Genomic DNA, 57,148 nt, shown 5'->3' with positions numbered 1-57,148 from the left:
GTTGCTCGCCATAGCCGCGCGGCCACCAGCGCTGCACGTCGTCGACGAGAAGACGAGCGGATGCCACGCCCTCCCCCTCCGCGACGACGGTGGCGCGCGCACAGAGGTCTCCCTCGGGGCCACGCAGTTCGACGTCCAGCTCGGCGGTGGTCGGAACGCCGTCCCACTCCACGCCGATGTGCACGTCGAGGAGGCCGGTCGACCCGTCGATCCCGACGAGCGGGCGGACATCGGTCACGCGCACCCCCGACCACGACTCGAGGCCGATGCTCTTCCAGATGCCGCTCGTGGCGACGTCGATGCCCCAGTCCCAGCCGAAATTGGAGGCGGACTTGCGCACCGTGTTGTAGGGGTGGTGGTTGACGTGCGGCAGTTCGCCGTGCACGCGGGCGAGCGACTCGGCGCGCACCACGGGTGACGAGAAGACGATGCGCAGGTGGTTGTCCGTGGGGCGGAGGTAGGGGACGACGTCGAAGCGGTAGGAGCGGAACTGGTTCTGCGTGTGCCCGACGAGGTGGCCGTTGAGCCAGATCGTCGCAAAGGTATCGAGGCCCTCGGCGACGAGGTCCCACCGGTCGTCGCCGCCGAGGTCGCCCGCGTCGAACACGCGCTCGTACGCCCAGTCGGAGCGGCCGATCCACGCGAGCAGGCTCTCGTTGTCGCCGTCGAAGGGGTCGGGGATGAGCTCTGCGCGGCGAAGGTCGGTGTGGACGCAGCCCGGAACGATCGCGGGCACCTCGACCCCCTCGAGCTCAGCGGGGAGGGGGCCGGCGACGGCGGTCAGTGTCCAGGGTCCGTCGAGTGACAGGCGGTGCATGTGTTTCCTCGGGGGTCGGTTGTTCGGATGCGGGCAGTCGCCCGTCACGGTCGTTTCTCGGGGCGTTCGCGGATCACCGCGACGGCTCCCGGTTCGAGCACGACGCGCTGGTCGTGCTCCTGCCCGGTCAACAGGTCGACACCGCTCACGTCGGCCCAGCCGGGCTCGTCGGCGTGGTTGATCAAAAAGAGGTAGGTGGCCTCGGCGGACGTCCGCCGCACGGCTTCGACGCCCGGCGCCACATCGGCCGCGGGCGAGACGCCGCTCTCCGCGACGACGCGGCCGACGAGCTCGTCGAGGCTCGGCGCGTCCAGGTCGGTCGACAGGTACCACGCGACGCCGTCCCCGAGGCGCCGGCGCATGATCGCCGGTCCCCCGCGGTATCCGCCGTCGGCGTAGTCGGCGATGCTCTCCGTTCCGAGGGCGGGGTCGGCGGGGCGTACCCGCTCCATCCATCGACGCCCCGTCCACCCGTTCGTGAGGGCGACCGACTGCTCGGCATCCAGGGGGAAGAACTCCTCACTGGAGGTGCCGACGACCGACCGGAGGATGCCGGGGTAGCCACCGGGGCGGACCGTATTGTTCTCGTCGACGATGCCCGAGAACCACGTGACGATCACGGTGCCTCCCCCTTCGACGAAGGCCTCGATCGACCGAGCGTTCTCGTCCGACAGCAGGAACAGGCCCGGCACGACGACGAGCGTGTAGTCATCGAGATCCGCCCACGGCGCGACCACGTCGACGGTGATCGCGCGCTGGAACAGCGCGTTGTGCAGCGCCCGTGCCGTGTCGGCGTAGCGCTGCGGGTTCTGCGGCTTCAGGCCGCTCCGCAGCGCCCAGCCGGCCTCGTTGTCGTGCAGGAGCGCCACGCGGGCGGGCTCGACACGACTGCCGCGCACCTCGGCGAGCGCGTTCAGCTTCGCGCCGAGGTCCACGATCGTGCGGTACACGACGCTGTCGGCCCCGGCGTGCGGCACCATCGCGGAGTGGAACTGCTCGGTCCCCGAGATCGAGGCACGCCACTGGAAGAACATGACGCTGTCGGACCCGCGCGCGACATGCGCGAGCGCGTGCCGCACGATCTCGTCGGGCGTCTTGGGTTGGTTGACCGGATGCCAGCTCCCCGCGCCCGTGGCGTGTTCCATCAGCATCCACGGAGCGCCCTTGCTCATGCCGCGCATGCGGTCTCCGCTGAAGGCGATGTCCTGGTGCTTCAGCGGATCGGGGCCGACCGTGTAGTGGTCGTTCGCGACGATGTCCATCTCGTCGGCCCAGCGTGTGTAGTCGACCACGTCGGTGCCGATGCCCACCATGAAGTTCGTGGTGACCGGCACCTCGGGTGTTACCCGGCGCAGCACCTCCTTCTCGGCGCGGTAGTGCGCGAGGAGCTCGTCGGACGAGAAGCGCTCGTAATCGAGCAGTTGCCCGGGGTTGTGGGCCGTGATGCCCCACGGCGTGGTCACCTCGGCGAACGACGAGTACGAGTTGCCCCAGAACGCCATGCCCCAGGCATCGTTGAGCGCCGCGACATCGCCGTACTTCTCGGCGACCCACTTGCGGAACCGCGCGTTCGACACCGGGCAGTGACAGCGCGCGTTGCCCCCGCCGAGCTCGTTGCTCACGTGCCAGAGGCGGACGGCGGGGTGGCCGGCGACGTGCTCGGCGAGCCGCTCGACGATGCGCAGGGCGTAGGAGCGGAACACCGACGACGAGGCACACCATCCGAGCCGCCCGCCGGGGGCGAGCGGGTGTCCGTGGATGTCCTGCGGGAGGATCTCGGGGTGGGCCTCGTGCAGCCACATGGGCACGGCCGCCGTCGGGGTCGCCAGGTCGACCCGGATGCCGTTCTCGTGCAGGAGATCCAGCATCCGGTCGAGCCACGTGAAGTCGAACTCGCCGTCTCGGGGCTCGTGGACGACCCACGAGAACACGCCGAGGGTCACGAGGTTCACCCCGGCTCGGCGCATGAGCTCCATGTCTTCGTGCACGACGTCCCACGACCACTGTTCGGGGCTGTAATCGCCGCCGTACGACAGCCCCTCGGTGGGCCACGGCACCGTGGTCTCGTCGCGGGTCATCGGGTGCGCTCCTTCGCGGCGGCGGGTTGCGTCTCGGACGACTCCCATGCCTGGGTGTAGTGGTTGTAGCAGATCCTGTTGTCGAGGGACGCGCGATCCGGTGCCGCTTCGCTCGAGACGACCTTGCCCACCTTGCCGGGGTCGGGAGCCGCGAGTGCCAGCAGACGGGTGTAGTCGTGGTGCGGGTCGAGGATGACGTCGTCGGCGGGGCCCCGCTCGACGACACGGCCGCGGTACAGCACGAGGATCTCGTCGGAGAAGTGTCGGGCGGTGGCGAGGTCGTGCGTGATGTACAGCAGCGCGAGGTCGTCCTCGCGCTGGAGCCGTCCGAGCAGGTTGAGCACGCCGAGCCGGATCGACACGTCGAGCATCGACACGGGCTCGTCCGCGATGACGATGTCGGCCCCGGGTGCGAGAGCTCGCGCGATCGCGACGCGCTGGCGCTGTCCGCCCGAGAGCTCGTGCGGGCGGCGCGTGGCGACCGTCTCGGCCGGTGTGAGGTTCACGCGCTCGAGCATCGCGAGCGCTTGCGCGTGGACCTCCGCCGAGCCGGACGCGCGACGGTGCAACCGCAGCGGTCGCGCCAGGTGGTGCTCGATGGTGTGGAACGGGTTGAGCGAGGCGAACGGGTCCTGGAACACCATCTGCACGTGGCGGCGGTAGCTTCCGCGCGGGATCTGCCCGCCCTCGTCGGTCTCGACCGAGATCTCGCCCGCGGTCGGCTTCTCGAGCCGGGCCAGCATGCGGGCGATCGTCGACTTGCCCGATCCCGACTCCCCCACCAGGGCGACGGTACGCCCCGGAAGCAGGTCGAACGACACGTCGTCCACCGCACGGAAGGCGGTGCGCCCGATGCCCTTGCGGATGGTGAAGTCCTTGGTCAGGCCGGACACGCGCATCCTCGTCATCGCGTCTGCTCCTTCTCTTCGTCCGCGTTCTCTTCGTCCGTGCCGGTGCGGATGAACGCTCCGCGCGAGCCGCTGAGGCTCGGGAACGACGACAGCAACTGGCGCGTGTACTCGTGCTCGGGTTCGCGGTAGATGCGATCGGCCGAGCCGATCTCGATGATCTCGCCGCGCAGCATGATCGCGATGCGGTCGCTGATCTCCAGCAGCAGCGGCAGGTCGTGCGTGATGAAGATGACGGCGAAGTCGAGCTCGTCGCGCAGGCGAACGATCTCGCGCAGGATGTCGCGCTGGACGACCACGTCGAGGGCGGTCGTCGGCTCGTCCATGATCATCACCTGCGGCTCGAGCAGCATCGCCATGGCGATCATCACGCGTTGCCGCATCCCGCCGGAGAGCTCGTGGGGGTACGACCGCAGGCGGTCCCTCGAGACGCCGACGCGCTCGAGCACGTCTCCGGCCCGCGCGATGCGCTCCTTCCGCGAGAGGTGCGGGACGTGCGTCGAGAGCACGTCGCACAGCTGCGCGCGGATCGTCGTCACGGGGTTCAGGGCGTTCATCGCGCCCTGGAACACCATCGACAGCTCGCTCCAGCGGAACGCCCGCAGGGCGTGCTCGTCGAGGGCCAGCAGGTCGAGGTCGTCCCCCTCGCGACCGTGGAACGTGATGCTTCCCGAGGCGATACGCGCCGGCGGCTTGTGCAGCCGGTTGATCGCGTACGCGAGGGTGGTCTTTCCGCAGCCCGATTCGCCCGCGAGCCCGAGGATCTCGCCGGGGGCGAGCGAGAACGTCGCGTTCTTGACCGCCGCGACGGGCGGGTCGACCTCGTAGACCACCGAGAGGTCGTCGACGGTGATGACGGCGGGGCGAGACGCGCTCATGAGCGGCTCCCTTCGGCCTGGGCACGGCGGGTTGCGCGCGCGGTCGCGGCCTTCTCGAGGCGCGCGGCGACACGGGCACGCCGACGGTGGAGGCGGACGTTCTTGAGCTTGGGGTTGATGATCTCGTCGATCGAGAAGTTCACGAGGGACAGGCCCATGCCGAACAGCGCGATGATCAAGCCCGGCGGAACGAACCACCACCAGGCGCCGAGTGGCAGCGCGAATCCGTTCTGCGCGTAGAACAGCATCGTCCCGAGAGTCGATGAGTTCGACGCCCCCAGGCCGAGGAACGACAGACCCGCCTCGGCGAGGATCGCGGAGATGACGGCGAACACGAACTGCGACGCGAGGACGGGCAGCAGGTTAGGCAGGATCTCCACCGCGATCACGCGCGGCGCCCGCTCCCCCGACACCCGGGAGGCCGCGACGTAGTCGCGATTGCGGATCGAGAGCGTCTGTGCGCGGAGGACACGACTGGATGCCGCCCACCCGGTGATCGCGAGGACCACGGCGATCGTCCAGAGTCCGCGCTGCTCCTGCGGCACGAAGCCCGAGATCACGATGACAAGCGGCAGCCCCGGGATGACGAGGAACACGTTGGAGAACAGCGAGAACGCCTCGTCGGCGAAGCCGCCGATGTAGGCACCGAGGATGCCGAAGAAGGCCGACAGCACGGTGGCGAGCACCCCGACGATGAGCCCGATCTGCAGAGACCCGCGCGTGGCGTACGCCAGCTGCGAGAACACGTCTTGTCCGGTCTGGGTGGTGCCGAGGATGTGCTCGGCGCTCGGGGGCTGGAGGCCGATGTCACGGATGACGCTCGGGTCCGAGACGAAGAACGGAGCGATCGCGCCGAAGAGGGCGATCACACCGATCAGGATGAGTCCCAGCGCGAGCCACGGCGTCATCGTCGGGAGCATCATGCGCCACGCGGAGCGCGGGCGTTGGTGTCGTTCGGCGGCTGCTGTTGCCAGCGCCATCGTGGCATCCGGGACGGTCTGTTCCGTCCGCGGGGAGAGATTCGTCATCGCAGTGGTCCTTGTCGGCGGGCGTCAGGCGTGCGCACGGGTCCGGGGGTCGATGAGTCCGTAGAACAGATCGACGATGAGGTTGGCGCCGAGGACGGCGAGGGTGATGAAGAGGAAGAGGCCCTGCATCAGCGCGTAGTCGTTGTTGGTCACGGCCGAGAGGAGCTTGGAGCCGATGCCGGGGTACGAGAACACCTGCTCGGTGACGATCGAGCCCGAGACGACGAAGCCGAGCGAGATGGCGAACCCGGCGATCGAGGGCAGGACGGCGTTGCGCGCGGCGTAGTTGCGAAGGATGCGTCCCGGGGTGAGTCCCTTGGCCTGTGCGGTGAGGATGTAGTCCTCGGACAGCGTCGACACCATCATGTTGCGCATCCCCAACAGCCACCCGCCGACCGAGGCGAGAACGATCGTGAGGGCGGGGAGGAATCCGTACTGGATCGCCGAACCGATGAACTCGCCGGAGAAGCCCGGATCCAGGGCGACGTTGTACCCGCCCTGCGAGGGGAAGAGGTGCAGCGTCGTCGCGAAGACGTAGACCAGGATCAGCGCGAGCCAGAAGTACGGCACCGCAGCGAGCAGCGTCGTCGCCGGGACAAGGGAGTCGAGCCAGGTCCCCGGCTTCCACCCGACGATCGCACCGAGCGCGACGCCGATCACGGTGGCGAGCACCGTCGCGATCCCGACGAGGACGATCGTCCACGGGAGCGACGTCCCGATGACCTCGTTCACCGGCGTCGGGAAGTAGGTCACCGAGATGCCGAGGTCGCCCCGGAACACGTTGACGAGGTAGCTGACGTACTGCGCGATCAGCGGCTCGGAGGAGTCGCCACCGAGGAGGAGTTCGTAGGCGCTGCGCGTCTCCGGGGTGACGATCCCGCCGCGCTGCTGGAGCTTGGCGAGCAGGATGTCGACGGGGTTGCCCGGCAGCAGCCGTGGGATGAGGAAGTTGAGGGTCAGCGCCGCCCACAGGGCGACGACGTAGAACCCGATCTTGCGGACGAAGTAGTTCACGCCCGTCTCCCTTCCGTGACGGCGACGAATCCTCTCTCGGTGGCGAGCACGCTCACTCCCCCCGCGGCTTCAGCGCTTTGAAGACCTCGGCGTTGTCCGGCGAGGCCCACACCGCGGGGAAGGCGTACAGGTCGTCCTGCGTCGGCCATCCCTCGAACTTGTCCGTGTGGATCTGGCTGGACGTGCCGCCCGTGAGCACGGGGATGTACGGCATGTCCTCGGTGATGATCGCCTGGATGGTGTCGAACTGCGGCTGACGCGCGGCGGCATCCTTCCGGTCGGTGACCTTCAACACCGCGAGGGCGGCATCCACCTCGGGGTTGCTGAAGCGGGCGACGTTCTGAGAGGCGACGTCGCCGACCGGCCCGGTGAACGCGGAGTTGAGGTACTTGTCGTAGAGGTAGTAGGGGTCGGACACGGCCCCCTGACCGAGCGAGTTGATCGAGAGCTGGAAGTTGCCCTTGGTCTGCTTGTCGGTCCACTCGTTCCACGACGACTGCGCGACGCGCAGCTCGATCCCCGCCTCTTTCAGCTGCTGCGACATGGTGTCGACGGCGGTGATGTAGTCGGTCCAGCCGGTGACGACCTCGACGGTGACGGCGAGGGGCTCGCCGTTCTTCGCGTAGACCCCGTCGGCGCCGCGCGTCCAGCCGGCCGCCTCGAGCTCGGCCGTGGCCGCGGCGACGTCCGGGCTGTTCGGCGCGATCGGCTCGGCGATCGACGACGAGATCCAGTCGGTCTGCGTCGTCGGCAGGGCCAGCGTCGGCGAGATCTCGCTCGCCGTCCCCTGGAACGCCAAGGAGTTGAGCTGGTCGCGGTTCAGGGCCGCGTAGATCGCCCGGCGGACGGCGGGGTCGGTCTGCGGCCCGACGCAGCCCAGGTCGGCGTTCGAGCACGTGATGAGCGTGATCTGGTTCGCGGCGATCGTGACCCCGCTGTAGCCGGGGTAGGTCTCCGAGACCTTCTGGATGTTGGGCACGGGGCCCGTCTGCCAGTCGATCGTGCCGGCGGCCAGAGCGTCCGCTCCGGCGGTGTTCCCCGAGAGCGAGAGGTAGCGCACGGTCTTCACCGCGGGCTCGCCGCCCCAGTAGTCGGGGTTCGCCGACAGGGTGAAGGCCTGCGCCTTGAAGTCGCCCAGCGTGTACGGGCCGGTCCCCACGGGCTCGGCGATCACGTTGGTCGTCGGGTCGATGTCCTTCCACAGGTGCGCGGGGACGATGGGGGTACGACCGAGAATCGCGGGGTCGTTCACGAACGCGGGGTAGTCGAAGCGGAAGACCACCTCGTGGTCACCGGTCGCCTCAACCGTGCCGTCGAAGCCGGAGTTGTTGATGGAGGGGGTGTCGAGCAGCATCTGGAACGTGAAGACGACGTCGTCGGCGGTGAAGGGCTCGCCGTCCGACCAGGTCACGTCGTCGCGCAACCTGACCGTCAGCTCCGTACCCGCGTCGTTCCAGGAGTACTCGGTGCCGAGGAGCGGCTTGTACTCGTTCGTGTTCACGTTGGTGACGAAGAACAGCGATTCGTAGATCGTGCCGATGCCGCCGATCTGCGACGGCGAGTACGGGTTGAAGTTGATCTGGTAGTCGCCGGCCTGGCCGGTGTAGGCGACCAGGGTCGTGGCATCCGATCCCCCGGGCGCGCCCGACGAGGTGCAGCCCGCGAGAGTGAGTGACGCGGCGGCGGTGAGGGATGCCGCGGCGATCCAGGCACGCGCCCGACGGCGCTTCGTGCTGAGGAGCATCTTCGATCCTTTCCGGGGCACGCGTGCCGCGGTGGCGACGGTGCCGGCTGTGAGCGGAGAGCGAGAACCGCATCCCCGAGCCCATTGTTACTTGAGTAAACTAAGTACGTCAAGCGATCCGCTCGACCCCGCTCCGCCGCTTGCTACTCTCATCGAGCGCGCGAGGGAGCCGCACCAGGAAGACAAGTGATACTTTGTTGCCGATGTTGACCATGTCCGCATTCCGGATGCCACGGGCTGCACGCCCATGACCGGTACCGCCGTCGAGGAGTCGTCGAGTCGGGCGTGGCCGTACCTCGCGGGAGTCGAGCGCAGCACGCTTCGCGAGCTGCTGATCCACGGCCCACTCCCCCGCGCCGAGATCGCGCGTCGCCTCAGCGTGTCGCGGGCGAGTCTGACGCGCGCGACACGACTGCTCATGGAGCACGCGTTCATCGCCGAGCGCGAGATCGCCCTGCGAGCGGCGATGGGACGACCGAGTGAGATGCTCGCGGTCCGTGAGGATCAGCACCACTTCCTCGGTGTGAAGCTCACCGGCGACGCGGTGTTCGCCGTCGTGACCGACCTGCGAGCCCGCATCGTCGCCTCGGTCGAGGAGGAACTCCGCTCGCGGGCGGTCGACGACACCGTCGGCCAGATCGCCGACATCCACGCCCGCTTCGCGCGCGACTACGCCGACATCCACGCCGTCGGCGTCTGTCTCGCGGGTGATCTCGCCACCGTGGACGGCCGACAGGTCGTGATCGAGTCGTACTTCCTCGGCTGGAAGGACGTGCCTCTCACCGACATGCTGGGCCGGCGCCTCGGCATCCCGGTCTTCGCCGACAACGACGTCCGCGGCCTCACCGCCGCGGAGCACTGGTACGGCGCGGGGGCCGGGTGCGACTCGCTCGCCGTGGTCACGGTCGGCGCGGGCATCGGCTTCGGGCTCGTGATCGACGGCAAGGTCGTCGCCGGTCATGGCGGCCGCGCGGGTCAGCTCGGACATCTCCCCATCGACCCGACGGGACCGCCGTGCGGCCGCGGGCACGCCGGCTGCGCGAGCGTGTACCTCCCGAGCGAGCGCATCGCCCAGGCGGCGGGAGCCGAGGACTACGCCGCCGCCGTGTCGGCCGCCCGCGCCGGCGACGCGCAGGCACGGGCCGCCTTCGACGCCGCCGCGCGAGCCCTGGGGGTGATCATCGGCACCGTGGCGAACGCCCTCGACCCCGAGAAGATCGTGCTCACCGGTGACGGCCTCGCGGTGATGGAGATCTCGCCGGATCGCGTGATGGACGCGATCGCGGGCGTGCGCCTCCCCGAGGACGAGCCGGTTCGCCTCGTGGTCGAACCCGTGGAGTTCACCGAGTGGGCCCGCGGCGGCGCGGTCGTCGCGATCCGTCGGATGCTGCAGTTCTGACGGCGGACGCCGCGGCCGTCCGGGGCGCGTGCCGGTCCCGGCATGCTCCGCGGCGGCGCGACAGGCGCCGATCGTGCCGTGAAGCGGAGTCGAGCGCCGACACGCCGCTCCCGGCGACGCTCGCGCGGCGTGTCGCGCACGAACTCCGCGCGACGGCTCGGCCGCGAACGAGCCCGACTAGCATGGCCCGATGTTCCCCACCCGGGATGCCATCGACGCGGCGCTCGTCCGGAGGCTCGTCCGCGAGCAGTTCCCGGGGTGGGCGGGCCGCGCCGTGACCCCCATGGTCGAGTCGGGCAACGACCACCGCACGTTCCGCCTCGGTGACGACCTCCTCGCCCGTCTCCCCGCGGACGTCGCCTATGTCCCGCAGGTGGAGAACGAACAGCGGTGGCTCCCCCGGCTCGCCCCGCATCTTCCGCTGCCGATTCCGACCGTCGCGGGTCGAGGTCGCGCATCCGACCCGTTCCCGGCACCGTGGTCGGTCTACGAATGGATCGCCGGGCGTCGTCCCGATCCGGCAGTCCTCCCGGGCGACATCGCGCTCGCCGAGAACCTCGCCGCCTTCCTGTCCGCCCTTCGACGGACGGATGCCACGGACGGCCCACCGCCCGGAGAACACAGCGCGTTCCGCGGCGGGGGCGTCGAGCAGTGGGACGACCAGGTCGTCCGTCGCTTCGACCTCCTCGAGAGGCCAGCGCGCGACCGTGCTCGCGGCGTCTGGCGCGATGCCCTTGACGCCGCGTTCACCGGACCTCCCGTGTGGGTTCACGGCGACGTCGCCATCGGCAACCTCCTCGTCGACGACGATCATCAACTGGCCGCGGTGATCGACTTCGGGTGCTCGGCGATCGGCGACCCCGCCTGCGACACGGTCGTCTTCTGGACGCAGTTCCGTGGCACGGCTCGCCGCGCGTTTCGCGACACCCTCGACCTCGATGACGCCACGTGGGCCCGCGGCGCCGGGTGGACGCTGTGGAAGGGGCTGATCATGCTCACCAACATCACTCCCGGCGAGGCGGAGTTCGCGAAGCGGGTGCTGGCCGAGGTGCTCGACGCCTCACCGTGAGCCATGCGCGAGGACGGCGACGGCGCGAGCTGCGAGACGCGCGCTGTCGCGCGGAGTCGGTCACCGACACGCCTCCCGCGGCGACGCTCGCGCGGCGTGTCGCGCACGACCTCCGCACGACGTCTCGCCACCCGACCCCGGCCGAGGTTGCGGGGCGCCCCGTCAGCCCCTGCTCGACGTCACCCCGCGGATCAGCTCCGCCTTACGAGGATGAGAAGCTCGTCGCGCGGCATACCCTCGACATACGGCGCGGATGGAAAGTCAGTGGGACCGCCCCAGGAACTCGCGGATGGCGGGCTCCCATGACGCGGCCTTGTTCGTGCCGGACCAGAGCATGTAGTCGATGAGGACCACGAGGCGCTCGTCCGATGCGAGGTCCAGGATCAAGGGGGCCCCGAGTTTGCGGATGTTGCCGAGAGAGGGGAATCCGCCCCGCGTCCCCCCGGCGGCGAATCGCGAGAACTCCGCGACGTAGTTCACCGAGACCGCGCGGATGTCGGCGGGGTGCAGACACCGCCACGCGCCGAGGTCGAGGTGATCCGCCGTCAGCTCGATGCTCCCTCGGTGAGGGAACAGCAGGCGCTGATCCACCAGCGCCGCCCATCGGCGCATCGCCGAGGTGTCGCGCAGTTCGTCGACGGTCGCGGCGCAGAAGCGCCCGCGAAGAACCGCCACCGGAGTATCCACGGAGCTTCCCATGTCACACCCGGGCGGGGAGCGAACCGCTGTCGAACGTGTACGTCACTTTCCGGATGCCATCCGACATCAGCTTCGTCACGCAGAAGATCGTGGGCCGACCGTCTCCGAAGACCGAGCGTTGGATCTTCAGGCCCGCGGGGACCGTGATGCCGCGGGCGGCGAGCGCCGCGGGATCGAGGAGGTTCTCCCGGACGAACTGATCCCGATCCTCGGGCGCGAGGTCGTACAGCTCCCCGAGCTTCGCGACGAAGACGTCGGTGGTGACGAAGTCGCGGATCTCCTCGAGACCGGAGCGCGCCTCGTTGCGGATGGCGTCGCGAGTCAGCGGGGGCATCGCCGTGTTCTCTTCGATCAGGGGGTAGTCGATCCGCGTCAGATCGGCGTAGGGGTTCGTGGTTTCCGACATCGTGTCTCCTGACGAAAGAGAGGGTCGCGGATGCGATGCACAGACCTTCCCAAGAACCGAACCGGCCCCACATCGGCTGAACGCCGAGGGATCACCGGCTCAAAGGCGGAGACGGATGCCGATCGAGTAGGCCGAAAGGCCGATCTGAGCCGCCGCGCCTGTGAGGTCCGGAGGGGGCGTCGGAACGGGAAGGTACAGTGAGGGGCTCTCGCCGACGAGGCGGGTGGACGATGCCTCGGCGAGGGGGGCGATGCGGATGACACGTGCTCCGGCCGCGATGTTCGCGCACACCTCGTGGATCGGATCCGCGCTCTACCTGGCCGTGATCACCGCTCTGACGGTCGTCACCGCCTCGGGTCTGCGCGGATGGCCGCTGGCCCTGTTCCTGGCTCTGGCCGTCGCCCTTGCCGCCGCGACCCAGGTGCGCGCGCGATGGCCGTTCCTGCTCGTCGGTATCGCGGCGATCGCGGCTCTGACGTCGACGCAGATCTTCCTCGCGCCCGCCGTGTTCAATCTGGGGGTCCGCCGCAACAGCCGCTGGAACCCCCTCATCCTGGCTCTGTGCGTCGGTCTGCTGGCCGTGGTGTCGGGCCGCGACGAGCGGCTCGTGTCGCTGGAGGGGCTCGCCCCCGACGAGTGGTCTCCGCTCGCGAGCTGGGTCCTCAATGTCGTCGCCGTCATCGGCATCCCGTATGTGGCCGGCCTCGCGATCGCCGCTCGTCGCGAGCTGCTCGACAGCCTGCGCGCTCGCGCCGCGCACGCCGAAGCGGAACGCACCGCGCGCGCGGCGGAGGCTGTTCTCCTCGAACGTGCCCGCATCGCCAGCGAGGCGCATGACGTCCTCGGCCACAAGCTGTCGTTGCTCACCATGCAGGCCGGCGGCCTCGAACTGAATGCCGACGCCGGACCCGAGGTGGTGGCGCACCAGGCACGCCTCATCCGCACGAGCGCAAGGGCCGCGCTGAACGACCTGCGTTCGATCATCGGCTCCCTGGACGCGGGCGAGAGCCCCGACGTCGACCCTCTCGACTCGGGGATGGTCGCGAACGACCTGTCGAGCATCCGTCGGCTCGTCGACGAGAGCGTGCAGAGCGGAGCCACCGTCCAGCTCCGGCTCCCCGAGACGATCCAGCATCGCGACTTCGATCGCGCGATCACGCGAGCCACGTACCGCATCGTGCAGGAGGGGCTCACCAACGCCCACAAGCACGCCCCGGGCGCTCCCGTCTCGGTGACGCTGGACGGCGATCCGACGAGGGGATTGCTCGTCGAGGTCCGTAATCCCACCGAGACGACCTCGCTCTCCCCGGCGACCGCGCCCAGCGGGCGAGGGGTGCCCGGCCTGCGCGAACGGGCGCGCATCGTCGGCGGTGAGCTCACCGTTCGGGACGAGAAGTCGGTCTTCGTCCTTTCCGCGCGGCTACCCTGGGTCGTGACCGACGGCGAGGGAAAGCGGGCAGAGGCGTGATTCGGGTTCTGCTTGTCGACGACGACTCTCTCGTCCGCTCGGGCCTGACGTTCATGCTCGCGTCCACCGACGACATCGAGCTCGTCGGCGAGGCGTCCGATGGCGCGGCGGGGGTGTCGCTGGCGACGTCTCTGCGGCCGGACGTCGTCCTCATGGACCTCCGCATGAGCGGGATGGACGGGCGCACCGCCACCGCACACCTCCGGGCGCTTCCCGATCCCCCTCAGGTCCTCGCCCTCACCACGTTCGACGTCGACGCGCAGGTTCTCGCTGTTCTGGAGGCCGGTGCGAGCGGCTACCTCGTGAAGGACACCCCACCCCTGGAGATCATCGAGGCCATTCGCGAGACCGCCCGCGGCGGGGCCGTGCTCTCGGCCCGACACGCGCGTGTCCTCGTCGATCGCTTCTCCGGGGGTCAGCGCCGCAGCCGCCGCGAGACCGCCCGGGCACGCCTGTCCGTGCTCACCCCGCGTGAGAAAGAGGTGGCGCGGGCGGTCGGCGCGGGCCACACCAACGCCGAGATCGCCGAACTGCTGCACTGCTCGCCGTCGACCGTGAAGGCGCACCTGGGCAGCGTGTTCACCGCGCTGAACGTGCAGAACCGCGTGCAGCTCGCGATCCTCGCCTACGACGCGGGTCTGCTCGACGACGCCCGCTGACCGCGAGATACCGGATGCCGGGAGCCCCCGTTCGGTGACGCCCGGGGCGCGCGGCCCTGGCGCCGCGATGACGCACGGAGGGCCCGACGCGATTCCTCGCGCCGGGCCCCCGTCATACCGTGGGACTCAGAAGTCCCAGTCGTCATCCTCCGTCGCCTCGGCCTTGCCGATGACGTACGAAGAGCCCGACCCGCTGAAGAAGTCGTGGTTCTCGTCGGCATTCGGCGAGAGGGCCGACAGGATCGCCGGGTTCACGTTGGTCACGGACGACGGGAACATCGCCTCGTAGCCGAGGTTCATCAGCGCCTTGTTGGCGTTGTAGTGGAGGAACTTCTTCACGTCCTCGCTCAGGCCCACCGCGTCGTAGAGGCTCTGGGTGTACCCCACCTCGTTGTCGTAGAGCTCGTACAGCAGCGAGAACGTGTAGTCCTTGATGTCCTGGCGACGTGCCTCGTCGACGGTCTCGAGACCGCGCTGGAACTTGTAGCCGATGTAGTACCCGTGCACGGCCTCGTCACGGATGATGAGGCGGATGAGGTCGGCCGTGTTGGTGAGCTTCGCTCGGCTCGACCAGTGCATCGGCAGGTAGAAGCCCGAGTAGAAGAGGAACGACTCGAGCAGGGTCGAGGCGACCTTGCGCTTGAGGGGGTCGTCGCCACGGTAGTAGTCCATGACGATGCGCGCCTTCTTCTGAAGGAACTCGTTCTCGGTCGACCAGCGGAACGCCTCGTCGATCTCCTTCGTCGAGCACAGCGTCGAGAAGATCGACGAGTAGCTCTTCGCGTGCACCGACTCCATGAACGCGATGTTCGTGTACACGGCCTCCTCGTGCGGGGTGATCGCATCGGGGATGAGCGAGACGGCGCCGACCGTGCCCTGGATCGTGTCGAGGAGCGTGAGCCCCGTGAAGACACGCATCGTGAGCGTCTGCTCCTCGGGGGTGAGCGTGTTCCACGACTGGATGTCGTTCGACAGCGGCACCTTCTCGGGGAGCCAGAAGTTGTTCACCAGACGGTTCCAGACCTCGAGGTCCTTGTCGTCTTGAATGCGGTTCCAGTTGATGGCCTGCACGTGGTTCAGCAGCTGCAGCTTTTCAGCCATGACGTCGCTTTTCCTCTATCGGTGAATGGTCAGTGGCTCAGAGCATGCACGAGACGCACTCGGTCATGTCGGTGCCCTCGAGCGCCAGCTGACGCAGGCGGATGTAGTAGATGGTCTTGATGCCCTTCTTCCACGCGTAGATCTGCGCCTTGTTGATGTCGCGCGTGGTGACGGTGTCCTTGAAGAACAGCGTGAGCGAGAGGCCCTGGTCGACGTGCTGCGTGGCGGCGGCGTACGTGTCGATGACCTTCTCGTAGCCGATCTCGTAGGCGTCCTGGTAGTAGTCCAGGTTGTCGTTCGTCATGAACGGCGCCGGGTAGTAGACGCGGCCGAGCTTGCCTTCCTTGCGGATCTCGATCTTCGACGCGATCGGGTGGATCGAGCTCGTCGAGTTGTTGATGTACGAGATCGAACCGGTCGGGGGCACCGCCTGCAGGTTCTGGTTGTAGATGCCGTGGGCCTGCACCGAGGCCTTCAGCTCGCGCCAGTCGTCCTGCGTGGGGATCTGGATGCCGGCGAACAGCTCCTTCGTCTTCTCGGTCTGCGGAGCCCACACCTGCTCGGTGTACTTGTCGAAGAACTCGCCCGACGCGTAGGTGGAGTTCTCGAAGCCGTCGAAAGCCGTGCCGCGCTCGATCGCCAGGCGGTTCGACGCCCGCAGCGCGTGGAACAGCACCGTGTAGAAGTAGATGTTCGTGAAGTCGATGCCCTCTTCGGAGCCGTAGTAGACGTGCTCCCGAGCAAGGTAGCCGTGCAGGTTCATCTGGCCGAGACCGATGGCGTGCGAGCGGTCGTTGCCGTCTTCGATCGAACGCACCGACGCGATGTGGCTCTGCACGCTGACGGCGGTGAGGGCGCGGATCGCGGTCTCGACCGTGAGGCCCAGGTCGCCGCCGTCCATCGCGAGAGCGATGTTCATCGAACCGAGGTTGCAGGAGATGTCCTTGCCGATGGTGTCGTACGAGAGGTCCTCGTTGTACGTGGTCGGCGTGTTGACCTGGAGGATCTCCGAGCACAGGTTCGACATGTTGATACGACCGGCGATCGGGTTGGCCTTGTTCACCGTGTCCTCGAACATGATGTACGGGTAGCCCGACTCGAACTGGATCTCGGCGAGGGTCTGGAAGAACTCACGCGCGTTGATCTTCGTCTTCTTGATGCGCGGATCGTCGACCATCTCGCGGTACTTCTCGGTGACCGAGATGTCGCCGAACGGCTTGCCGTAGACGCGCTCGACGTCGTAGGGCGAGAAGAGGTACATGTCCTCGCCGTTCTTGGCGAGCTCGAACGTGATGTCGGGGATGACGACGCCCAGCGACAGCGTCTTGATGCGGATCTTCTCGTCGGCGTTCTCGCGCTTGGTGTCGAGGAAGCGCAGGATGTCGGGGTGATGCGCGTTGAGGTACACCGCGCCGGCACCCTGACGGGCTCCGAGCTGGTTGGCGTAGCTGAAGCTGTCTTCGAGGAGCTTCATCACGGGGATGATGCCCGAGGACTGGTTCTCGATCTGCTTGATCGGGGCACCCGACTCGCGGATGTTCGACAGGAGCAGGGCGACGCCGCCGCCGCGCTTCGACAGCTGCAGCGCCGAGTTGATGCCGCGCGCGATCGACTCCATGTTGTCTTCGATGCGCAGGAGGAAGCACGACACGAGCTCGCCGCGCTGCGCCTTGCCGGCGTTGAGGAACGTCGGGGTGGCCGGCTGGAAGCGGCCCGAGATGATCTCGTCGACGAGCTGCACCGCGAGGCGCTGGTCGCCGTCTGCCAGGGCGAGGGCCGTCATGACGACGCGGTCCTCGAAGCGCTCGAGGTAACGCTTTCCGTCGAAGGTCTTGAGCGTGTAGCTGGTGTAGTACTTGAACGCGCCGAGGAAGGTCTCGAAACGGAACTTCGCCCCGTAGGCGCGGTCGTTCAGCTCCTGGATGAACTCCATCGAGTACTTCGCGAGCACGGTGGGCTCGTAGTACTCCTTCTCGACGAGGTAGTCGAGGCGCTCCTTGAGCGAGTGGAAGAACACCGTGTTCTGGTTGACGTGCTGCAGGAAGTACTCCCGCGCAGCGCGCTTGTCGGCGTCGAACTGGATCTTGCCGTCGGCGTCGTACAGGTTCAGCATCGCGTTCAGGGCGTGGTAATCCAGGCCCTCGAAGCGCGCCTCGGTCTTGAAGTCCACGTCGGTCAGCTCAACTTCCACCATCGTTCCAATCCTTCGGTGACGCGCTCGACGTCGTCGGGCGTGCCGAATACTTCCAGCCGATACAGGTGCGGCACGTGGCACTTGCGGCTGATGATGTCGCCGGCGAGGCAGAACGCCTCGCCGAAGTTCGTGTTACCCGCGGAAATGACTCCGCGGATGTGTCGTCGGTTCTGCTCCTCATTGAGGAAGCGGATGACCTGCTTGGGGACCGCGCCCTTCTCGACGCCTCGGCCGGCACCCCCACCGTAAGTGGGGGTGACCAGCACGAAGGGTTCGTCGATGACGAGGGGCGAATCGGTCGGCCGAAGGGGGATGCGCAGGGCCCGCATGCCCAGCTTCTCGATGAAACGCGCGGTGTTTCCCGACACGCTCGAGAAGTAGACGAGCAGCGGAGCCGTGGTCGCCGACAGGACAGCGCTCATGACGGGGGTCGGTGAGCCTGTCGCGGTGTCACGCCAGGCGCGACGCGAGCTCGTCGATCTTGTCGGGACGGAAGCCCGACCAGTGGTCCTCGTCCGTGATGACGACGGGGGCCTGCAGGTAGCCGAGCGACTTGACCTGCTCGAGGGCTGCGGGGTCCTCCGACAGGTCGAGCACGTCGTACTCGATGCCCTTCGAGTCGAGCGCGCGGTAGGTGGCCGTGCACTGAACGCACGACGGCTTGGTGTAGACCGTGATCGCCATTCTGTTCTCTTTCTCCCCTTGAAACTCATCTTCCGAGCGAGCGGGGCCCGCCGGGACCTCAATACTACATATGGGGACGGACATCAGGTGGAACCACAAGGGGTAGTAGTTACACGAGTGTGATTTTCCACCGCTCTCCCCATATACAACACAGGTTGTCCACGATTTCATCCACAGGTCGCGCCCCTCTTCGACGCCACGCGATGCCCGCCGTTCCGCGGATCTCGCCGGACCTTCCGGCATCCATCCACAGCTCGCACGCTAGAGGGGGGTTCCGACATTGCACAGGGGGTGGATTTCGACCTCCGGCGTGTCGCGGCGTGTCGCGCCACGGCCTCCTCGCCGACCACCCGTCGATGTCGGAGGGGGGAGATAGCGTTGTCCCGTGGCCGGCTACCGCGAACTCCTCCGAACCCCGGGCGTTGGGCGTATCATCGCCGCCCAGCTGACCGCGCGCTTCCCCAACGGCATGACCAGCCTCGCCGTGCTGCTGCACATCGAGCACGTCACCGGCTCCTACGGAGCGGCGGGTCTCGTGCTCGCGGCGACGAGCGTCGGTCAGGCCATCTCGGGCCCGATCACGAGCCGCTGGATGGGCATCTGGGGAATGCGCCGCGTGCTGACCGTCACGCTCCTGGTGTGCGCCGCCGCGATCGCGACCCTCGCGCTCATCGAGATGCCCCTCCCCCTCTACATGACCCTGGGGCTGATCGCGGGCCTCTCGACCCCGCCGATCCAATCCGCGGTGCGCACCATCTACCCCAAGATGGTCAACTCGAAGCAGCTCACCCCGCTGTTCTCGCTCGACGCGTCGCTGCAAGAGATCATCTGGGTCCTCGCCCCGGTGCTGATCACCCTCGTCGCCACCCAGGCCGGCACGGTGCCGGGCCTGCTGCTCGTCGTCGTCATCCTTCTCGGCGGTGGCGCCTGGTTCATCCTGAGCCCCGAGGTCGGGCGGGTGCGCATCCCGCGCAGCCGTCGCGCGCTGGGCCGCGTACTCGGCAAGCCTCCCGTCCTCCTCGCCACGGCCACCGGTTTCCTGCTCATCGGAGCATGCGCCGCGGTCGAGGCCGGAGTCGTGGCGACCTTCGACCACGGCGGCCTCGAGGCGGGTCTCATCCTCGCCGTGTTCGCCGTGGGCAGCCTTGCCGGCGGCCTGTCGTTCGGTCACATCCCGATCGGCCCGTGGGCCATGGCGCGCCGCCTGGCGATCGTCGCCCTGGGACTCTCGCTCACCATCGTGTCCTTGAACGCGTGGTGGCTCGGCGCCACCCTCCTCGTCGCGGGCGCGGGCATCGCCCCCGCTCTCGCCGTGATGTTCGCGATGACCTCGGCGAGCGTCCGATTCAGCGAGACCGCCGAGGCCTACGGGTGGATCAGCACCGGCCAGCTCATCGGTGCCGCCGCGGGCTCCGCCGTCGCAGGTTTCCTCGTCGACGGCATCGGCCCGCAGGGCGCGTACATCGCCGCGGCGGCTTTCGCCCTCGCCGGCTTCGCCGTGGCCGCTGTCTTCGTCAAGGGCTTCCCCGACCTGCGTCACCGCGACTCGACGCCGATCCCCGACACCGAACCGGTCGAGACGATCACCTGAGCCCGCAGCCCGGAACCGGCAGCCCGGCACCCGGAAAGAGCCCAGCACACGCCCGGCACCGAACCTCACTGGATCCGGCGCAACAACTCCAGCACGGCGAGCGCGTACGCGTCCGCGGGTTCGGGGTGGTCGAACACCACGCTCGCCCCGCCGACTGAGATCTCGACCTCGTACGTGTCCGACAGGCGACGCAGCGAGCGGAAGGCGCTGCGCAGCATCTCGCGCAGCTGCGACTCCGACGGCAGCCAGAGCGCGTCCTCGGTGGCCACCGAGTCCAGCGCCCACTCGGTCGTGCCGTTGAACGCGAGGATGCGCCCTGTCGGATAGTCCCGAGGCTCGACCGTCATCTCGCTCACGGTGAAGACGTCCGCCTCGAACTCGGGCTCGTCGAGCTGGAAACGGTCGCCGGATCGCGGATGCCACACCAGCCCCGCTTCGCGCAGGGCGAGGGCCATCTCGGTCGAGATCATGGCATCCATTCTGCGGGGCCATGAAGACTCTCGGGCCGGGACGCCCCGCCGCTCACCGACGACGACAGAATGGATGCCATGACCACCCCGTTCGATCCCGCTCGGTTCCTGCCCGACGACCTGCTCGCGCGCATCCGCGAACGGGCCGTGGCGCACGACCGCGACAATACGTTCCCGCAGGACGACCTCGATGAGCTGCGGGCGGCGGGCTATCTCGGCATCCTGGTCCCCACCGACCGCGGGGGTGCGGGCCTCACCCTGGCCGAGGCATCGATCCTGCAGCAGCGCCTCGCGGGCGCCGCGCCGGCGACGGCCCTCGCGATCAACATGCACCTGGTCTGGACGGGCGTGGCGAAGGTTCTCCAGGACCGCGGGATCGACGACCTCGCGTTCGTCCAGCGCGGCGCGGCGGCGGGCGAGGTCTTCGCCTTCGGTATCAGCGAGGCGGGCAACGACCTCGTGCTCTTCGGCAGCGACACCGAGGCGCGTCCCGGGGCAGACGGCGGCTATTCGTTTACCGGCACGAAGATCTTCACCTCGCTGGCCCCGGTCTGGGACCACCTCGGTGTGCACGGGCTCGACACCACCTCGCCCGATGCGCCGCGAATGGTGTTCGCCTTCCTCGACCGGACCGACGCGGTCGTGACGCGCGACGACTGGGACACCCTGGGCATGCGGGGCACGCAGAGCCGCACCACCGAACTCCACGGAGCGACCGCCCCCGCCGAGCGCGTCGTGCGCCGACTCGCGCCCGGGCCTCAGCCCGACCCGCTCGTGTTCGGGATCTTCGCGGTGTTCGAGATCCTCCTCGCCTCGGTCTACACCGGCGTCGCCCGTCGGGCCCTCGACCTCGCCGTCCAGACCGCGCACGCGCGGCGGTCGAAGAAAAGCGGCACGACGTACGCGAACGACCCCGACATCCGCTGGCGGATCGCCGACATGGCGATCGCCTATGACGCTCTGCCCCCGCAACTGGCCGGCCTGAGCACCGACGTCGACACCCGCGTCGACCACGGGGCCCGCTGGTTCTCGCTTCTCGCCGGCGTGAAGCATCGTGCCGTCACGATGGCCAAGTCGGTCGTCGACGACGCGATCCTCGTGGGCGGCGGGTCGTCGTACTCGGCGCACAGCGAGCTGAGCCGGCTCTACCGTGACGTGCTCGCCGGGATGTTCCACCCCTCCGACCCCGAATCCGCGCACTCCGCTGCCGCGACGGCGTGGCTCGGACCGGTGTCGTCGTGATGGCGCGGACCCCCACCGCCCTGCTGAGTCCCGCAGACCAGGAGCGACGGCGCGCCCTCCGCCGGATGAAGGGGGTCGCACTGGGCGCGTTGATCGGGATGGCGGTCATCTTCGCCGTCGCGTTCGCGTTCCAGCGCGACGTCACGTGGCTGCAGTACGTCCGTGCGGCAGCGGAGGGCGGCATGGTCGGTGCCCTCGCCGACTGGTTCGCGGTGACGGCTCTGTTCCGGCATCCGCTCGGCCTCCCGATCCCCCATACGGCGATCATCCCGCGTCGCAAAGACGAGATCGGACGCCAGCTCGGGGAGTTCGTCGAGACGAACTTCCTCGAGGGCGACGTGGTGCGCACCAAGCTCGAGTCGACGCCTCTCGCCGCGCGGGCCGGGGCGTGGCTCGCCGAGCCCGCCCACGCCGAGCGACTCGCCGCCGAGGGGGCGACGCTCGCGACGAGCATCCTGCGCGCTCTCAGCGACGAGGATGTGCAGGGCCTCATCGAAGACCTCGCGCGCGAGCATCTGCTCTCCCCCGACTGGGGCCCCTCGGTCGGCGGATGGCTCGAGCGCGTCGTGAGTTCGGGGGCGCATCACGGTGCCGTGGACCTCGCGTTCGACAACATCGCCGTCTGGCTGGGCAACAACCGCGAGGTGTTCCAGGGTCTGGTGTCCCAGCGTCTACCCGCGTGGGTGCCGAGCCTTGCGCTGCGACTGGTGGACGACACGATCTACCGCGAGGCCGTGAGCTTCGTCGACGCCGTCCGCGCCGATCCCCGCCACCAGGCGCGCGGCGCGATCGACGGATACCTGGCCCGACTCGCCGACAACCTGCAGCACGACCCGGCGACGATGATGCGCCTCGAAGAGGCGAAGGCGTCCGTCTTCGACAGTCCGCGCGTCCGCCAGCTCGCGGCCGACGCCTGGAACACCGCCAAGACCGGTCTGCTCACCGCGCTCGCCGATCCCGACAGTGCGCTGCGTCGACGCGCGAGCGCGGCCCTCGCCGAGGTCGGTGTCCGCCTCCAGAACGACGAGACCCTACAGCGGCGCGTCGACGGCTGGGTCACCGACGCGGCGGTCTTCGTGGTGGGGCGGTATCGCCACGACATCGCCTCGATCATCACCGACACCGTCGAGAGATGGGATGCCGAAGAGACCACCGAGAAGATCGAACTCATGGTCGGCCGCGATCTGCAGTACATCCGTCTGAACGGCACGATCGTCGGCGCCCTGGCGGGTCTCGCCATCTTCACGATCGCGCACCTCTTCTGGGGGTGACCGTACCGACCTCGCGTGCGGGTCGATAACCTGAGCGCGTGAGCGACGATCCGGGTCGGGAATTCCTCTTCTCGTACGGCACGCTGCTGCTGCCCGACGTGCAGCTCGACACGTTCGGTCGCCGCGTGCCGAGCGACGAAGACGCCCTGCCCGGCTACCGCCTCGAATGGGTCGACATCGATGACGAACGCGTCGCTCAGCTATCGGGGCTGGACTCGCACCCGATCCTGCGCCACACGGGTGATCCGCGAGATCGCGTGTTCGGACGGGTGCTCGAACTGACCGCAGATGAACTGGACGCGGCCGACGAGTACGAGGTCGCGCTGTACCGACGCACGTCAGCGGCCCTCGCCAGTGGGCGGGAAGCCTGGGTCTACGTCGGCATCTGAGAGCTGGCGCCCAGCCGTCGGATCGAAGCGCTCGGGCCCTCGCGCCGCTGACAGGGGTCCGCAGCACGCCGCACCCCGGAGCACCAGCCCCCGGCCGATGTCTGTGGCCGACGATATCGTTGTGATCGGTGGAACGCGGGCCGTGCCTCGAACCCGCGACACCGGCGTGACGCGGAGGAACGATGATCCAACTGGTGCTGGCGCGGCACGCGAAGTCCGACTGGGCCGGCGAGGGCCTCGCCGACCACGACCGACCGCTCAACGATCGAGGGCGACGCGATGCCCCGCAGGTCGCTCGCGCCGTGAGCCGCCGGGGTGTGCGCCCCGAGGTGCTGCTGTCGAGCACCGCTCTGCGCGCGGCGACCACGGCCGAGGCCTTCGCCGCCGAATTCGAGGTCGAGGTCACGCTTCGCGACGACCTCTACCTCGCCGATCCGGCGCAGCTCCTCGCGGCCGCACGCGAGGCCGGCTCGAACGAGGTGATGGTCGTCGCACACGACCCCGGGATGAGCGCGCTCGTCTCGCGGCTCGCCGATCGCGACGTGCGGATGGTCACGTGCGCCGTGGCGATCTTCACCTGGCACGACGGAACGTGGGACGACGTGGATGCCACGGCCCCCGACGAGTTCGAGGTGCTGACGCCGTAGCTCGGTGGCGGACAACCGGCCGCGCCGCCCCGCCCCGGTCACACCGCCGAGACCGCCACCCGCGCGACATCACCCGAGGCGACCAGCTCCGTCACGGCCTCGATCTCGGGCGAGACGAAACGATCCGGGCCCGGACCCTCGACCCGAGTCCGCACGAGGTCGCGGACGGCACCGGTGGCCGCCGCGGGCTGCAGCGGAGAGCGCAGGTCGAGGGCACGGCATCCGGTCATCACCTCGATCGCGAGCACGCGAGCGAGGCCGTCGAGCGCCCGGCGGAGCTTGCGCGCCGCGGCCCATCCCATCGAGACGTGGTCTTCCTGCATCGCACTCGAGGGGATCGAGTCCACCGAGGCGGGCGCGGCGAGGCGCTTGAGCTCCGACACGATCCCGGCGGCCGCGTACTGCGCGATCATCAGGCCGCTGTCGACGCCGACCTCGTCGGCGAGGAACGCCGGGAGCCCGTTGCTGCGCGCGACGTCGAGCGCTCGGTCGGTGCGTCGCTCCGACATGGATGCCACATCCGCCACCGCGATCGCGAGGAAGTCCAGCACGTAAGCGACCGGCGCGCCGTGGAAGTTGCCGTTCGACTCGACGCGTCCGTCCACCGTCACCACGGGGTTGTCGACCGCCGAGGCGAGCTCGCGCCCGGCCACCGCCGTCGCGTGCGCGAGCGTGTCGCGCGCCGCGCCGTGCACCTGCGGCGCGCAGCGCAGCGAGTATGCGTCCTGAACGCGCGTGCACTCCGGTCCGCGGTGGCTGGCGACGATGGGAGAGCCGGCTAGGAACGCCCGAAGGTTGGCGGCCGAGGCGGCCTGACCGAGCTGCGGCCGCAGCGCCATGAGATCCGCCGCGAAAACGGCATCCGTCCCCAGCTGCGACTCGACGGAGATCGCCGCCGCGACGTCGGCGGTGGTGAGGAGGGTTTCGAGATCGTGCGCGGCGAGGAGCAGCATCCCGAGCATTCCGTCGGTTCCGTTGATGAGGGCCAGGCCCTCTTTCTCGCGCAGGAGCACCGGCTCGATCCCCGCGGCGGCGAGCGCTTCTCCGGCGGTCATCGACCGCCCGTCCGCGTCGCGCACCTCGCCCTCGCCCATCACGGCGAGCGCCACATGCGAGAGCGGGGCGAGGTCGCCGGAGCACCCGAGCGATCCGTACTCGCGCACGATCGGGGTGATGCCCGCGTTCAGCAGGGCGGCGTAGGTCTCGACGACGATGGGGCGCACACCCGTCCGGCCGGTCGCGAGCGTCTGCAGCCGCAGCAGCATAAGAGCGCGCACGACCTCGCGCTCGACCTCGGAGCCGGTGCCGGCGGCGTGAGAGCGGATGAGGCTCGCCTGCAGCTGGGCGCGCCGGTCCTCGGCGATGAAGGTCGTGGCCAGGGCACCGAATCCCGTGGAGATGCCGTAGTGCGGCTGCGGGTCGTCGGCGAGCCCCTCGATCAGCGCGCGGGTCTGCGCGACGCGCCGCATCGCCTCCGCATCGACGGTGACCCGGGCGTCGTGCCGGGCGACGGCGACGACATCGGCGGGGACGAGGGGGACGGAACCGACGGTGACGATGGAGTGCATACGCCGATTCCATCGCGTGCGAGAGCGCGGAACGGCGGGGATCTGGCATCCTGTGTCTGTCATGCCAGACAACACGCGACCGCAGGTACCCGCCGCCGATCAGACGCTGCGGATCCTCTCGCTGCTCGCGCGCCAGCCCGGGCCGATCGCCGCGCAGACGATCGCGGCGTCACTCGGGATCCCCCGCTCGAGCACCTATCACCTGCTGGCGACGCTCGAGCAGCACGGATACGTGGTTCACCTGCCCGGCGACCGCCGCTGGGGTCTGGGCACCGCGGCGTTCGAACTCGGCGGCGGCTACGCCCGACAGCAGCCGCTCGCCCGATTGGGCCGCCCCCTGCTCGCCGCGCTCTCCGATCGCGTGGGCGAGAGTGCGCACCTCGCCGTGCTGGCCGGACGCGACGTGCTCTACATCGTCGAGGAACGCGCTCCGCGCCGCCCGACGCTCGTCACCGACGTGGGCGTGCGACTGCCCGCGCACCTCACCGCGACGGGTCGCGCGATGCTCGCGGCGCTCCCCCGCGAGCAGGTGCGGGCGCTGTTCCCGGATGCCACGGCCCTCAGCCAGCGTCACGGCACAGGCCCCGCGACCCCGCGTGAACTGCGCGAGGTGCTCCGGCTCGTGAGAGCCGACGGCTACGCGAGCGAGAACGGCGAGATCACGCCCGGATTCCGGTCCGTCGCCGCCGCGGTGCTCGACCACGCCGGGTGGCCCGCCGCGGCGGTGGCGATCACGTGGCCCGCCGACGGCCCCGCCCGCGATGCCGATGCGCTGGCGTCAGCGGCATCCGGAACCGCCGCCGAGCTCGCCCGCCGCATCGGCCGGCACGCCTGAAACCCGGCGCAGCGCAGGTTCGCGGCATGACGCGAGTCTTGGGGCGCGTTCTGCCGTTCGGGGCGTGATCTTCCGCGCCCCGAACGGAAGATCCCGCCCCAACCACCCGGCCGACCCGCGGGGAACGCCTCAGCGCACGACCAGCCGCGGCTCCACCAGCACGTGGGCACCGCCGGCGACGGCGGCGCGCGGGGCGACCACCGTCCCGTTCTCACCCATGAGCAGATCGAGAGCACCGGATGCCACGCGCTCGGGCAGCTGCTCGACACTCGAGAGTCCGAGCGCCTCGGCCGCGGGCGTGTTGTCGAAGCCGACGATGGTGACGTCGTCGCGTCCGGCGAGCGTGGCCGCGAGGTGGGCGCCGATCGCGAGGGAGTCGCTCGCGCAGACGATGCCCGTGACGCCGGAGTCTGCGGCCAGCCCCGCAGCAACGACATCGCGCGCGGCCCCGACGTTCTCTTCGACGACCCACCGCGGACCGTCGGCCACCGTCTCGCGCCAGCCGCGTTCGCGGTCGTCACCCGTTCCCGAACCCGCGGGCCAGCCGAGGAAAGCCACGCGGCCGCCGCCGCGCGCGAGGGCGTGCGCCGTCGCCGCCCTGGTTCCCGCGGCGCCGTCGACGTCGACCCAGAGGTGCGCCGGGGCTTCGACGTCGTCCTCGCCCCACGGGCGACCGAACGAGACGAACGGCAGGTTTCGCGCGGTCAGCCACCCGGTGCGCGGGTCGCCGTGGAAGGTGCCGGTGACGACGACGGCATCCACCTCTCCCCCTTCGAGCAGATCGCCGAGCCGCGCGATCTCCTCCTCGGGCGTGCGCGCCGCGTACAGGAGCACGCGCATGTCGCGGTCGCCGGCGCGCTCCGTGAGGGCATGGACGAAGCGGTCGAGGACGACACCCGAGATCCCGCCCGCGTAGGGATCGAGATGGATGCCGATGGTCGAGCTGCGGCGGGTCCGCAGGCGTCGCGCGGCGGCGTGGGGCCGGTAGCCCAACTCGGCGATGGCCGCTTCCACGCGCAGGCGCGTCGCTTCCTTCACGATGTCGGGGGTGTTCACGACGTTCGATACCGTCTGCCGCGAGACGCCCGCGACACGGGCGACATCGTCGACGGTAGGCGCTTTCGCCACGCAGTCCCCCTCGCTGCTCGACCCCGGCGGCGCGCGCCGCCAGACCGTCAGCCTAAGGCGCACGACAACCACTTGACAGGCGCGACCGGCCTTTCGTACGGTGGTCGCATCAAAGTTTGAACGTTCAAACTTTGACCCTCCGATCACATGCGGAGGGGTCGCATGCCTCATCGAAGGAGAGAGACACATGACACGGCATCCAGCCCGCCTCTGGCTCACCGCGGGCGCCCTGCTCGCCACCGGAGCACTCACGCTCACCGCCTGCGGCTCGGGCTTCAACGACAGCCCCGGCGAAGGGCAGGCCTCCGGAAGCGGAAAGCTCAGCATCCTCATCGGTTCCTCCGGCGACGCCGAGACCAAAGCCGTCACCGACGCGGTCGCGGCGTGGAGCGAGAAGTCCGGCGTCCAGGCCGAGGTCCAAACCGCCAACGACCTCCCCCAGCAGCTCTCGCAGGGCTTCGCCGCGGGTTCCCCGCCAGATCTCTTCTACCTCGCCCCCGAGGCCCTGGCCGGCTACGCGGCGAACGGGTCGATCGCGGCGTACGGAGACGATCTCGAGAACAAGAGCGACTTCTACCCCTCACTCGTCGACAACTTCACCGTCGACGGGAAGTTCTACTGCGCTCCCAAGGACTTCTCGACCCTCGCGCTCATCATCAACACCGACCTGTGGTCGGCCGCCGGGCTCACGGATGCCGACATCCCCACGACGTGGGACCAGTTGGCATCCGTCGCCCAGAAGCTCACCGCGGACGGGCGCGTCGGTCTGGCCTTCGGCGCCGAGTACCAGCGCGTGGGCGCGTTCATGGCGCAGGCGGGTGGCGGCCTCGTCACCGACGGCAAGGCCACGGCCGACAGCTCCGCGAACGTCGAGGCGCTGACCTACGTGAAGACCCACCTGAACGACGGCAGCTTCGCGTTCGCCTCCGACGTGGGAGCCGGCTGGGGTGGCGAAGCCCTCGGCACCCAGAAGGCCGCGATGGTGATCGAGGGCAACTGGATCACCGGCGCCATGAAGGCCGACTACCCCGACGTGAAGTACACCGTCGCCGAGCTTCCCGCCGGCCCCGGCGGCAAGGGCACGCTGCAGTTCACCAACTGCTGGGGGCTCGCCGCCGACAGCGGCAACCAGGAGCAGGCGCGCGACCTCGTCCAATACCTGACGAGCACCGACCAGCAGCTCGCGTTCTCGAAGGCCTTCGGACCGATGCCGTCGATCCAGTCCGCGGCTGACGCGTGGTCGTCGGCCAACCCCGACCAGACCGCCTTCCTCGCGGGAGCTGCGTACGCGCAGTTTCCGCCGAACATGGCTGGAGCCGCCGACGTCATCACCGACTTCAACGCGCAGCTGGAGTCGCTGAAGACGGGTGACCCGCAGGCGCTGCTGAAGACGGCGCAGTCCAACCTCGAGGCCATCGTCAAGTAATCGACATGAGCGCTCTCTCCACCGCGCCTCGCCGCGCCGGGTCGTCCTCCTCGGGGATCCGGCGCGGCGAGGCCGCCGCCGGCTGGCTCTTCACCGCTCCCGTGTTGATCATCCTGGGCGTGTTCCTGCTCGTCCCCGTGCTGATGGCGCTGTGGGTGAGCTTCTCGGACTGGACCGGGCGTGGCAGCCCCTTTTCGTCGAACGTCGGCTTCGTCGGCCTCGACAACTACGCCGCGGTCACCACCGGCGGCGGCCTGGCCGAACGCGACTTCGGCACGGCCCTGCGCAACAACGCCTGGTACGTCCTGCTGGTCGTGCCGTTGCAGACGGCGCTCTCCCTCTTTCTCGCGGTGCTGGTCAACCGCGCGATCCTGCGCGGTCGCGGCTTCTTCCGCACCGCCTTCTACTTCCCCTCGGTGACGAGCTCCGTCGCGATCACGGTGCTCTGGCTGTTCCTCTTCTCGTCGTCCGGAGCCATCAATGAGGTCCTGTCGTGGCTCGGCATCAATGGACCGAACTGGTTCAGCGACCCCTCGGGAGTCGTGCACAACCTCCTCGGTGCCGTGGGCGTCACGAGCGGCCCGACTTTCCTCACCGACAACACGCTGCTCGGCGTCTCGTGGTGGGACTGGCTCGCCGGTCCCTCGGTCGCGATGTCGGCGTTCATCCTCATGGCCGTGTTCACGACCTCGGGCACCTTCATGCTGTTGTTCATCGCGGGCCTGCAGAACATCGGCGGCGACGTGCAGGAGGCCGCCATGATGGACGGTGCGAACGGGTGGCAGCGCTTCTGGCGGGTGACGCTCCCCCAGCTCAAGCCCGTGCTGTTCACCGTGCTGACCCTGGGCCTCATCGGCACCTGGCAGGTGTTCGACCAGATCTACACCGGCACGCAGGGCGGCCCCGGAAAGACGACGCTGACCCCCGCCTACCTCAGCTACTCCGCCGCGTTCCTCTCGCAGCAGTGGGGGCAGGGGGCCGCGATCGCCTTCGTTCTGTTCGTCATCATCGTCGCTCTGACGATCCTGCAGCGCTTCGTCCTGCGCGACCGCCCGGTCTCGCGTCGACGCATCCGACAGTACGAGGTGCCGGCCACCGTCCAGAAGGCCCCCGCAACCGCGAAGGGAGGCACGCGATGACCGCCACGGCATCCCCGCAGACGACCGTGCTCGCCGAGCAGCGGCTCGCCGGTCCCGCACGCCCCGCTAAGCACCGTCTCTCGCGGAAGGCTCTCGGGTGGCAGATCGGCCTGTACGCGCTGCTCATCGTCCTCGCCCTGATCTACATCTATCCCTTCCTCGTCCAGGTGGCGACATCGTTCAAGACGGATGCCGCGGCCGCGGCCGATCCGATCTCGCTGACGCCGCAGCCCTTCACGTGGGCGGCCTACGAGCGGCTGTTCCTGAACTCCGACTTCCCCGTGTGGTTCGGCAACTCCGTCGTGGTGACCGTTTTCGTCACCGCGGGCCGGGTGTTCTTCAACTCGCTCGCCGGCTACGCGCTCGCGCGCCTGCAGTTCCGCGGACGCGGGCTCGTGTTCGCGGGTCTCGTCGCCGTGATGGCAGTCCCCACCGTCGTGCTGCTGATCCCGAAGTTCCTCGTGATCAACCAGCTCGGCATATACGACTCGTACGCCGGCATGATCCTTCCGCTCCTCGTGGATGCCGCCGGTGTCTTCATCATGAAGAACTTCTTCGAGTCGATCCCGCCGTCCGTCGAGGAGCAGGCGCGCATCGACGGGGCCGGCACGTTCCGCATCTTCTGGTCGGTCGTGCTGCCGATGGCGCGACCCGCGCTCATCACCATCGTGATCCTGTCGTTCCAGGGCTCGTGGAACGAACTGAGCCACTTCGTCATCTCCACCCAGTCCCCCGAACTCACCACCCTGACCAAGGGCGTCGCCTCGCTCGCGAGCGGCCAGCTCAGCCAGGGCAGCCAGTTCCCCCTCAAACTCGCGGCCGCCGCCATCATGACGATCCCCGTCGCCGTGGTGTTCTTCATCTTCCAGCGCCGCATCATGAACTCCAGCGAAGGAGCCGTCAAAGAATGACCACCGCCCCCACCACCTCACCGGCCGGGACGACCACCGAGACCACTCCCCTGCAGCCGCTTCTCGACGACGCGGTGATCGTGCTGCGCGCCCCCACCCAGGTGTGGTCCGACACCACGGGCGACATGGGTGCCGCCCCCGTGCACGGGGTCTACCACGGCGACGTGCGGCACGTACGCTCGCTCTCGCTGACCTGCGACGGCTCCCCGGTCGAATGGATCTCGGCCGCCCCCGACGGCACCTCGCGCCTCGTCCTCGGCGGACTGCTCCGCGGGCTCGACGACACGACCCCCGACCCGAAGGTGCGCCTGCTCCGCGACCGCCGCGTCGCCGACGGGCTCGTCAGCGAGACCTGGACCCTGCGCTCCCGCGTCGACCGGCCGATCTCGACGACACTGCGCCTCACCCTCTCGCCCGAGTTCGCCCAGCTGCACGAGGTCAAGTCCGGGCACGCGCACGCCCGCACCGCGGTCGTCGACATCGACGGCGACCGTGTCACGGTCGACGCCGGCGCGCAGGGCCTCGAACTCGCGGCTCCGGGGGGCCGCGTGGCATCCGGTCCCGAGGGGATCGAGGCGCGCTGGGAGGTGGAGGTCCCCGCCTTCGGCACCGCCGAGGTGGCCTGGACCCTCACCCTCCGCGACGACACCCTCGTCGTGGGTGCGGCGACCGCGCCCGCCCGGTGGGACGCAGCGGCGGTGGCGGCGAGCTCACCCGACCCTCGCCTCGGCCGCTGGGTGCGCACCGCCCTCGACGATCTCGACGCCCTCCGCCTCGTGCTGCCCGAGCATCCCGACGACGAGTTCTTCGCCGCGGGTGCCCCGTGGTTCTTCACGCTATTCGGACGCGATTCGATCTGGGCCGCGCGCCTCGCTCTCCCCCTCGACAGCGAGATCGCGGCATCCACTCTCCGCGTTCTCGCGCGCCTGCAGGGCACCGACGACGACGCGCAGACGGCGCAGGAGCCCGGCAAGATCCTGCACGAGCTGCGGGCGTCCGCGCTCGAGATGCCCGGTGAGGGCATCGTGCTGCCCCCGAAGTACTACGGGAGCGTCGACTCGACACCGCTGTGGATCTGCCTGCTCGGCGACGCGTGGCGTGCGGGCATGCCCGTAGCCGAGGTGCGCGAACTGCTGCCGGCGCTGCGCGCCGCGCTCGGCTGGATCCGCGACCACGGCGACAGCGACGGCGACGGCTTCCTCGACTACATCGATCGCCTCGGCACCGGCCTGTCGAACCAGGGGTGGAAAGACTCCGGGGATTCGATCCAGTGGCGCGACGGTCGCCTCGCCGAGGGCCCCATCGCCCTGTGCGAGGTGCAGGCCTACGCGTACGAGGCCGCTCTCGCCGGCGCCGCTCTCCTCGAGGAGTTCGGGGAAGGACCGGATGCCGCCGACGCGGCGTTCTGGCGATCCTGGGCCGCCGATCTCAAGGCGCGCTTCGCCGAGGCCTACTGGGTCGAGACCCCCGAGGGGCGCTACCCGGCTGTCGCCCTCGACCGCGCGAAGCGCCCGGTGGACACGCTCACCAGCAACATCGGCCACCTGATCGGCACCGGCATCCTCGAGCCCGAGGAGGAGGAGCACGTCGCTGCGCTGCTGCTGGGCGAGAGCATGTCGACGGGGTACGGCATCCGGACCATGTCGACGGATGCCGCCGGCTACTGGCCGCTGTCGTACCACGGCGGCAGTGTGTGGGTGCACGACACCGCGATCGCCGCCCATGGGATGCTCCGGGCGGGACTCCGCGACGACGCCCGAGCGGTGGTCGAGGGGCTGCTCAACGCCGCGGAGGGCTTCGCCTACCGGGTTCCCGAGCTGCACGCGGGCGACCCGCGCAGCCACTCGTCGGTGCCGACCCCCTACCCCGCGGCCTGCCGCCCCCAGGCCTGGTCGGCCGCCGCCGCGGTGGTCTGCCTGACCGCGCTCACGCCTCACGCCTGACCCCGCGCGCCGCCTCCTCGGGGGCGCGCGGCGGGCTCAGTCGACCTTCGCGACCGTTCCGCCCGTCAAGCGAACGAGCTCGTCGAACGTCAGGGGGAACACGGTGTGCGGGGTGCCGCCCGCCGCCCAGATCTCGGGGAACGCGGCCAGGTCCTCGTCCACGATCGTGGTGAGCGGCGCGGGGTGCCCCGTCGGGGCGACACCGCCGATCGGCTGACCCGTCGCCGCGAGGACCTGCTCGGGCGTCGCTCGGCGGATGGTGCCGCGTCCCAGGCGTTCGGCCAGCCCTCTCGTATCCACCCGGTGCGCTCCGCTGGTCATCACGAGGAGGGGCTCGTCGTCGCTCCAGAACACGAGGCTGTTCGCGATCGCCCCCACTTCGATGTCGAGGGCCGCAGCGGCCAGGGCCGCCGTGGACGCGGCATCCGGAAGGACGATGATCGTGCCCGCAATGCCGGCGGACTCCAGCGATGCGGCGACGAGACGGCTGCGAGTGGGGAGGGCGTCGGTCATGCCCGACAGCCTAGAGCCACGCGCGCCGCGGTCCGTCCGGCGGAGTTCTCCCCCGACACGCCCGCAGCGGCCGCTCCCAAACGGCGTGTCGCCCGCCAACTCCGCCTGACGGCACACCGACGGGCGCGCCGCCCTCGCGCCCGGAGCGCGCGCGAGTCAGAATGGAGGACGGATGCCGCAAAGCCGCGGCACCCGGAGAGCGCCACCCACAAGGTGGCCGACGACAAGGATCGCGATGACCCACGCCCTGCCCCTGCCCGATTTCGCCCACGAACGCGTGGAGGTGGTGACGGGAAGCCGCAGCGGCCTCTTCATCGCCGTCGCCCTCCACTCATCGGTGCTGGGCTCCGCTCTCGGCGGTGCCCGCCTGTGGACCTACCCCACGTGGAGCGATGCTCTCGGCGACGCTCTCCGCCTCTCAGCGGCGATGACGCTCAAGAACGCCTCCGCGGGCCTCGATGCCGGGGGCGGGAAGTCGGTCATCGGCCTGCCGCCGGGCACGGTGCTCGACCCCGACCGACGCCGCGCCGCGTTCCTCGACCTGGGTGACGCCGTCGAAAGCCTCGGCGGTCTCTACCGCACCGCCGAAGACGTCGGTTCGACCACCGACGACATGCTCGTGGTGAGCGAGAGAACCTCCCACGTCGTGGGCCTGCCCGAGGCGGGCGGCGGCTCCGGCGAACCCGCCGGCCCCACGAGCCTCGGCGTCTACGCCTCACTCATCGCCACCCTCGAGCGGAGTGTGGGCGTCCGCGACGTCGCCGAACGCCGCATCACCGTGGCCGGACTCGGTCAGGTCGGCAGCCGACTCGCCGCCCGCCTCGCGTCCGAGGGCGCCGTGCTCACGGTCACCGACGTGAATCCCGCCAAGCGCGCGCTCGCCGCCGAGCTCGGGGCCGCGTGGGTCGAGCCGCACGAAGCGCACCTGGTCGCCGCAGACGTCTTCGTCCCCGCCGGCATCGGCGGTGTGCTGACCGACGAGGTCATCGATGAGCTGGACGCCCGCGCGGTCTGCGGCCCCGCCAACAACCCGCTCGCGGATCGATCCGGGGCCGACCGGCTGGCGCAGCGCGGCATCCTGTACGCACCCGACTTCGTGGTGAACGCCGGCGGGGTCATCTACCTCGACCTCGAGGCCAAGCAGCGCGGAACCCGCGACGAGATCATGACGCGCGTGGCGGGTATCGGCGACACCCTCCGCCGGATCTTCGACGAAGCCGAATCGCGCGGGGTCACGCCGCTCGCCGCCGCCGAGGGAGTCGCCGCGGAGCGCCTGCGCGAAGGCGCCAGCTCGGGCGCACTGGTCTGAACACGAAGAATCCGGATGCCGCGCTCTCGCGGCATCCGGATTCTTTTCGGTCAGTGTGCGGCGTCGTACGCCGAGAGAACAGCGGAGGAAATGCGACCGCGCGGATTGATGGAGTGCCCGTTCTTTTCCGCCCAGGCACGCACATCCGCGAGGTCTCGAGAGGAAGGAACACGGCCGCGCGAAGCGCGATGTGCGGCATGGTTCGATGAGCCGATCGAGCGCGCCGCCGTCGTGAACGGTTCGAATGCCTCGCGCAGCTTCGCGGCATTCCTTTCAGAGAGATCGATCTCGTAGGCGCGACCCTCGAGAGAGAATGTGATCGTCGATCCGCTTTCGAGGACGGAACCGTCGAGATCGTCGATCAGCTGTGTGATGTGCTTCTTGGCCATGCCGCGATCATAAGACCGGCGTTATGGAGCCACGGGGCGAAAGAATGGTAATTCACCCCTCGACTAACCCGCCGATCGGAACACATCTCCTCACCCCTCTGAGCGAGAAGCACCGCCCTCAATCGCACCGATCCGGCGGTCCTCATCGTGCGTGAGTTCGTTCGAGAGGAATTCGTCGTCGGTAGGCAGGTGAAGCGCGAATCGCGCATACGCGGATACCCGCAGAACCGCCTCACGGATGGAGATCTCCAGAACATGACCGCCGAGAGCGCGGTCCTCGCTGAGGAAATGCAGGTGCAGACCCGCAACGGTGATGCCCTGATAGAGGCCCGGCATCCAGAACCCCACGACCGTTCCGCGCACGTCGTGCGACACGGTCTCGATCTGCTCCGCGGTGACCTCGGCGAGACGTCGGAACGGCGGTTGTTCGCGCGGCGTGAGGCGCGTGCGAACCCGCGCCACGACGCCGTCCAGGCGGATCGCGTGGAACAGGTTCCGGCTGACGAGGACGCCGTCGATCTCCGCCGCGAGCGCCGGTCCGTCGAGGTCGCGGACGGCGCGGGAGAGCGGATCCCCGAAAGAGCACATGTCGAGGAACGGCATGGTCTCGTCGTCGCTCATACGACGCGGAGGCCCGTCCGTGGTGCACGCGAAGAATTCGCCGTCGACCACGATGACCTCGCCACCGAATCGCTCGCAGCAACCGATGCCGGTATCACCGAGGGCGCGCGCGTCGCCCACGGTGATACCGGTGGAATACAACCCACCCAGAAGGGCGTCGAGAGCGGCGAATTGCGTGACGACACCCGGGGTGATCACTGCTGCGGGGCGAATGTCCCCCGGCACGATCAGGACTGGGCGGCTGAATACGCTTCGAGCACCGTCGCGGGAACGCGACCGCGATCGCTCACCGTGTGCCCGTTCGCCCGCGCCCACTCGCGCACCGCGCCGAGGTCCAGGTCGTTGTCGCGGCGTGCGGCACGAGGGCGACGCGAGGTGGTCGTCGTCCGCGAGACCGAGCGCGCGGCGTCGACGAAAGGAGCGATGGCGTTGTAGAACTTATCCGCGTTGCGGTTCGACAAATCGATTTCGTAGGCACGACCTTCGACGGAGAAGGTGATCTGCTTTCCTTCGCCCTCTTCGAGAACGGAGCCGTCGAGATCGTCAACAAGGTGAGTGATGTGCTTGATTGCCATGATGCTTAAAACGCTACACCTTTTATGCAATTGACAGCGACATTCAAGAATGTGGTACACCCTGTCGCTCATCTTCAGGGGGCGATAGGCACGAGCGACGAGAAGCGCTATCCTCCCCCGTGGCGTTCGCACCGAGAGCGCCCGTTAGGAGAGTTGCGCGTGAGCCTATTCCGCACGAAGTCGGTCGAGCAGTCGATCGCCGACACCGACGAGCCGGAGTTCCGGCTGAAGAAGTCCCTCAGCGCCGTCGACCTCACCGTCTTCGGGGTAGGCGTGGTGATCGGCGCCGGTATCTTCACCCTCACCGGGCGCGCGGCGCACGACGTCGCCGGTCCCGCCGTCGTGATCAGCTTCGTCATCGCGGCGATCGCCTGCGGCCTCGCGGCGATGTGCTACGCCGAGTTCGCGTCCACGGTGCCCGTCTCGGGCTCGGCTTACACGTTCTCCTACGCCTCGCTGGGCGAGCTCTTCGCCTGGATCATCGGGTGGGACCTGATCCTCGAGATGTTCCTCGGCGCGAGCGTCGTCGCGCAGGGCTGGAGCGCCTATCTCTCGGCTTTCCTGCAGCAGCTCGGCGTCGTCCTGCCTGCGGGCATCAGTTCGGGGGGCGTCGTCGACGTCCCGGCCATCCTCCTGGTGCTCGTCTTGGGCGGCCTGATGACGATCGGCATCAAGGAATCGCTGCGGGTGAATCTCGTCCTCGTCGCGGTGAAGTTGTTCATCGTGCTGTTCGTCATCATCGCGGGCATCATGTTCATCGCCCCGGCGAACTACGACCCGTTCATCCCGGCATCCGTCCCGACCGAGTCGACCTCGGGCCTGACCCAGCCTCTGCTGCAATTCCTCTCCGGATTGCAGCCGGCGACGTTCGGCGTCGGCGGCATCCTCGCGGGTGCGGCCCTCGTCTTCTTCGCCTACATTGGCTTCGATGTCGTCGCGACGACCGCCGAAGAGACGAAGAAGCCGCAGCGCGACCTCCCGATCGGCATCATCGCCTCGCTCGTCATCTGCACGATCCTCTACTGCGCGGTCGCGATCGTCGTGACGGGAATGGTCCCGTACGACCAGCTCAACCCGAAGGCCGCGCTGGCCGAGGCCTTCGCCTTCCACGGCCAGACCTGGATGGCCACAGTCATCGCCGCGGGCGCCGTCGCGGGCCTCACCACCGTCGTGCTCACGCTGCTCATCGGAGCCACGCGCATCATCTTCGCCATGTCGCGCGACCGACTCCTGCCGGGCGCTCTGGCGAAGGTGCACCCCCGCTTCCGCACCCCGTGGGTCATCTCGATCATCGTCACCGCGGTGGTGGCGGTCGTGGCCGGCCTCACGCCGGTCGGCATCCTCGAGGAGATGGTCAACATCGGCACCCTCTCGGCCTTCGTGCTCGTCTCGATCGGCGTGGTGGTGCTGCGCCGGACGCGGCCCGACCTCAAGCGCGGATTCCGCGTCCCGCTGAGCCCGGTGCTTCCGATCCTGTCGGCGGCGATCTGCACCTACCTGATGCTCAATCTCTCGGTCGAGACGTGGTTGCGCTTCCTCATCTGGCTGGCGATCGGCTTCGCGATCTACTTCGCGTACTCGCGCCGGCACGCGCGCGTGGGACTGCAAGACGTCACGCCGCACGTCATCACTCCACCGAAGAACTGATCGGTCCCGGATGCCAGGGCCCCGGCGGACACCGTTCCGCCGGGGCCCTGCTGCCTCGATGAAGCAGACGGCGAGACCACACGCGATACGTGCGCGATATGTCCCTCCCCCTAGGGTGAGAAGCGTCCATCGACGACGATCACCGCTCCGGGGGGTTTCATGGGGATCGCACGCACCTGGGTTTTCCCGATTCTGCGTCTGCTTCTGGTCGCGCTGGTCGCGGCCGCTCTGATCAAGCTGGCGTTCTTCCCGGATCGGCCGGCCGACGCGTCTCCCGCCGAGCCCACGGGCGCGATCGTCGAGCCGCGCGTTCCGGCAGCGCTCGGGACGATCACGAACGACGTCGTCGTCACGGCGGCCGTGGCGGCCGACCCGGCGGTTCCGGTGAAGTCCACCGCCGGTGGGGTCGTCAACAGGATCTTCATCACGCAGGGGTCGGCGGTCAACCAGGGCGACGTCATCTTCAACGTCAAGGTCCCGATCGAGCGTGATCCTGCCGACAGCGTGGACGAGGAGGGCAAGCCGAAGCCCGCGATCTTCCGCTACGAGGACGTGACGGCGCCCGCGGGCGGAACACTCAGTTCCCTCGCGGTGCTCGAGGGCCAGGACGTCACGGTCGGCATGGCGGCGGGGAACGTCGCTCCCCCGACCTTCTCGGTGACCGGGACGCTCGAGGCCGCGCAGCAGTACCGCCTCCTCAACCGACCCACCGAAGCCTCGGTCGCCATCACCGGCGGACCCGCACCCTTCACGTGCACGAACCTGCGCCTGGTCACGCCTCTCGCGGGAAGCGCCGGCGACGGGGAGTCGACAGCCGGCGGCACCTCCTCCTCGGGCGGCGGCTCCGGGACGACGGTGACGTGCGCCGTCCCCGGCGAGGTCACCGTGTTCGCCGGGCTCGCGGCCGAGATGACCATCGCCGGCGGTAAGGCCGAGAATGTGCTCGTCGTCCCGACCACCGCCGTCCGCGGGGCCGCCCAGAGCGGGACGGTCTGGGTGTCGACGGCCGACGGCGCGACCGAGGAGCGCCCCGTCGCCCTCGGCCTGACGGACGGGACCCAGGTCGAGATCACGCAGGGATTGACCGAGGGCGAAGAGGTGCTCGAGTTCGCCCCCGGCGCGATGGCGGGATCGGGCGCGGGAGACAACTGCACCACGTACCCCGATGGGACGATGTTCTGCGAGTCGGTACCGGCGTCGTGAGCCTCCTCCGACTCGAGGACGTCACCCGCACCGTGATCCCTCCGGATCAGCCCGCCCTGACGATCCTCTCCGGGGTGAACCTCACCATCGAACCGGGCGACCACGTGTCGATCGTCGGCCGCTCCGGCTCGGGGAAGTCCACCCTGCTCAACCTGCTCGGTCTGCTCGACCTTCCCACCAGCGGCGTGATCAGCTTCGACGACCGCCCGGTGAAGAGCTACTCGAGCGCTCGACGCGACCGCTTGCGCGGCGCCTCCATCGGCTTCGTCTTCCAGCAGTTCAACCTGCTCGCGGGACGCACGGCACTCGAGAACGTCACGATGCCGTTGCTCTACTCGTCGGGACGGACGTTCTGGCAGCGCAAGCGGATCGCCGCCGAGATGCTCGAGTTGGTGGGTCTCGGGCACCGGCTGAACAGCATGCCCGACCGCCTGTCCGGCGGAGAGCAGCAGCGCGTCGCGATCGCCCGTTCCCTCGTGCGCGGGCCGCGCCTGATCCTCGCCGACGAGCCCACGGGCGCCCTCGACCTCGACACCGGCCAGAGCGTCATGGAACTGATCGACGACGTCGCCGAACGCACCGGCGCGGCGCAGGTCGTCATCACGCACGACCCGATGATCGCGCGGCGCGCGCGCCGGCACTTCCGCCTGGACCGCGGCATCCTGACGCCCGTCGACGATCCCGCGTTCGAGCCGCTCACACGGCGCGAGATGCGCGAGATGGCACCGGTCGAGCCGAGCGGTGACGCGGCTGAAGACGAAGCCGACGTGCTCGACATGTTCGCCGATGATCGGAGGGAGTCCTGATGCGCGGGCTCACCGGCTTCGTCGGGGCCCTGCTCGAGGCCTGGCAAGAGGTGCGCGTGCACCGCACGCGGGTGCTCCTCTCGCTCATCGGCGTCGCCGTGGCCGTGTGCTCGCTGACCACGGTGGTCGCCCTCGGCGCGATCGTGCAGCAGGCGAACCAGGAGCTCAGCGAACGTCAGGGCGGCAGGCCCGCCACCCTCTACGTCTCGGCGTTCCGTCTGGACGGGGCGATCGACCCGGCGAACATGGATGCCGCGTGGAGCAAGGTCCTCGAGCGCTACGACATCTCCTACGCGTCGCGTGTGCAGAACACCGTCCAGATGGTCCCGTTCGCGACGGGCGCGGTCCAGGTCGGTACGCAGGCCGTCGACCAGCCTTTCGGAGAGATGCACCGCGTCCAGCTGACCGAGGGCTCGTGGTTCTCGCCGACCGACGAACAACAGCTCGCACCGCGGATCATCGTGAACGAGGTCTTCTGGGACCGCATGGGCCGACCGCCGCTCGAGAGCCACCCGGTTGTGGCGCTCGGTGGGGACGGCGTCCCGGGCGCGGCATCCGGAATCCCCGCCGGAGGCACGCTCGCGGTGGTCGTCGGAGTGACTCCCGCCAGCACGTGGGAGACCGAGCCGACGATGATCATGCTCGCGCGGCACGCGGAGGCGATGCAGAAGGCCGCCACCGGTGAACGCGGGTCGGCCGCCGCTGCCGCGGACCCGTACGGCGGCGGCGGAGCACCGCAGAGCCAGTACGAGATGTGGGTGCCGCCCGAGCTCGCAGACGCCCTCACGGCGGCCGTCACGCGCGACCTGCAGGCCGCCCTCGGCGAAGGCACCGAGGTGAACGTGTCGCGGCAGGACTGGGCGCAGTACGGCAACGACCCGTTCCTGGTGACGAAGCTCGTCGTGATCGGGATCGCGGTGCTCGTCCTCCTGCTCGGCGCGCTGGGCCTGGTCAACATCGCCCTGGTCACGGTCAAGCAGCGGGTGCGCGAGATCGGTATCCGACGCAGCTTCGGAGCGACGGCGGGTCGGGTCTTCTTCGCCGTGATGATGGAGAGCGTGGTCGCCACGGTCGTCGCGGGCGCCCTCGGCGTGGTGGCGGCGATCCTGATCGTGCAGTCACCGGCGATGCGCGACCTCGTAGGTCAGGGCATGGTCAGCGACTTCCCGCCCTTCCCCGTGGATGCCGCGATCGTCGGCCTCGTCGCGGCCACCGCGGTGGGGGCCCTGGCGGGACTGCTGCCGGCCCTCGTCGCGGTGCGGGTCAAGGTCATCGATGCGATCCGCTACTGACGTCCGCGCGGGAGCCTCGCCGCGCGGCGGAGCGCCCGATAGGTTCGGAACGTGACCGACTCCTCGAGCGCCGTGCCGCCGCCCTCCGCCCTGCCCGACGGGGTCGCTCCCCCGACCCCCACCGATTCGCTCCCCGCGATGGACATCACGGGCCTCGTGAAGCGGTTCGGCGAGAAGGTCGCCGTTGCCGGTCTCGACCTCCGCGTCCCCGCGGGGTCGTTCTACGGCCTGGTCGGCCCCAACGGTGCCGGGAAGACGACGACGCTGTCGATGGCGACGGGCCTACTGCGTCCCGACGCCGGAACGGTGCACATCCACGGCGTCGACGTGTGGGCGCAGCCGGTGGAGGCCAAGAAGCTCATCGGCAACCTCGCCGACGGAGTCCGGCTCTTCGACCGGCTCACCGGCGAACAGCTCGTGACGTACACGGGCATGATGTTCGGCCTCACGCGCGACGAGGTCGCCACGCGCACGGCCGACCTCCTGCGCATCATGGACCTCACCGAGGCCGCCGGCACCCCCGTCGTGGACTACTCCGCGGGCATGACCAAGAAGGTCGCCCTCGCCTGCGCCCTTGTCCACGCGCCGCGTCTGCTGGTGCTCGACGAGCCCTTCGAGTCGGTGGATCCCGTGTCGGCCGCCAACATCGAGGACATCCTCCGCGGCTACACCGCCTCGGGCGGCACGGTCATCGTGTCGAGTCACTCGATGGACCTCGTGCAGCGCATGTGCGATCACGTCGCCGTCATCGCTCAGGGCCGGCTGCTGGCATCCGGAACCATCGACGAGGTGCGCGCGGGCAAGACCCTGCAGGACCGCTTCGTCGAGCTCGTCGGCGGACGCCACCACGCGGAGGGGCCGCAGTGGTTGCGACAGTCCTGAGGATCCGTTTCCGCGTCCTCGGCAACACCCTCGCGCGCAGCCCGATGCAGTTGGTCGGGTTCATCTTCGGCGTGCTCGGCGCGCTGTGGATGCTGCTGTTCGCCGCGGTCGGGTTGTTCTTCGCCGGCACCCTCGAATTCGACGTCGCTCGATCGATCGTCACCGGGGCGGGAGCCGTGCTGATCCTCGGATGGGTGCTCGGTCCGATCTTCGCGACCGGGGTCGACACGACCCTGGATCCCGCGAAGCTCGCTCCGTTCCCGATGACCACGACGCAGATGATGATCGCGATCACCGCCGGCGGGCTCACCGGCGTCGGCGGCCTCGCGACCGTCGTCGGCAGCCTGCTCACCTTCCTCGTGTGGGTACATGAGCCGGTAGCGGCGATCGCCGCGATCGTGTGCGTCCCGATCGGGGTGCTGATCTGCGTCGTCGCCTCGCGGACCGTCGCCGCCCTGGCATCCGGGATGGGCGGCGGACGCCGCACGAAGGAACTGATCGGGCTTCTCGCATTCGCGCTGGTGATCTTCGCGAGCCCGATCCTCATCGGCATCCTGAACGCGGTGCAGTCCGCCACCGCCCAGGGCCTGCAGCTGCAGTCACTCGTGGGCGCGATCTCCTGGACGCCGATCGGTGCCGCCTGGGCCGTGCCCGGCGACCTCGCGACCGGCTCGTGGCTGACCGCGATCCTGAAGTTCGTGATCGCCCTGGCGACCCTCGGCATGCTGTGGGTGCTGTGGTTCCGCAACCTCTCGGCATCCGTCATCGCCCCGCCTGCCCGGTCGACGGCGAAGCGCAAGACGGGATCGCTCGGCTGGTTCGGCGTCATGCCGTCGAACCCCGTCGGGGCGACCTGGGCCCGCTCGCTCACGTCGTGGACCCGCGATCTGCGCTACATCCGGCAGCTGCTGCTCATCCCGTTCGCACCGATCCTCGTGCTCATCTACTCCCAGTGGGACGTCAGCGGACCGTTCTTCGCCCTCTCGGGCCTGCTGGTCGGGTTCTTCGCGGGGGTGCTCCCCTACTCCGACATCTCGTACGACGGCACGGCTTTCGCGACCGTCATGCAGACCGGCATCCGGGGCCGCGCCGATCGGCTCGGGCGCACACTCGGCGTCGCGAGCATCACGCTCCCGCTCGTCGTGCTCGCCGATCTCGTCACGATCGGGATCTCGGGCCGGTGGGACCTGCTCCCGCCGGTGCTCGGCGCCTCGCTCGGGCTGACCCTCATCGGCTTCGGCATCAGCGCGGTGAGCTCGGCGTTCCTCGTGGTGCCCACCCCGGCCCCGGGCGACTCGCCGTTCAAGCGCGTGCCCGGCTCGTCGTTCTCGATGTTCCTGACGTTCTTCGCGTGCTGGGCCCTCGTGGCCGTGATCGGCCTGCCGACGGTGATCCCCGCCGTGATCGCGACCTTCTCGGGATCGAGCCTCGCGGGATGGATCGCGTTCGTCGTGGGCCCCGTGCTCGGCCTCATCGTGCTCGCGGCCGGAGTGGTGCTCGGCGGAAAACGCTTCGACGTCAACGCGCCGAGCCTGCTCGCGCAGTTGCGGTCGTTCCAGGGGGCGTAAGCGGGGCGGATGCCGTTCGCCCGGCGCCGGCGTTCGACCCAAACGAGCTCGGTACGGACGTCAGGCCGACGAGGGGCCCGCTCCTCGGAGGGCCTGATCGACGACGATTTCGCAGTAGTTCTCCGCGGCGAGCGGGTCCTCGTAGGGCGACGGCGCGAAACCCATCAGGGTTCCGACCAGCGCTGAACCCGTGATCGCCTGCAGCAGCACGTCGGCGTCGCAGTGATCCGACAGTTCTCCTCGCTCGATGGCCGCGAGTACCAGACCGCGGTTGCCGACGTGGATGACCGTGCGCAACCGCTCGAAATACTGGTCGAAGACGGCGGGCTGAGACGTCCGTTCGGCGCTGACGCGCAGCACGAAGCTGCCCTGGTCGGAGAACATCAGTCGCAAGACCGATAGGGCGATCTCGCGAAGGTGATCGCGGATGTCCGTCCCGTCGGTCTGAGCGGGCTCGAGCACGTGAGAGCGGAGAGCCTCGTCCAAAATGTCGTCGGGTGACGCCCACCGACGGTAGATCGCGGGCTTACCCACACCCGACTCCCGGGCGATGGCGTCGAAGGTGAGACCCGCTCGGCCCGACGCCGCATAGACGCGCTGCGCCGCGATCAACACCCTCACGTTGATCTCGGGATCACGAGGGCGGCCGGTTCGCTGTCGAGTCTCCGCCACGCGGTCCACGATACCGAGGGCGGTCTCGACGACGCGTCCGCCGTTGCGGCGTGCGGAAGAACGGTCTACCGTCACTTACGTACGATTTGCGTACGTAAGTGACGAAGGAGTCGACAATGACCACCACCCTCCCTCCCGCCGGCGCGGCGAACGCGCCGTTCGTCCTCACCGAGGAACTTCTGCGGGGCGATGTCTCGAGATGGCGACGGTTCGGCGAGGTCGTGCCGGCGGGAAAGTCCGTCGCGGCCGACGGCTCCGTGGATCACGGGCTGTTCGGTCCGGGGTCCGTCACGTGGAAGGTCGTTCTGCATCCCGCGATCATCGTGTTCGAAAGCCCCGCTCAAGCGGTCCTCCAGTTCCTGTACAAGCCCATCACGGCCGGCATCCGGGATGCCGATCCGATGTCGCGTCGTGCGAGGTCAGGGAAGTTCACGTGGTTCGACTTCTTCGAGCGTTTCCAGCGCAACTCGGGAATGCACGCGCCGATGTGGCTGGGCGACACCGAGACCGCGACCCGAATGGCAACGCATCTGCATCGCATCCACGGTCACGTGCAGGGTCCGGTCATCGACCCGGACGATTCGTCGCTCGGTGGCTACGCCGCGGCCGAATCCCGCGATGCGATGTGGGCCGCGATCACGGAGATGCACGCGATGCTGCTCGCGTACGAGAACCTCGCCTGGCACGGTGACGAACCACCGCGCCCTCTCACACCCGAAGAACGCGACCAGTACGTTGCCGAGATGGCGCCCTACCTTCGACTCGTGGGCGCCGAGGAAGCCGAGATCCCGTACAGCATGGCCGAACTCGACGCACTCTACGAGAAGTACGCGCCCTACTTCGGCCATCGCGAGAGCGTCTTCCGCGATCTCGAGACGGGCGTCAACATGATGGCGCAGTACCGGCAGGTGGCGGAGAAGAACTGGCACCCGAGCCACGCACTCGCCACGGACGTCCTCGCCGAGACCTACAACGATTGGCACGACGTCATGCCGGCGATCCTCCCTGAGAGGCTGCAGCTCGCCGCGGGACGCAGCCCGGAGCAGATCAGCGCATCGGAGCACACGATCCGCGCACGCGAGGGAGACATCCGCGCGATCCAGAGCCCCGAGAACGAGGCGCGGATCATGAAGCTCCTCTGGGGACCGGACGGGGTGGACTTGATCACCAGCGCTCGGCAGTTGGACGAGCGGTTCCGCGCGACGGCGTGAGGATCGGGCGGCGATCGATTCGTGGGCGGGCGCAATCCCGCTTTGGTCGATCGCCGCCTACCGCACGAAGGCCTCCACGCGTTGGACGAACCGTGCGGGATCCACGAGGTGCGGGTAGTGCGTCGGCGGCTGCCACACCTCGTGCACGGTGTGCGGGATCTCCTGCTGCAGCCACGCCGCGTACTCGGGGCCCGCGTCGAGCCCCGTGATCACGAGGTAGGGGACGTCCGCCGGGATCTTCGTCAGCCTGCTGACCAGCTCCGTCAGCTCTTCGGGCGAGTCCTCGAGCAACGGGCGCCACATCCCGAGCACCACGTCTTGCCGCGGAGACCGGATGCCATTCACCCGCGCCAGCTCATCGGCGTCCAGGCCGCCGGCCATCTGCGCGAACATCCCGTGGATGAACAGCGGGAAGTCCTCGCCGCGCAGCATTCCCTCGGCCTGCTGCACCTGTCCCTGCATCCCCGCGAGCTGCAGGGGCTGGTCGACGTTGACGACCGCTCGGGCGGGGAAGAGCGCGCCGTAGGCCGTCGCCACGATGCCGCCCATGGAGTGGCCGACGACCACCGGCAGCTCCGCGGGGATCACGTCGTTCTCGGCGAACTGCGCCAGAGTCTCATGAACGTCGGCCGCGAGCGTCGGGATGTCGTACGGCTCCTCCGCCGCCGACGCGCCATGGCCGCGCAGATCGACCCGGACCACGGTGAAGCTGTCGGTCAGATCGACCGGATCCCAGCTGCGCCGGTCTTCGGTGATGCCGTGCAAGAGGACGAGCAGCGGGCCGGAACCCGACACGTCGTGGGCGAGGATCATGGCTTCTCCCTCGGAGGGTGAGCGGGCTTTTCCTGAGCATATCCGGGTCTTCCCGCGGCGAACGTGGCCGGTCTATCGTGAGGGCAAATCCGCCAGAGAGAAGGATGCCTCGATGTCGACCTCCCTCGTTGTCTACGTCTCGTTCGCCGGCGCCGCCCGCGAGGCGATGACCTTCTACCAGTCGGTGTTCGGCGGCGAGCTTTCGATCCACACGTTCTCGGACTTCGGCATCCCCGACGCCCCGGCCGACGGTGTCATGCACTCCGAGCTCTCGGCCGACGGCTTCACGATCATGGGCGCCGACGGCTTCGAGAAGCCCGCCGAGGGCTGGGGCAAGAGCCGCGTGCACGCCGCCTTCATGAGTGACGAGACCGACCGCGTGCGCGGCTTCTACGACCGCTTCGTCGAGCGGGGCGCCCAGGTCACTCAGCCTCTCGAGAAGCAGGTGTGGGGCGACCTCTATGGCGAGCTCGTCGATCCGTGGGGCGTGGCGTGGATGTTCAACATCGCTGCGCCGGGCGGATGGGCCGAGGGGAACGGCGAAGCCTGAGACGCAAAGGCTGCCAGCCGCGTTCCTCGCAACGAGAAAGACCCCCGCCGGAGCGGGGGTCTTCTTGGCTATCTGGTGGCCCCAGCGGAAGCCCTTTCGATTAATTCGCGGCCACTGTTGACGCTCCAAGAGGCTCTGCACAGGGGCGAGATTGCCAAGGTTCTGCGTGGTTCGGTCCGCCACGCCCCACCAGGGACACGGCGCATGAAGCAGGTCACACCCGCCGTCCGAGACCAACTCGTGGCGGACTACCACGCAGGGCTCGGTATCTATGAGCTCGGACGCAAACACGGACTCCACCGCTACACGATCGCCCAGCACCTTACGGCTGCCGGGGTGGTCATGCGACGAACCATCACAGATGTTGAGCGAACGAAAGCACAGAATCTGTTCTTGTCCGGTGCGACCTACGCGGAGATCGCCCGACAGTTGAAACGAGATCCAGCGACGGTCAAGAAGATGGTTCTGGCTCTTCCGGCCGACCCTTCCCCTCTCGCATGAGACGAGTCTGCTCCATGAAAGCCCAAGCAAGCTTGTCGTAGTCCGGGTGCGGGTTCACGATCGGAGCCACTCGGACGACGTAGCCCTTCTTCCACGCGGGAGTTGGCACGCGGTCCAGCGAGATCTGCCCCAAGACCCGTGCCGTCACCAGCGCGTTGTGAATTCCCAGTGCTTACCGACCCGGTTCGGCAGAGACGGCTCTTTCGCGATCGACGCCTTGACGAAGGCGAGGAGTTCATCATCGTCTTCGAAGAACTCACTCGGTTCGTAGAGGCGGTGCACCTCCCACTGCTGCGTCGGAAGCAGCGTGGAGTAGATCGAGGGCACGAACAGCCAGAGCTCGCGGAGGAGACGGTGACGGTGGAGATGATCGCTGTTTCGAGACCGAGGCACTAATAGTAAGCAGGGAACTTACCGTTCCACAGCAGGTCCCACTCGTCGAAGGCAACGTCGATACGACCGGTCTTGTAAGCCTCCAGTGCCCTAGCCGCCCTCGACGCAGCTGTTTGCAACTTTGATAGAGCATCGCGCCTATTTGCGTCACTCGAGCACGCATCGAAGCGTCCAGCGCCGCCCGTTGGATCATTCATTCCGGCTAGCTGATGGCTGACCAGGCTGTTGAAGAATAGACTAATATCGTATGGCCAGCTTATCGAATCCTGGGTTGACATGTATGCCGCTGCGCGCATTTCCAAATAGAACGAGGATATCGGCACGGAGCGCTCATATTTCCAGGCCTTGACCATTCGCGCCAGGGATTTCGCGCCACCTTTGATCTTCGCGCGATTGTTGATCTCCGAGACGTAGGAGCTATGGGCCTCTGGGGTTGACCACATCCACTCATCGTTCACTCCCGGGATACGAAAGCGCATATCCGAACCGTTCGCCGATTCATTCGGATACGCGGGGATCACCTCGACTCGCTCGTATCCCGCGCCGAACTCCAGCACGACCGCTGGGCGAGAAGTATGGATATAAGTCGATGGGAACCGCTCAAGGAGCGTCTCACGAAAAGACGAAAGTATCGAACTGGAGAATGAGGGCCTACTCTGATTCAATGAAATGAAGTAGTCGACATCACTATACCCGTGTACACCCGTACCGTGAGCGAAGGATCCGCTCTCAAACATTCGATAGAGCTTGTACTTCCCTTCGAGCTTAGCCTTGATCGCAGCACGGTGAGAGGCGGTCGCCGCGCGCTCCGCAGCGGTCGACGTTAACCGACTGATAAATTGACTGAAACCTTCTGCCGCTGTACGAGCCACCCTATTTACCTTCGTCAACTTCGTAAGACTGGCCACCGTCCCTCACGATGGCAACTCTCGCCCGATTCCGGGCAAAGAGGCTGGGGGGATCGGCCGTCTTGTTTACTTCGTTACGTCGCTCCGTGAGACCAGCCAGGCGCTCGCGTGCATCATTTTTGGAAAGATCGGCCAGCTCTATTAGGAGAAATTGCCGCGCATCCGTCTGAATCTCAAGGTAAGCATTCGCAGAAGCCTGAGATTGTGAAACTCTACGAGATGGATTGAGGGTCGTGAGCGCCGCACCGAAACCAGCAGAAATCAATGCCAGCACTCCTGGGACCAGAGTAGCTTCATCCGCGGCAAGTCCAGTCCCACCCGCTATCGCGGCAAATACCGCGGCAGGTAAACCGAATGCAAGATTGAGACCGCGCCACAGTTTCGTCTGTTCGAACTGGCCCTGTGCGCTCCAGAGGACACTCTCATGCAAGCGGTCTATCTCCTGAGCTACAGGAAGAAGATCCTTCGGAATTTCTGCAGGAATCCGCAGATGGACACTGTATGACTTTTTCTTTCTCGCCATTGTGGCCCCTATTATGGATACCGTGAAGCGGGTAGTCAAGACTACACCGAGCCTATCCCTCCCCTACAACGCTGCTCACGGCATTGGATCGTTGTAATCCGGTCAACACCACCGGTACGTCCCACAGAGGTGAGATCACGCTCGATCGGACGTACCGGCGCCAAGGACCCTAACCGCATGCGAACAGATCAACAGGGGTGTGCGCCAGTCGTTCTACACGACAAAAAGCCCACCGGCATGTACCGGTGGGCCTGTCTGATCGGAATGCACCCCTGTTGCGAATGGGAATCATTATCCTTGTGGTGGCCCCAACGGAAGCCCCTTCGATTAATTCGCAACCCCTGTTCGCGCTGCAAACCGCGCTCCATAAGGGTGAGATCGCCAAAGTCCTCCGTGGAGCCGTCCGCCACGCCCCACCAGGGACACAGCACGTGAAGCAGGTCACACCCGCCGTGCGTGAGCAACTCGTGGCGGACTACCGCGCTGGGCTCGGTATCTACGAGCTCGGACGCAAGCACGGGCTTCATCGCTACACCGTCGCGCAGCACCTTACAGCTGCCGGCGTGGTCATGCGACGAACCATCACGGCAACCGAACGCAGTCGAGCACAAGAGCTGTACCTGTCCGGTGCGACGTATGCGGAGATCGCCCGGCAGTTGAAGAGAGATCCGGCAACGGTCAAGAAAATGCTCTAGGCTCCCGCGGCCGACCTCTCCCCTCCCGCATGAGACGCGTCCGCGCCACGTTGACCCGAAGGAGCTTGTCGCAGTCCGCGTGGCGTTCACATCTCCGGCTAGGCACCGGCGTGCAACGACCCCGCGCGAGCTGCGCATGAGACGCAGGTCGCCAGCCCATAGTTACTCGCCCTTCGCGGCACTAAACCCACCTAACGACACGCGTGCCGTGAGCGTCCTCCCGGCTACATTGGGGCATCAGTGGGCGCGTTTTCGGCGCGATCCAACGACCGTCGGCAGGAGGCAATAGTGGCAACGAGCAGCAAGGGAGCGACCGACAGAAGCTATGCCACACTCGTGCAGGACAGCCGGAAAGGCGACCGCTTTCACCACATCTGGGCCGCCGTTCAGTCCCTGCGACTGTTGGACCAACGCTCTCACCTCCGCGAGGTGTGGGTCGAAGGATCCGCTGGATCCCCCGTGCCCGGCGATGAAATCGTTGATGTCGTCGAGTACTACGGCACCGATGATGCAACTGTGGATCGGGTCGCCGTACGCCAGTTGAAGTACTCAACACAGCGCGCCGGCCGGAACATGACGCTGAGTGACATTGGTTCGTCCTTGCAGAAATTCGCACTTATCGATGGGCGGCGTCACGAGGGGTTCGCGATTCCCGAGGGCACTCCAACCGAGTACAGCATCGTCACTAACCGCCCGATTGGCAGCGGCCTTAGGGCCGCGCTCCGACGCGTATCTGAGGGCGCGACGGCCAAGTCCGGCAGCACACAGGAAAAAATGCAGGACATGCTGGGCGCCACTCTCGAAGCAGCGGCGGCGCTTGCTCGACGAATTACCCTCGACGCCGATGCGCCCGGGCTGAAGATACTGCGAGCGCAACTCGACGTCCTTGCCGCGGAGTTCTCGGGAGCAAGCGATCCCGCCAGCGCTACCTTGCTGCTCGACATGATCAGCGCTCGCGCCAGCGGCGAGATCACTGGCCCCATGAGCATCGCCGACGTGGCGCTGGCGTTTAAAGCCACGGTCGACCAACTCGTGCCCGCCCCTTCGATGCTCGAGGCCCCGTCCACTTCCACAATGACGCGGCAGTGCTACCGCGATCTTGCGGATCAGGTTGTCGATGCCAACGGGGTAACCCTCATTACAGCGGTCGGCGGGGCTGGCAAGAGCACGTTCGCCGCCCAGTTGCCCTCGATCCTTGCGGACCGAGCTGACGTCGTGATTTATGACTGCTTCGGCGAAGGCGGGTACCGCTCCGCGCACACTTACCGCCATCGGCATCGCGACGGGCTCGTTCAAATCGCATCTGAGATGGCTGCACACGGGCTTTGCCTCCCGCTAGTGCTCACGCCCGGTGTAGAGCCGACCGAGATCACGAAGGCCTTCGTGAAACGGCTTGACGAAGCTTCTAGGGTCCTCACGGAGCGCGACAGAGGTCGACATCTGGTCCTGCTCGTAGATGCAGCTGATAACGCCGCGATAGCCGCGGAGGAGCACGCCGGAGAGCGCACCTTCGTGCACGATCTCTGGCACCTGCCGGTTCCGCCAAACGTTCACATCGTCTTGACTTGCCGTCCGCACCGCGCCGGGGTACTCCGGCCTCCTGCGTCGGTCACGCCCGTGCCTCTCCCCGAGTTCTCGCTAGCGGAGTCTGCGACCATGCTCCGCGCGCGCTTCTCCGATGCGGGCGATCTGGACGCTGCGGAGTTCCATCGCCAAACCTCTGGGAATCCACGAACGCAGGCATCTGCGTTAGCGGGAAGCGGTACCAAGGAAGAATGTCTTCGCGCCCTCAGCGCGGCGGCGTCGCATGAAGGTGAAGCCCTCGACAATCTGTTGGCGGCACAGCTGGAGCACACCCTTGAACTCGCGGGTCCGGACAAGCCCGCCTTGGAGAAGATTGGGCTACTGCTTTCGATCTTGAGGCCCCGAATACCCATCGGTGTCCTCGCCTCCTTGAGCGGGAGCAGCCCCGAACTAATTCGGAGCTTTGTCTCCGATTTCGGCCGTGGCCTGATCGTGACGGACGAAGCTGTGAACTTTCGTGACGAGCCTACGGAGACGTTTTTCCGGCAGCGGTATACCTCGGCGTCGGCTGCCGCGAACGATCTCGTTGCTCAGCTGACCGCAGTTGGGGAGGACAACGCATACGTCGCGGCCTCCCTTCCTCAGGTGCTGTGGGGAGCTCAGCAATACGACAAGCTGATGGAACTGGGGAACACGACGCCGAATGGCTCGAAGCTCACTGAAATAGAGCAACGGCAGGTATCACAACTGCGAACCTCATTCGCTTTGCTCGCCGCGTTCAAACTGCGCAGGCTCCCCGACATCGTTCAGCTTGCGATCGTTGCCGGCCAAGCTCAAGCGAGTGGGGACCGTCGTTACGCGCTCCTTCGCGACGCGGCTGATCTCACGGGAGAATTTCTCGATCGCGCAACACTCGACGAACTACGTGCAGCCCGCGTCTTCCCCAGCCCCTGGCCGGGTGCGTCCTTGAGCGCAGAAGCCGTAATGCTCGCGGTGGACAATCGACTCGACGAAGCCAGGAGTCGGCTCCGTATTGCCATCGACGCTTTGCACGCCTACGCACGAACAGCGCCCGTGTCGAGCGATGTCCGCATCGATGCGAGGCAGGTCGCGCACGTCGCGTTGGCAACCTTGCGCCTCCAAGGGCCGAAGGCATGCGCCGGTTACATCGAACGCTGGCAACCCGACAGCTGGGTTCTTGAGATCACACAAGTGGTCAGCGCAACACTTCTTGACCGTGGGAGCGATCACGCGGTTCAGGCCATCGGCACCGAAGCGGAGACTTTGCCCGTCGCGCTGGCTGTTGCGGGTGAGCAGCAGCGACGTGGACAGGCCATGAGTTCGCCGCAACTCGATCGAGCATGGCTTCTCTTCGCTGGGGCAGTACCCGACTATGACCTAAGCGATTTCGATCAGCGTGACGTCGCGGATCTGATCTTGCGGGGCGCCGCATGGATAAGCGCGACCGCCGTTCGGGTCGGGAAAGCTACGCGCCAGGAAGCCGCGACGCTCCTAGACCGATTCTTGCCAGACAAGCCACCGAATGACCTTGGTGGCGATTACGGTCGTCCTCGCGCAGGACTCCTCCACGCATACGTGTTGAGAGCCCATCTGCTCGGCGAAGAGACCACCGCCGACGATCTTGCGCCAACACCAACACCGCCCGCCGACGCCAGGAAGGTGCCGAGGGACTCGCGAGCAGAGGACCGGGCACGACTGCTGAGTGTGCTGCCATGGATACAACACTGGGCGCGAGTGGTCACTGACGGCGGAGAAGACACGGCGACCCTCGCCCTCCTAAAGAAGTTCCCCACGTCGAGGAGCCATAACAGAGACGGGTGGTTCTTCCGAAAGCTAGCCGCGACGACCGCGATCCAGATTGGGCGCGGCTCACAATCCGACGCGGTGGTCGACGAAGTCCGTCGAATCGTCGCCGACGCGTGCGAGCACTCCGGCATCTATCTGGCAACCGACATAGTGAAGTGTTTGCACGGCGACGAACGCTTTGCCGACGCCGCGTACGCCTGCCTGCGTTCGGTCGCCGAGGCGGTCGACGCGGAAAAGCAAACCGCGGATCAGACCATTGACGACTACTTGTCTCTCGCGCGTGCGGCTTACCCCTTCGACCGTGAAGAGGCACGTCACTACTTCTCAGGGGCCGTGACAGTCGCCTCGCGCGTGGGCGAGGATGCGTGGGACAGATGGCGCGCCGTGCTCGCTATCGGCGAGGTCACGCACGCTGAGGACGAAGAGTCGGGGTTCGCCCTCGCCGCCCACCTCGCTGACACGGCAGAGGCAATACAGCCCTACCTCGGCGACGCCTTCGACACGGAGGCTCTTCTGCAAGCCCTGCAGCGTCTGACGGGTCGGCACGCACTCGCTCTCGTCAGCAAGTGGCGGGATCGACGATTTGGCGACGTGAGCTACATGATCGACTCACTGGTGCAGGGCGGGCTATTCGACGATGTGCCCCATCTTGCCCTGGCACTCGCGCCGTTGTGCGAGCGGATCGATCTCAGTGGGCCGACCGCATCGCTTGCCCGCCGGGGACAGCTCGACGCAAAGCTGTTCGATGCCATTCAGTCCCTCTCATGGCGTCTGGGTCGCCACCTCGACCCAGAGGTGTTGGGTGCGGCCGTCTCCGCACGCTTTCACGTACAACGGCACGATCCGCCCCTACCGGAGGCTAAAGTTCGCTCCTCTCTCGATATCGACGGCGAAACGGATTACCAGAGGAAACGCCAGACGCAGGCGGAGGAGGGCAGACGGCGCCTCGCCGAGGCCGACCTCACGCGCACGGACATGGTGCCCGAGATCGACCGCGCGATGGATGCAATCGGTTACTCCGAGGCGACCGCGGCATTCGTGGAGGAAATGCGACGTCGACCGCAGTCGCAGTGGGCTTCGATCGTACGAGTTATCGGTGCGAGCTCCGACATGGGCAACTCGCGCCGTGGCGCGTTGCTGATCGCGCTCCATCAGGTCGAGTCGAACAGCGGCGCCTTCGCCGCCGAGCTGAGGAGCCTCGCCAGCCATTTGCTCACCGCGGAGGCAACAAACCTAGTCCTGGGGCGCGCCTACCCATTGAATCTTCACAACTTGTCGACGATCACGGGGCGATCAGACACCGAGCTTTTGCACGAGGCGCTCGCGGCCGCCGACCCAACCCGAATAGTCGCGTCCTACGAGACCTGCTACAAGCTCGCAAGCACAGTGGCGGTGCACCTGACGCCTGCCGAAAGCAACGTAGTTCTCAGCTCCACGCTCAATTCGATAGACCGCGATCTTGAACTCAATTCGCGGCGAGCCCCTCAGGTGGTACCGCCTCAGCCCACATTGACCTCCGCTGTCGCTACATTCCTGTGGACAGCAATGGCGGATCCCCAAATCGGCACACGATGGCGAGCCATGCACTCCGTGCGGTTCCTCCTCGAGACCGCAGATTCAGAGTTCACCAGTGCGCTCATCTCGGCGGTCACGACGGATCCCAGCGCATACGTCGAGACCAAGTTTCCCTTCTACCGCATGCACGCCATCGACAGCATGCTGCTCGCGACCGAGCGAGCTGGGATAACCCGCGCCGCGAACGCTGCTCCGCTCCTTCCACTCGTTGCCCTTCTGCAGGACGAGTTCCGCGATCATCTCCGAATCCAGGAAACGATCGCTCACATTGCCAAACTCATCGACGACACAACCCTCGTAGAAGCCTCAACGATCACACCAATGCCCGCCACAATTGTTCCCTGGGCGGACATGCCACATACGCCGAAACCGTTCCAACCAGGGGCACCCCGATCTGAGTTCCGTTTCGACCTGGAATTCGACGAGCACCACCTGGGACCGCTTTCTACTAGCTTCCGAGTCGATCATTCGGATGTGCTAGCCGACACCAGCGACGTCATCCTCAACGAGTGGGAATGGCGTGGCAGGCCCGAACTGGATGCCGATCCCCGACGCGCAGCGGCTGCGTACGCTGACGGAGAAACCTGGTCGCATCACGGCGAATGGCCGAGAGCGGACGATCTTGACTTTTACCTCTCACACCACGCAGCTCTCACCGTGGCGGGCCGTCTACTGCGTACCAACCCGCCTTTGAAGAGCGAGGGCGACGAACAATCGGCCTTCGACCGCTGGTGGTCCGAGCGCACGCTTCGCCGACCGGACCGACGGTGGATTGCAGACGTACGAAGGCCCATGCCCAACGGTCTCGGACACGATTCATCAGTGTCGGAAGCCTACTGGCCCTGGAAGGTCAGCGCCGGGGATCTCGAACAGGCCTTCCGCGGTGAAGAAAGATGGGTGACGGTCAACCAGTACTCCAGTAACGAGACCTACGGTGGGAGGGAAACCATCTCTATCGCGTCCGCTCTCGTGGGACGGGAGGCCGCTTCCGCACTCCTGTCTGCCCTTCAGACTGCGTCCTCTCTACAAGGCGACATGCTGCCGCGGTCGGGCGCCGAGGATGAGATCGCCCAAACACCCTTCAACTTACGAGGCTGGGTCACAGACGAGACTCGCTACGGCGGGACAGACAGCCACGACCCACTAGCTGAGGCGGTCGAATATCCGGTCGACCGACCGTCGGATTGGATTCGTTCCCTGCTGCAGCTGAAGACTGACGCCGACGAACTCACCTGGACCCTAGACGACGCGGTGGTGGCCGAATCAGAAACCTGGGCAGACAAGAGCGGAGGCCGTGAGCGATCGGGTCCTGAGGGCAACCGCCTACGCGTGCGCCCGGACTTTCTCACCCGGCTGGCAAAGGCAACGGAGTCCGACGTGATCGTGGAGGTCCGCGTCCTCCGTCGTCCGTCCAGAGACTCCTACTACCACCCCCACACAGACGAGCTTGGATACATCGATGGATACGTCAGGTACTTCCTCTACTCCCCCGACGCAGGTTGGCGGGACTACCTCGGACATAATGTCTCTGGGCCGCGAAATCGTGCGCAGCCTCCGACGCGATGACGTTCTCTCTCAGTGGATGGCTCACCACCTCGCTCAGAGGCTCACTGCACTCGATCACGTCGCGCCCAGCGAACGGAAACGGGCAGAGGATGAAGTCGCGGACCTGATTCTGCGCATCTGGGAACACGGACGCCAGGAGGGCTTCGTGCACGACCCTGTCCGCCTGTCGGCGAGCGTCGCCCGCGCGGTCGCCAAGCTAGACCCCGAACCAGACGACCTCTACTACCAGGCTTTCGGATTTATCCCCCGCCCCGAAAATTCAGACACGGAAGTCGACAAGTACCTTCGGCTCGCCGTATTGCTCGATCGCGATGTCGGTCGTCTCATTCGCTCGCTCATCGTCTATGCGGCAACTGTGGCGGAAGATCACGAGGCAGAGTGGATCCGCCTGCTACGAAACATTGACCAAGATCCGCTGCTGCTGATCCGAGATCTCTCGACCCTCGCGGAGGACACGGAAGACGACAATCCAGAAGCGGATCGGCTCGCGGCAGCGCGATTGGCGTCCACAGTGCGGGCCCTCCTAGCGCCGCTCGCGGACGAAGCGCCACCTCAATCGACCTCACGTTCGAGGCGTCTTCGCCTCACCGAAGACTGAGACTAACGAATCCCGCGGTCCCCCACTGCCCACCAGTCTCGACCCCACGAGAGCCGGCAGCGAGCTGCAGTCTTTCTAATGGCCTTCGGAAGGCCTCAGCCTGGAACTGCTGGGGACTCATTGCAAACGCAGAAAACGCGGACAATCAACGATTTCGCTGATGGAAGGGCTAGGAGGCACGCCGGGAAGACCCCAGAAACTTTTGCAGGCACAGAAGCGGACCGGAAGAGCACGTCGAGATTCTGCCTGGCGTCCGTGGTCCAGAAGCCCATCGAGGCGTA

Annotated in this window: 52 protein-coding genes (1 of these 52 only partly in view); 27 read left to right on the top strand and 25 right to left on the bottom strand. The window is 67.7% G+C overall.

The genetic code is table 11. From position 1 onward, the window contains the following. The 7 genes in view from NS283_RS01405 to NS283_RS01375 are tightly spaced (at most 52 nt apart) and all read right to left on the bottom strand, a layout consistent with a single transcriptional unit that may run on beyond the window. On the bottom strand, window positions 1–817 hold the beginning of the coding sequence (locus tag NS283_RS01405; RefSeq protein WP_058595093.1) for a glycoside hydrolase family 2 protein. It extends 1,658 nt beyond the left edge of the window; the window shows 817 of its 2,475 coding nt (coding positions 1–817); its start codon is at window positions 815–817; its stop codon lies off the left edge, out of view. Window positions 818–861: 44 nt separating this feature from the next. Next, a complete protein-coding gene (locus NS283_RS01400) occupies window positions 862–2,895 on the bottom strand; it encodes a beta-galactosidase (RefSeq protein WP_058595092.1) in 2,034 nt (677 codons plus the stop codon). Continuing rightward, window positions 2,892–3,803, bottom strand: coding sequence for an ABC transporter ATP-binding protein (locus NS283_RS01395; protein ID WP_058595091.1), 912 nt, complete (start codon window positions 3,801–3,803; stop codon window positions 2,892–2,894). Before NS283_RS01395 ends, NS283_RS01400 begins: the two co-directional genes overlap by 4 nt. Beyond that, window positions 3,800–4,681 carry an ABC transporter ATP-binding protein gene (locus tag NS283_RS18530; protein WP_058595090.1) on the bottom strand — a complete coding sequence of 294 codons (882 nt, stop codon included), beginning with the start codon at window positions 4,679–4,681 and terminating at the stop codon, window positions 3,800–3,802. Before NS283_RS18530 ends, NS283_RS01395 begins: the two co-directional genes overlap by 4 nt. After that, on the bottom strand, window positions 4,678–5,709 hold the full coding sequence (locus tag NS283_RS18525) for an ABC transporter permease (protein ID WP_058595089.1): 1,032 nt from the start codon (window positions 5,707–5,709) through the stop codon (window positions 4,678–4,680). The genes NS283_RS18530 and NS283_RS18525 overlap by 4 nt, the downstream gene beginning before the upstream one ends. A gap of 24 nt (window positions 5,710–5,733) precedes the next feature. Then, window positions 5,734–6,723 (bottom strand): ABC transporter permease, encoded by a 990-nt coding sequence (locus tag NS283_RS01380; protein ID WP_058595088.1) that lies wholly within the window; start codon window positions 6,721–6,723, stop codon window positions 5,734–5,736. 52 nt (window positions 6,724–6,775) lie between these two features. Next, window positions 6,776–8,467: an ABC transporter substrate-binding protein gene (locus NS283_RS01375; RefSeq protein ID WP_058595087.1), complete on the bottom strand. Its 1,692-nt coding sequence runs from the start codon at window positions 8,465–8,467 to the stop codon at window positions 6,776–6,778. 247 nt (window positions 8,468–8,714) lie between these two features. Here NS283_RS01375 and NS283_RS01370 point away from each other — a divergent pair, with 247 nt between their 5' ends. Further along, window positions 8,715–9,866: an ROK family transcriptional regulator gene (locus NS283_RS01370; RefSeq protein ID WP_058595086.1), complete on the top strand. Its 1,152-nt coding sequence runs from the start codon at window positions 8,715–8,717 to the stop codon at window positions 9,864–9,866. Between the two features lie 190 nt (window positions 9,867–10,056). After that, the gene (locus tag NS283_RS01365) at window positions 10,057–10,935 is read left to right on the top strand and encodes an aminoglycoside phosphotransferase family protein (RefSeq protein WP_058595085.1); all 879 of its coding nucleotides are present in this window, start codon (window positions 10,057–10,059) and stop codon (window positions 10,933–10,935) included. 261 nt (window positions 10,936–11,196) lie between these two features. Here NS283_RS01365 and NS283_RS01360 read toward each other — a convergent pair whose 3' ends face one another. Together NS283_RS01360 and NS283_RS01355 are read right to left on the bottom strand one after the other, a co-directional pair. Further along, on the bottom strand, window positions 11,197–11,610 hold the full coding sequence (locus NS283_RS01360; protein ID WP_058595084.1) for a hypothetical protein: 414 nt from the start codon (window positions 11,608–11,610) through the stop codon (window positions 11,197–11,199). A 25-nt stretch (window positions 11,611–11,635) separates the two neighbouring features. Continuing rightward, on the bottom strand, window positions 11,636–12,040 hold the full coding sequence (locus NS283_RS01355; protein WP_058595083.1) for a hypothetical protein: 405 nt from the start codon (window positions 12,038–12,040) through the stop codon (window positions 11,636–11,638). A gap of 256 nt (window positions 12,041–12,296) precedes the next feature. Here NS283_RS01355 and NS283_RS01345 point away from each other — a divergent pair, with 256 nt between their 5' ends. Together NS283_RS01345 and NS283_RS01340 are read left to right on the top strand one after the other, a co-directional pair. Further along, on the top strand, window positions 12,297–13,508 hold the full coding sequence (locus NS283_RS01345) for a sensor histidine kinase (protein ID WP_193752608.1): 1,212 nt from the start codon (window positions 12,297–12,299) through the stop codon (window positions 13,506–13,508). Then, a complete protein-coding gene (locus NS283_RS01340; protein WP_058595080.1) occupies window positions 13,505–14,167 on the top strand; it encodes a response regulator in 663 nt (220 codons plus the stop codon). The genes NS283_RS01345 and NS283_RS01340 overlap by 4 nt, the downstream gene beginning before the upstream one ends. Window positions 14,168–14,293: 126 nt before the next feature. On the opposite strand, the gene nrdF is transcribed toward NS283_RS01340, so the two are convergent. The 4 genes from nrdF to nrdH are packed head-to-tail and all read right to left on the bottom strand — an operon-like array spanning window position 14,294 to window position 18,146. Beyond that, window positions 14,294–15,268, bottom strand: coding sequence for a class 1b ribonucleoside-diphosphate reductase subunit beta (gene nrdF / locus NS283_RS01335; protein ID WP_058595079.1), 975 nt, complete (start codon window positions 15,266–15,268; stop codon window positions 14,294–14,296). Window positions 15,269–15,305: 37 nt separating this feature from the next. Then, window positions 15,306–17,462, bottom strand: a complete 2,157-nt coding sequence (gene nrdE, locus NS283_RS01330) for a class 1b ribonucleoside-diphosphate reductase subunit alpha (RefSeq protein ID WP_058595078.1) — start codon at window positions 17,460–17,462, stop codon at window positions 15,306–15,308. After that, window positions 17,444–17,884 (bottom strand): class Ib ribonucleoside-diphosphate reductase assembly flavoprotein NrdI, encoded by a 441-nt coding sequence (gene nrdI, locus NS283_RS01325; RefSeq protein WP_058595108.1) that lies wholly within the window; start codon window positions 17,882–17,884, stop codon window positions 17,444–17,446. Before nrdI ends, nrdE begins: the two co-directional genes overlap by 19 nt. Window positions 17,885–17,912: 28 nt before the next feature. Further along, a complete protein-coding gene (gene nrdH, locus NS283_RS01320; protein ID WP_058595077.1) occupies window positions 17,913–18,146 on the bottom strand; it encodes a glutaredoxin-like protein NrdH in 234 nt (77 codons plus the stop codon). 385 nt (window positions 18,147–18,531) lie between these two features. Here nrdH and NS283_RS01315 point away from each other — a divergent pair, with 385 nt between their 5' ends. Further along, a complete protein-coding gene (locus NS283_RS01315; RefSeq protein ID WP_058595076.1) occupies window positions 18,532–19,737 on the top strand; it encodes an MFS transporter in 1,206 nt (401 codons plus the stop codon). 65 nt (window positions 19,738–19,802) lie between these two features. On the opposite strand, the gene NS283_RS01310 is transcribed toward NS283_RS01315, so the two are convergent. Next, the gene (locus NS283_RS01310) at window positions 19,803–20,207 is read right to left on the bottom strand and encodes a hypothetical protein (RefSeq protein ID WP_058595075.1); all 405 of its coding nucleotides are present in this window, start codon (window positions 20,205–20,207) and stop codon (window positions 19,803–19,805) included. 78 nt (window positions 20,208–20,285) lie between these two features. Between NS283_RS01310 and NS283_RS01305 the strand changes: the two genes are divergently transcribed. From NS283_RS01305 to NS283_RS01290, 4 genes are all read left to right on the top strand, one after another. Beyond that, a complete protein-coding gene (locus NS283_RS01305) occupies window positions 20,286–21,449 on the top strand; it encodes an acyl-CoA dehydrogenase family protein (RefSeq protein WP_153003247.1) in 1,164 nt (387 codons plus the stop codon). Continuing rightward, entirely contained in the window at window positions 21,449–22,720 is a 1,272-nt protein-coding gene (locus NS283_RS01300) for a DUF445 domain-containing protein (protein ID WP_058595107.1), read from the top strand. The genes NS283_RS01305 and NS283_RS01300 overlap by 1 nt, the downstream gene beginning before the upstream one ends. Window positions 22,721–22,758: 38 nt before the next feature. Then, window positions 22,759–23,109, top strand: coding sequence for a gamma-glutamylcyclotransferase family protein (locus tag NS283_RS01295; protein ID WP_058595073.1), 351 nt, complete (start codon window positions 22,759–22,761; stop codon window positions 23,107–23,109). Between the two features lie 182 nt (window positions 23,110–23,291). Then, window positions 23,292–23,756, top strand: a complete 465-nt coding sequence (locus tag NS283_RS01290; RefSeq protein WP_058595072.1) for a SixA phosphatase family protein — start codon at window positions 23,292–23,294, stop codon at window positions 23,754–23,756. A gap of 38 nt (window positions 23,757–23,794) precedes the next feature. Here NS283_RS01290 and hutH read toward each other — a convergent pair whose 3' ends face one another. Further along, entirely contained in the window at window positions 23,795–25,324 is a 1,530-nt protein-coding gene (gene hutH / locus NS283_RS01285) for a histidine ammonia-lyase (RefSeq protein ID WP_058595071.1), read from the bottom strand. Window positions 25,325–25,385: 61 nt separating this feature from the next. Between hutH and NS283_RS01280 the strand changes: the two genes are divergently transcribed. Then, a complete protein-coding gene (locus NS283_RS01280; protein ID WP_058595070.1) occupies window positions 25,386–26,159 on the top strand; it encodes an IclR family transcriptional regulator in 774 nt (257 codons plus the stop codon). A gap of 129 nt (window positions 26,160–26,288) precedes the next feature. Here the strand turns inward: NS283_RS01280 and NS283_RS01275 are convergent, their stop codons facing one another. Then, window positions 26,289–27,287 (bottom strand): LacI family DNA-binding transcriptional regulator, encoded by a 999-nt coding sequence (locus NS283_RS01275; protein ID WP_058595069.1) that lies wholly within the window; start codon window positions 27,285–27,287, stop codon window positions 26,289–26,291. Window positions 27,288–27,474: 187 nt separating this feature from the next. Here NS283_RS01275 and NS283_RS01270 point away from each other — a divergent pair, with 187 nt between their 5' ends. Genes NS283_RS01270 through NS283_RS01255 form a run of 4 tightly spaced genes read left to right on the top strand, consistent with a single transcriptional unit; the run spans window position 27,475 to window position 32,706 of the window. Further along, complete coding sequence (locus NS283_RS01270) at window positions 27,475–28,713, top strand: sugar ABC transporter substrate-binding protein (protein ID WP_058595068.1); 1,239 nt, start codon at window positions 27,475–27,477, stop codon at window positions 28,711–28,713. 5 nt (window positions 28,714–28,718) lie between these two features. Beyond that, on the top strand, window positions 28,719–29,852 hold the full coding sequence (locus NS283_RS01265; protein ID WP_058595067.1) for a carbohydrate ABC transporter permease: 1,134 nt from the start codon (window positions 28,719–28,721) through the stop codon (window positions 29,850–29,852). After that, complete coding sequence (locus tag NS283_RS01260) at window positions 29,849–30,763, top strand: carbohydrate ABC transporter permease (RefSeq protein ID WP_058595066.1); 915 nt, start codon at window positions 29,849–29,851, stop codon at window positions 30,761–30,763. Before NS283_RS01265 ends, NS283_RS01260 begins: the two co-directional genes overlap by 4 nt. Next, complete coding sequence (locus NS283_RS01255; protein WP_058595065.1) at window positions 30,760–32,706, top strand: glycogen debranching N-terminal domain-containing protein; 1,947 nt, start codon at window positions 30,760–30,762, stop codon at window positions 32,704–32,706. Before NS283_RS01260 ends, NS283_RS01255 begins: the two co-directional genes overlap by 4 nt. 36 nt (window positions 32,707–32,742) lie before the next feature. On the opposite strand, the gene NS283_RS01250 is transcribed toward NS283_RS01255, so the two are convergent. Next, complete coding sequence (locus NS283_RS01250; protein WP_058595064.1) at window positions 32,743–33,219, bottom strand: YbaK/EbsC family protein; 477 nt, start codon at window positions 33,217–33,219, stop codon at window positions 32,743–32,745. Window positions 33,220–33,454: 235 nt separating this feature from the next. Here NS283_RS01250 and NS283_RS01245 point away from each other — a divergent pair, with 235 nt between their 5' ends. Then, a complete protein-coding gene (locus NS283_RS01245; protein ID WP_058595063.1) occupies window positions 33,455–34,528 on the top strand; it encodes a Glu/Leu/Phe/Val dehydrogenase family protein in 1,074 nt (357 codons plus the stop codon). A gap of 50 nt (window positions 34,529–34,578) precedes the next feature. Here the strand turns inward: NS283_RS01245 and NS283_RS01240 are convergent, their stop codons facing one another. The 3 genes from NS283_RS01240 to NS283_RS01230 all read right to left on the bottom strand — a co-directional run bounded on the left by NS283_RS01240 (window position 34,579) and on the right by NS283_RS01230 (window position 36,173). Next, on the bottom strand, window positions 34,579–34,917 hold the full coding sequence (locus NS283_RS01240) for a histone-like nucleoid-structuring protein Lsr2 (RefSeq protein ID WP_058595062.1): 339 nt from the start codon (window positions 34,915–34,917) through the stop codon (window positions 34,579–34,581). Window positions 34,918–35,007: 90 nt separating this feature from the next. Beyond that, a complete protein-coding gene (budA, locus tag NS283_RS01235; protein ID WP_058595061.1) occupies window positions 35,008–35,763 on the bottom strand; it encodes an acetolactate decarboxylase in 756 nt (251 codons plus the stop codon). 2 nt (window positions 35,764–35,765) lie between these two features. Further along, window positions 35,766–36,173: a histone-like nucleoid-structuring protein Lsr2 gene (locus NS283_RS01230; RefSeq protein WP_428838641.1), complete on the bottom strand. Its 408-nt coding sequence runs from the start codon at window positions 36,171–36,173 to the stop codon at window positions 35,766–35,768. 99 nt (window positions 36,174–36,272) lie between these two features. On the opposite strand from NS283_RS01230, the gene NS283_RS01225 reads away from it, so the two are divergent. The 6 genes from NS283_RS01225 (at window position 36,273) to NS283_RS01200 (ending at window position 43,511) form a co-directional block, all read left to right on the top strand. Next, window positions 36,273–37,760 (top strand): amino acid permease, encoded by a 1,488-nt coding sequence (locus NS283_RS01225; protein ID WP_058595059.1) that lies wholly within the window; start codon window positions 36,273–36,275, stop codon window positions 37,758–37,760. A 159-nt stretch (window positions 37,761–37,919) separates the two neighbouring features. Beyond that, window positions 37,920–38,963 (top strand): efflux RND transporter periplasmic adaptor subunit, encoded by a 1,044-nt coding sequence (locus NS283_RS01220; RefSeq protein ID WP_058595058.1) that lies wholly within the window; start codon window positions 37,920–37,922, stop codon window positions 38,961–38,963. Beyond that, the gene (locus tag NS283_RS01215; protein WP_058595057.1) at window positions 38,960–39,769 is read left to right on the top strand and encodes an ABC transporter ATP-binding protein; all 810 of its coding nucleotides are present in this window, start codon (window positions 38,960–38,962) and stop codon (window positions 39,767–39,769) included. The genes NS283_RS01220 and NS283_RS01215 overlap by 4 nt, the downstream gene beginning before the upstream one ends. Then, a complete protein-coding gene (locus tag NS283_RS01210; protein ID WP_058595056.1) occupies window positions 39,769–41,061 on the top strand; it encodes an ABC transporter permease in 1,293 nt (430 codons plus the stop codon). The genes NS283_RS01215 and NS283_RS01210 overlap by 1 nt, the downstream gene beginning before the upstream one ends. A 138-nt stretch (window positions 41,062–41,199) precedes the next feature. Continuing rightward, on the top strand, window positions 41,200–41,943 hold the full coding sequence (locus NS283_RS01205; protein ID WP_058595106.1) for an ABC transporter ATP-binding protein: 744 nt from the start codon (window positions 41,200–41,202) through the stop codon (window positions 41,941–41,943). After that, a complete protein-coding gene (locus NS283_RS01200) occupies window positions 41,925–43,511 on the top strand; it encodes a hypothetical protein (RefSeq protein ID WP_058595055.1) in 1,587 nt (528 codons plus the stop codon). The genes NS283_RS01205 and NS283_RS01200 overlap by 19 nt, the downstream gene beginning before the upstream one ends. A 60-nt stretch (window positions 43,512–43,571) precedes the next feature. Here NS283_RS01200 and NS283_RS01195 read toward each other — a convergent pair whose 3' ends face one another. Next, on the bottom strand, window positions 43,572–44,258 hold the full coding sequence (locus NS283_RS01195) for a TetR/AcrR family transcriptional regulator (RefSeq protein ID WP_058595054.1): 687 nt from the start codon (window positions 44,256–44,258) through the stop codon (window positions 43,572–43,574). A gap of 41 nt (window positions 44,259–44,299) precedes the next feature. On the opposite strand from NS283_RS01195, the gene NS283_RS01190 reads away from it, so the two are divergent. Beyond that, window positions 44,300–45,394 (top strand): oxygenase MpaB family protein, encoded by a 1,095-nt coding sequence (locus NS283_RS01190; RefSeq protein WP_058595053.1) that lies wholly within the window; start codon window positions 44,300–44,302, stop codon window positions 45,392–45,394. Window positions 45,395–45,451: 57 nt separating this feature from the next. On the opposite strand, the gene NS283_RS01185 is transcribed toward NS283_RS01190, so the two are convergent. Next, window positions 45,452–46,207 (bottom strand): alpha/beta fold hydrolase, encoded by a 756-nt coding sequence (locus NS283_RS01185; RefSeq protein WP_058595052.1) that lies wholly within the window; start codon window positions 46,205–46,207, stop codon window positions 45,452–45,454. A 112-nt stretch (window positions 46,208–46,319) separates the two neighbouring features. Here NS283_RS01185 and NS283_RS01180 point away from each other — a divergent pair, with 112 nt between their 5' ends. Together NS283_RS01180 and NS283_RS18520 are read left to right on the top strand one after the other, a co-directional pair. Further along, a complete protein-coding gene (locus tag NS283_RS01180) occupies window positions 46,320–46,757 on the top strand; it encodes a VOC family protein (RefSeq protein ID WP_058595051.1) in 438 nt (145 codons plus the stop codon). 204 nt (window positions 46,758–46,961) lie between these two features. Further along, window positions 46,962–47,258 carry a helix-turn-helix domain-containing protein gene (locus tag NS283_RS18520; protein ID WP_153003246.1) on the top strand — a complete coding sequence of 99 codons (297 nt, stop codon included), beginning with the start codon at window positions 46,962–46,964 and terminating at the stop codon, window positions 47,256–47,258. A 144-nt stretch (window positions 47,259–47,402) separates the two neighbouring features. Here NS283_RS18520 and NS283_RS01175 read toward each other — a convergent pair whose 3' ends face one another. The 3 genes from NS283_RS01175 to NS283_RS18270 are packed head-to-tail and all read right to left on the bottom strand — an operon-like array spanning window position 47,403 to window position 49,082. After that, complete coding sequence (locus NS283_RS01175) at window positions 47,403–47,651, bottom strand: hypothetical protein (RefSeq protein ID WP_058595050.1); 249 nt, start codon at window positions 47,649–47,651, stop codon at window positions 47,403–47,405. Then, window positions 47,651–48,523 carry a nucleotidyltransferase domain-containing protein gene (locus NS283_RS18515; protein ID WP_153003245.1) on the bottom strand — a complete coding sequence of 291 codons (873 nt, stop codon included), beginning with the start codon at window positions 48,521–48,523 and terminating at the stop codon, window positions 47,651–47,653. The genes NS283_RS01175 and NS283_RS18515 overlap by 1 nt, the downstream gene beginning before the upstream one ends. A 1-nt stretch (window position 48,524) precedes the next feature. Next, complete coding sequence (locus NS283_RS18270) at window positions 48,525–49,082, bottom strand: SLATT domain-containing protein (protein WP_153003244.1); 558 nt, start codon at window positions 49,080–49,082, stop codon at window positions 48,525–48,527. A gap of 431 nt (window positions 49,083–49,513) precedes the next feature. Between NS283_RS18270 and NS283_RS18805 the strand changes: the two genes are divergently transcribed. From NS283_RS18805 to NS283_RS01160, 3 genes are all read left to right on the top strand, one after another. Continuing rightward, a complete protein-coding gene (locus NS283_RS18805; RefSeq protein ID WP_058595049.1) occupies window positions 49,514–49,777 on the top strand; it encodes a helix-turn-helix domain-containing protein in 264 nt (87 codons plus the stop codon). Window positions 49,778–50,065: 288 nt separating this feature from the next. Continuing rightward, complete coding sequence (locus NS283_RS01165; RefSeq protein WP_058595048.1) at window positions 50,066–56,269, top strand: hypothetical protein; 6,204 nt, start codon at window positions 50,066–50,068, stop codon at window positions 56,267–56,269. 16 nt (window positions 56,270–56,285) lie between these two features. After that, window positions 56,286–56,867 (top strand): hypothetical protein, encoded by a 582-nt coding sequence (locus NS283_RS01160; RefSeq protein WP_153003243.1) that lies wholly within the window; start codon window positions 56,286–56,288, stop codon window positions 56,865–56,867. Window positions 56,868–57,148: the final 281 nt, after the last annotated feature.

Source organism: Microbacterium testaceum, from assembly GCF_001476285.1.
GTDB classification, from domain to species: domain Bacteria; phylum Actinomycetota; class Actinomycetes; order Actinomycetales; family Microbacteriaceae; genus Microbacterium; species Microbacterium testaceum_B.
The sequence above is the reverse complement of the archived record's forward strand: the minus strand, read 5'-3'. Positions and strand labels throughout refer to the sequence as shown.

Bases quoted from the DNA above. Each gene is read 5' to 3' on its own strand.
- NS283_RS01290 (WP_058595072.1), top strand. From the start codon at position 23,292: ATGATCCAACTGGTGCTGGCGCGGCACGCGAAGTCCGACTGGGCCGGC.
- nrdF (WP_058595079.1), bottom strand. From the start codon at position 15,268: ATGGCTGAAAAGCTGCAGCTGCTGAACCACGTGCAGGCCATCAACTGG.
- NS283_RS01190 (WP_058595053.1), top strand. From the start codon at position 44,300: ATGACCACCACCCTCCCTCCCGCCGGCGCGGCGAACGCGCCGTTCGTC.
- NS283_RS18270 (WP_153003244.1), bottom strand. From the start codon at position 49,082: ATGGCGAGAAAGAAAAAGTCATACAGTGTCCATCTGCGGATTCCTGCA.
- NS283_RS01245 (WP_058595063.1), top strand. From the start codon at position 33,455: ATGACCCACGCCCTGCCCCTGCCCGATTTCGCCCACGAACGCGTGGAG.
- NS283_RS01250 (WP_058595064.1), bottom strand. From the start codon at position 33,219: ATGACCGACGCCCTCCCCACTCGCAGCCGTCTCGTCGCCGCATCGCTG.
- NS283_RS01280 (WP_058595070.1), top strand. From the start codon at position 25,386: ATGCCAGACAACACGCGACCGCAGGTACCCGCCGCCGATCAGACGCTG.
- nrdI (WP_058595108.1), bottom strand. From the start codon at position 17,884: ATGAGCGCTGTCCTGTCGGCGACCACGGCTCCGCTGCTCGTCTACTTC.
- NS283_RS01355 (WP_058595083.1), bottom strand. From the start codon at position 12,040: ATGTCGGAAACCACGAACCCCTACGCCGATCTGACGCGGATCGACTAC.
- NS283_RS01160 (WP_153003243.1), top strand. From the start codon at position 56,286: ATGGCTCACCACCTCGCTCAGAGGCTCACTGCACTCGATCACGTCGCG.
- nrdE (WP_058595078.1), bottom strand. From the start codon at position 17,462: ATGGTGGAAGTTGAGCTGACCGACGTGGACTTCAAGACCGAGGCGCGC.
- NS283_RS01210 (WP_058595056.1), top strand. From the start codon at position 39,769: ATGCGCGGGCTCACCGGCTTCGTCGGGGCCCTGCTCGAGGCCTGGCAA.
- NS283_RS01395 (WP_058595091.1), bottom strand. From the start codon at position 3,803: ATGACGAGGATGCGCGTGTCCGGCCTGACCAAGGACTTCACCATCCGC.
- nrdH (WP_058595077.1), bottom strand. From the start codon at position 18,146: ATGGCGATCACGGTCTACACCAAGCCGTCGTGCGTTCAGTGCACGGCC.
- NS283_RS01255 (WP_058595065.1), top strand. From the start codon at position 30,760: ATGACCACCGCCCCCACCACCTCACCGGCCGGGACGACCACCGAGACC.
- NS283_RS01185 (WP_058595052.1), bottom strand. From the start codon at position 46,207: ATGATCCTCGCCCACGACGTGTCGGGTTCCGGCCCGCTGCTCGTCCTC.
- NS283_RS18525 (WP_058595089.1), bottom strand. From the start codon at position 5,709: ATGACGAATCTCTCCCCGCGGACGGAACAGACCGTCCCGGATGCCACG.
- NS283_RS01345 (WP_193752608.1), top strand. From the start codon at position 12,297: ATGACACGTGCTCCGGCCGCGATGTTCGCGCACACCTCGTGGATCGGA.
- NS283_RS01400 (WP_058595092.1), bottom strand. From the start codon at position 2,895: ATGACCCGCGACGAGACCACGGTGCCGTGGCCCACCGAGGGGCTGTCG.
- NS283_RS01180 (WP_058595051.1), top strand. From the start codon at position 46,320: ATGTCGACCTCCCTCGTTGTCTACGTCTCGTTCGCCGGCGCCGCCCGC.
- NS283_RS01260 (WP_058595066.1), top strand. From the start codon at position 29,849: ATGACCGCCACGGCATCCCCGCAGACGACCGTGCTCGCCGAGCAGCGG.
- NS283_RS01240 (WP_058595062.1), bottom strand. From the start codon at position 34,917: ATGGCCAAGAAGCACATCACACAGCTGATCGACGATCTCGACGGTTCC.
- NS283_RS01310 (WP_058595075.1), bottom strand. From the start codon at position 20,207: ATGATCTCGACCGAGATGGCCCTCGCCCTGCGCGAAGCGGGGCTGGTG.
- NS283_RS01300 (WP_058595107.1), top strand. From the start codon at position 21,449: ATGGCGCGGACCCCCACCGCCCTGCTGAGTCCCGCAGACCAGGAGCGA.
- NS283_RS18520 (WP_153003246.1), top strand. From the start codon at position 46,962: ATGAAGCAGGTCACACCCGCCGTCCGAGACCAACTCGTGGCGGACTAC.
- NS283_RS01270 (WP_058595068.1), top strand. From the start codon at position 27,475: ATGACACGGCATCCAGCCCGCCTCTGGCTCACCGCGGGCGCCCTGCTC.
- hutH (WP_058595071.1), bottom strand. From the start codon at position 25,324: ATGCACTCCATCGTCACCGTCGGTTCCGTCCCCCTCGTCCCCGCCGAT.
- NS283_RS01305 (WP_153003247.1), top strand. From the start codon at position 20,286: ATGACCACCCCGTTCGATCCCGCTCGGTTCCTGCCCGACGACCTGCTC.
- NS283_RS01205 (WP_058595106.1), top strand. From the start codon at position 41,200: ATGGACATCACGGGCCTCGTGAAGCGGTTCGGCGAGAAGGTCGCCGTT.
- NS283_RS01370 (WP_058595086.1), top strand. From the start codon at position 8,715: ATGACCGGTACCGCCGTCGAGGAGTCGTCGAGTCGGGCGTGGCCGTAC.
- NS283_RS01365 (WP_058595085.1), top strand. From the start codon at position 10,057: ATGTTCCCCACCCGGGATGCCATCGACGCGGCGCTCGTCCGGAGGCTC.
- NS283_RS18530 (WP_058595090.1), bottom strand. From the start codon at position 4,681: ATGAGCGCGTCTCGCCCCGCCGTCATCACCGTCGACGACCTCTCGGTG.
- NS283_RS01220 (WP_058595058.1), top strand. From the start codon at position 37,920: ATGGGGATCGCACGCACCTGGGTTTTCCCGATTCTGCGTCTGCTTCTG.
- NS283_RS01375 (WP_058595087.1), bottom strand. From the start codon at position 8,467: ATGCTCCTCAGCACGAAGCGCCGTCGGGCGCGTGCCTGGATCGCCGCG.
- NS283_RS01265 (WP_058595067.1), top strand. From the start codon at position 28,719: ATGAGCGCTCTCTCCACCGCGCCTCGCCGCGCCGGGTCGTCCTCCTCG.